The organism is Janibacter hoylei PVAS-1, from assembly GCF_004025845.1.
In the GTDB taxonomy this organism is placed as follows: domain Bacteria; phylum Actinomycetota; class Actinomycetes; order Actinomycetales; family Dermatophilaceae; genus Janibacter; species Janibacter hoylei.
In genome coordinates, this window is the sequence record NZ_PIPF01000007.1 from 335,600 (window position 1) to 391,548 (window position 55,949).

Sequence of the window (55,949 nt, forward strand, 5' to 3'; positions counted from 1 at the left end):
GAGCCGGCCCCGATGACCTGGATGATCGAGGCGCACTCGGCGTTCTTGAGCATGTCGCCGACCGCGGCCTTCTGCACGTTGAGGATCTTGCCGCGGATGGGCAGCAGGGCCTGGAACTCGCTGTTGCGCGCCTCCTTGGCCGTGCCCATCGCCGAGTCGCCCTCGACGATGAAGAGCTCCGTGGCCTCGACGTCGCTGCTGCGGCAGTCGCGCAGCTTCGGCGGCAGGGACGAGGTCTCGAGGGCGTTCTTGCGGCGCTGGGTCTCCTTGTGCAGCCGCGCGGAGATGCGCGACTTCATCTCGGCGACGACCTTTTCGAGCAGCTGACCGGCCATCTGCTTCTCGGCCCGCTTGGTCGAGGTGAGCAGGCTGGTCAGCTCGGTCTCGACGACCTTGCTGACGATCGAGCGCACGGCATTGGTCCCGAGCACCTCCTTGGTCTGCCCCTCGAACTGCGGCTCGGCCAGGCGCACGGTCACGACCGCGGTCAGTCCGGCGAGCACGTCGTCCTTGTCGACCTTGTCGTTGCCGACCTTGAGCTTGCGGGCATTGACCTCGAGCTGCTTGCGGAAGACCTTGAGCAGGGCCTGCTCGAAGCCGGAGACGTGGGTTCCGCCCTTCGGCGTCGAGATGATGTTGACGAAGGAGGAGACCTTGGCGTCGTAGCCGGTGCCCCACCGCAGGGCGATGTCGACCCCGCACTCACGCTCGACCTCGGTCGGGGTCATGTGCCCCTTGGCGTCGAGGACCGGCACCGTCTCGGTGAAGGTGCCCGTGCCCTCGAGCCGCCACACGTCGGTGACCGGCGCATCGGGCGCGAGGTAGTCGACGAACTCGCTGATGCCGCCCTCGTGGTGGAAGACCTCCTCGATCGCCTCGTCACCGCGCTCGTCGCGCACGACGATCGTCAGCCCCGGCACGAGGAAGGAGGTCTGGCGGGCGCGCGCGGCCAGGGCCTCGCGGTCGATGTCGGCACCCTTGAGGAAGATCTGGGGGTCGGCCCAGTAGCGCACCCGGGTGCCGGTGACCCCGCGCTTGGCCTTGCCGACGACCTCGAGCTCGCTGCCCTTGTCGTACGGGCTGAAGTCGTTGTCCGGGGACTTCGCCCCCTTCGCACCGGCGACGTCGGAGAAGGTGCCGGGCTCCCCACGGCGGAAGCTCATGGCATAGGTCTTGCCGGCGCGATCGACCTCGACGTCCAGGCGCGAGGAGAGCGCGTTGACGACCGAGGCGCCGACGCCGTGCAGTCCACCGGAGGCCGTGTACGATCCGCCGCCGAACTTCCCGCCGGCGTGCAGCTTGGTGTAGACGACCTCGACGCCGGTCAGACCGGTGCGCGGCTCGATGTCGACCGGGATGCCACGACCGTTGTCCCGGACCTCGACCGAGCCGTCGGCGTGCAGGAGGACCTCGATCCGGTCACCGTGGCCGCCGAGGGCCTCGTCGACCGCGTTGTCGATGATCTCCCACATGCAGTGCATGAGGCCGCGCTGGTCGGTCGAGCCGATGTACATGCCCGGCCGCTTGCGGACGGCCTCGAGCCCCTCGAGGACCTGCAGGTGGTGCGCGGTGTAGTCCTGCGCGGTCTTGCTGCTCGCGGTCTTCTTGGCGGTGCTGGCAGCCGGAGGCACGAAGGGAGCCTGCCTTGTCGTCGGTCGGAGGTGGACGTCTCGCAGGGTAGTCCGCGCCGCCGACACCGCCCGGGAGGCTGCACCTCGGTGGTGTCGCAGGCCCGGACTCCTGTGCCCTCGGTCACGCCACGACCCCGCGGGTGCAGGTCGGGAAGGGATCGGCGTGTTTGACTGTTGTCTCGGACGTCCACGGAACGACGCATGAAATGAGGCACCACGTGAACGCGACTCTGGCCAGCCCCCTGACCGCAGCCGACCGCTGCGACCGCTGCGGAGCCAAGGCCTACGTGCGCGCTCGGCTCCACGCCGGGGGCGAACTGCTCTTCTGCGCCCACCACGGGCGTGAGCACATCCCGGCGCTGAAGGACCTCGCCGAGATCGACGACGAGTCGGCCAGCCTCGACGAAGGCACCCCGGCCTCAGCTCCCGTCGACGAGCGCTGAGCGGGACCGATCCACGACCCTCCGGAGATGCCTGACCTGACCGAAGGACCCCGTTTCGAATGAAGGCACTCGACCTGATCGCACGCATGAAGCCGACTGCCGAGTTCATCGCAGCGGCCGAGGGCGCTGGCCTTGGCGCGCCTCGCGCTGACGGCAAGAGCCTGCTGATGGCGGCTCTGGGCAACACGGACCTCGAGTCGCGCTACGCGACCACTCAGTGGCTGCTCGACCACGGCACGCACCTGGGGCCACCGAACTCGGAGGGCTATACGGAGCTGCACGTGCTGTTCGGGCAGGTCGAGCACGACATCGCGAAGGACCTCGCGATCGCTGAACAACTGATCGCGCTCGGGGCCGATGTCAACGCCGTCAGCCCACGCGGTGGACTGGTCTTCTGCGAGGTGCTTCGCATGAAGTTCACCGACGAGGACCTCGAGCCCATCTACGATCTGTGGTTCAGGCAGCCGGTGACACTCGATTTCGAGACGCCGTCGAAGCTCGGGGCGACGCCGCTGAATTTCGCGCAGGCCATTCCGTACCGCGCGACCATACTCGAGCGCATGCAAAAGTATGTCGCTGAGCACTCCTGAGCTCGTTCGGGACTCCGTGCGCACAGGCTGCTACGCGGGACGTCTGTGGCAGGTTGACAGTGGGCTCGCATGTCCACGCCATGTGCATGAGATGAGGCCTCACGTGAACGCCACCTTGATAACGCCCTTGCCCGCAGACGACCACCGCGGGAGTCCACGGTCTGCACGCGTGGCGAGAGCGCCCGGCCCGAGCTTCCGTCGACGAGCGCTGAGCGGCACCGCCGCATGCTGACCTTGGCCGCCGAGGCCACCCACGACCCGACGTCGATCGCTCTGGCGGTCGGCATCGTCATCTTCGTCATCGGTGTCCTCGGCATCGTCATCCCGGTCCTGCCGGGTCTCCTGCTCTGCGTCGCCGCCGTCCTCGTGTGGGCCGGCTTCACGGGCGGCACGACGGCCTGGGTGACCTTCGGCATCGTCGCGGTGATCTACGCGGTGACGCTACTGCTGCAGTTCCTCATCCCGGGGCGGCGCATGAAGCGCGACGGTGTCGGCGGTCTGACGCTCACCCTGGGCGTCGTGGGCGCGATCATCGGCTTCTTCGTCATCCCGGTCGTCGGCCTCCCGGTCGGCTTCGTCCTCGGGGTCTTCGCCGCCGAGTACGTCCGCTTCCGCGATCTCGACCGCGCCTGGCAGGCGACGAAGGCCGCGCTGCGCGGTGTCCTGCACAGCATGGGCATCGAGCTGTCCGCGGCGCTCATCATCGCGGTCACGTGGACCGTGGGCATCATCGCCCACTGACGACCCCGGACATCTGCCCGCGGCCGTCGCGAAGGACTACCAGCCCTGACCCTTGCTGCGGCGCTCCTCCCAGCGCTGCTCGAGCCGCTGCATGAAGGTGCCGGACCGGGCAGACGCGCGCGCCTTGGCCCCCTTCGTCTTGCGCTGACGGGCCGGGCGGACCGTGCCGTCGTCCCCGACGAGTCCGAGACCGCCGATGCCCTCGCTGCCGCCACCGGGGGTGACGGCGACCGCGACCGAGGCGACGATGAGGGCGAAGCCGGCGACGCCGATCCACAGGGTGGTGTTGATGCCGAGCAGCACCAGGCCGAGCCCGACGATGGCGCCGATGACGCCGATGGCGACACGGCGCCGGTCATGACCGGAGTGCGTCCCCTTCATCTGCGAGGCAAAGCGAGGGTCTTCGGCCCGGATGGCCTCTTCCATCTCCTCGAGCATCTGCCGCTCGCGCTCTGACAGCGCCACGGTGACCTCCCTACGAACCTGGTCTCGTGCGGGCGGTGCCCGCGGGTCCCCACGGCGAAAGGACCGCCGTGGTCTCCTCAGTCTAGGTCGCGGCCGCGGCCTGCGGTAGGCCGGCGTCCCGCTCGGCCCCGGTCACCGAGCAGGCTGGCCGGGCGCACGCTGCCCGCCCCGAAGCGCGCGCTCGCGCGGTCGACCGCGCGGTCAGCCTCCCGCCAGCCGTGCTCGGGCTCGTCGAGCGCCACCTGCACCGGCGTGGACGAGGCCTCGGAGAGCTGCTCGACGCGCACCCCGACGAGCCGCACCCTGGCCCGCTGCAGGCCGAGGGCGTCGTAGAGCTCACGGGCCAGCGCCGCGATGTCGCGGGAGACGTCGGTGGCATCGCGAAGGGAGCGGGAGCGGCTGATCGTCGTGAAGTCGGCGAAGCGCACCTTGATGCTCACCGTCCGCCCGACGAGGCCGGCGGCCCGCAACCGGGAGGCCGCCTTGTCCGCGAGCGCGAGCAGGGTGCGGTGGACGACCTCGGGGTCGTCGACGTCGTGGTCGAAGGTGCGCTCGTTGCCGATGGAGCGCTCACGGCGCACCGGCTCGACGGACCGCGGGTCCCTCCCCCAGGCGAGGTCGTGCAGGTGGTTGCCGGTCGCCTCGCCGAGCGCACGGACCAGGGTGGCGCGGGGGGTGTGGGCGATGTCGGAGACGGTCTTCAGCCCGAGGCGGGCGAGCGCCTCCTCGGTCTTGTCGCCGACTCCCCACAGGGCCCCGACGGGCAGCTGCTGGACGAAGGTGACGACCTCGTCCGCGGGGATGACGAGCAGCCCGTCGGGCTTGGCCAGGCCGGAGGCGAGCTTGGCGACGAACTTCGTGCTCGCGACGCCGACGGAGCAGGTGATGCCCTGCTCGTCGGCGACGGTGTCCCGGATGCGCTGTGCGATCGTCGCCGGCGAGCCCATGAGGCGCACCGCGCCGGCGACGTCGAGGAAGGCCTCGTCGCTGCTCAGCGGCTCGACGAAGGGGGTGATGTCGGCGAAGGTCGCCATGATCGCCGCGCTGATCCGCGAGTAGAGCTCGTGCTCGGGCGGCAGGACGGTCGCCTGCGGGCACAGCCGCCGGGCACGGCCCATCGGCATGGCCGAGGTGACCCCGAAGGCCCGGGCCTCGTAGGTCGCGGAGAGCACGACGCCGCGGTTGCCGCCGCCGATGATGACGGGGGTGCCGACGAGCTCGGGGTGGGCGATGAGGGAGGCGGACGCGAAGAAGGCGTCCATGTCGACGTGCAGGATCGTGCACCCGGTGTCATCCGGGGGGCCCTGGCCGGCCCGCGGTGGGGGCCGGTACTGACGCCGGCTCATGAGCGGTCAGTCGCGGCGGGCGATGAGGTGGACGGCGCCACCGAGCGCCGACAGACCGGTGCGACCGGCGTCGGCGGAGGCGAGCTCCTCGAGGGCCAGTAGCGCCCGGCGCTCGGCCTCGGTGTCGACGAAGGTGCTCGGCACGACATCGCTGAAGATGCGCACCCCACGTGTCTCGAGGGTCGTGAAGCCAGCCCGGGTGAGCATCTCGGTCAGGGCGGCCCGGTCGAAGCGGCGCGGCACGGGGTCCTCTTCGCCCCACCGTCCGTCAGGGCTGGTGAGGGCAGTGGTCGCCTGGTCGAAGCGCCCGGCGAGGGCTCGCGAGATGACGGCGGCGACGCGCTGCGCGGTGACGAGCGAGAGGTGCCCACCGGGGGCGAGGACCTCGGCGATGCGGGCGAGGGTGGCCTCGGGATCGTCGACGTACTCGAGGGTGCCGTGGCAGGAGAGCAGGTCGACGGTGCCGGGCGGGGCGATGCCGGCGAGGGTGTCGGCGTCGCCCTGCACGGCGGTGATCCGCTCGGCGGCCGGCGACTCGGCGACCCGGCGACTCATCGAGGCGAGCGCGTCGGGGCTGGGGTCGACGACGGTGACGGTGTGGCCCTGCTCTGCGAGCGCGACGGCCAGCCCACCCGTGCCGCCGCCGAGGTCGAGGACCCGCAGCGGCCGGGAGAGCTCACGCTGACGGGACTCGCTGAGCGCGCGCACCTGGGTCCAGATCGCGGCGGTCCGGACATTGCCCTCGACCCCGCTGCCGCCACGGCGCCACGCTCGCTCGTCGTTCATGCCTCCAACCCTAGTCGGCGGGGGTGACACCCCCTTCGGCCTCCCCGCCCCGTCAGGTCAGGAGAGTCCCCTGGTGATGGACCTGGCGCCAGCCTCCATCCCGTTCGCACCAGATCGACGTGCGTCGCGCGCGGCGCTCCCCTTGGGCCGACGTCCATGAGACCCGGACGACGCCTGGTGCGATGGTCCGGGCTCGCAGGTCGTCGATCTCGATGGTCGGCGAGTCGGGGCCCGCGGACTCCGACTCGAGCATCGCAAGGATCGAGTCGCGGTCCCACACCCGGCCGGACGCCCCGACCTCCTCGAAGTCCGGGGCGATGAGGTCGCGCAGACGCCCGGCATCGGCCCGCGTCTGCGGCGACTGCAGCTCGCGCTCGAGGTCCAGGACCGTGGTCAGCGTCGCGTCATCCGTGTGGGGCATTCACCTACCGTCGCACGGTTCGTGCGAGACATCCCCCGCCCTGACTCCTCTCTGTCAAAGACACGTCGCGTCTCCCGGCACGCGCGGTGTCTTTGACCGAGGCGAAGGGGGCCGCCCCGGCCGGCCTCGCCCCCTCAGTGGCCGGAGCTGCCGGGCGAGGAGTGCCACAGCTTGCGCGGGGGCTCGACACCGGTGCCCGCCGGTCGGGTGTCGGCCCACGGCGACTGCCGGAAGCCCGAAGCGTGGACGAGCACCCGGTGCCCGGCCGGCTGCTGGTGCGCGGCATCACGGGCCCGGGCGAGCTCGTCGGCCTCGTCGAGCGCGGCGTGCACGGCGGTGATGCCGCCGCGCTGCCATGCCTCCCACAGCGTCGACAGCTCCCACGCGCCGGAGGCGAGCACCGAGACCCCGCGCGGCCCCGCGCGCCGGATCGTGCCGCGCACGAGGAGCAGCCAGGAGTGGAAGATCGTCGCCGCGTAGGGCCCCTGCACGTCCTCGAAGAAGGTCGCGTCGACCGGCCCGGTCGCGTCGTCGACGGTGAGGAAGACGACCCGACGCCCGGAGCGGATCGGTGGGGTCTGGGTCGCGACCTTGACCCCCGCAGCGAGGATCTGGGCACCGCTGCGCACCGAGAGCAGGTCCGCGCTGCGGGTCACCCCGAGCGCCTCGAGCATCGGCGCGTAGAAGTCCATGACGTGCCGCGAGGCGTCGAGCCCGAGGATCTCCAGCTCGGCGCTCACCTGGTCGGGGATGCTCATCTCGGGCAGACCGACGCCTTCGCCGAGCTCCGGGGAGTCGCCGAGGTCGAGGGTCAACTGGCTCGCGACCGGCGTGGTCGTCGTGCCCGTGCGCACCTGCTGGGCGCCCGGCCGTCCGGCCGCCCAGGCCGGCGCCTCGGACGACCGTCCCCGCGCACCCAGGCCACCGGTACCCCGGCCCCGCGCGCCGCGTGACCGACCCGCGCTCGCCCGCGACCACCGGTCGAGCTCGGCGACATGCAGCAGCAGATCCCGCCGGGTGAGCCGCCCGCGGCTGCCGAGCCCCGGCCCGGCCCGGTCGGCGCCGGTGCCGTGCACCGCGTCGAAGGCCCCGACGAGGACGAGCCGCTCGACGACCGGCCGGCTCACCTGCGCCCGCTGCCAAAAATCGGCGAGCGAGTCGAAGGGGGCCCCGGCGACGACGCGGGCGACCTCCCCTTCGCTCATGCCCTTGACGTCGGCCAGCGAGAGCCGGATCGCCCACGGCGACCCGTCGGGCAGGTCGGGATCGTCCGGTGCCCGACCGGGGACGGGGGCGCGCTCGACGCGGTACTCCCCCGTGCTCGCGTTGACGTCGACGCCGAGGACCGTGATGCCGAGCGACCGGGCCTCCTCGAGGAGCAGCCGCTTGGGGTACATGCCCGGGTCGTGGGTGAGCACGCCGGCGAGGAAGGCCGCGGGATGGTGCGCCTTGAGCCAGGCCGACTGGTAGGTCGGCATGGCGAAGGCAGCCGCGTGCGCCTTGCAGAAGCCGAAGGACGCGAAGGCCGCGAGCACCGCCCAGATGCGGTCGACGTCCTCCGGCGGGTACCCGCGCGCGGCCGCCGCCGGACGCCACCACGCCTCGATGCGCGCCTGCCCGTCGGGGCTGCCCATCGTGCGGCGCACCTCGTCGGCCTGGGCGAGGGTCGCGCCGGTCGTCTCGGCGATGATCCGCAGCATCTGCTCGTGGAAGACGACGACCCCCTCGGTCTCGGCGAGCGCGGGCACGAGCCGGTCGTGGAGGAACTGCGGCCGGCTCCACCCGTGCCGCGCCTCGAGGAAGGGGCGGATCATGTCGGACTTCACCGGGCCGGGGCGGAAGAGCGAGATGTCGATGATCAGGTCGTCGAAGACGCTCGGCGCGAGCTTGCCGATGAGCTCGCGCTGCCCCGGGCTCTCGATCTGGAAGCACCCGAGCGTGCGCGTCGTGCGGATCATCGCGAAGGTCGCCGGGTCGTCGAGCGGCACGTCGGAGCGGTCGTCGAGGTCGACCCGCTCCCCCGTGACCCGCTCGACCTCGCCGACGGCGTGCGCCATCGCCGACTGCATCCGGATGCCGAGGACGTCGAGCTTGAGCAGCCCGAGCGCCTCGACGTCGTCCTTGTCGAACTGGCTCATCGGGAAGCCCAGCCAGCTCGACTCGACCGGGGTGCGGTCGAGCAGCCCGCCATCGGACAGGACGACCCCGCACGGGTGCAGGGCGATGTGCCGGGGCAGCCCGTCGAGCCGCTCGACGAGGTCGAAGAGCGTCGTCAGGCGTCCGCCGTCGAGGCTGCGGGTGCGCAGCTCGGGCAGCTCGGCCATCGCCGAGCGCACGTCCTTGGCCCGGATGTGCGGGAAGGCCTTGGCGATCTCGTCGACCTCGGCCGGGGGCACCCCGAGCGCGGCGCCGACGTCGCGGATCGCGTGCCGTGCCTTGTAGGTGTCCATCATCGACACGCAGGTCACCCGGTCGCGGCCGAAGCGCTGGAGGATCAGCTCGTACATCTCGGTGCGGCGGGCCGACTCGACGTCGATGTCGATGTCGGGCAGCTCGGCCCGTAGCGGCGAGCAAAAACGCTCCATGAGCAGGTCGTGCCGGATCGGGTCGATCGCGCTGATGCCGAGCAGGTGGTTGATCAGGCTGCCGGCGCCGGAGCCACGGGCGGCGACCCGCACCCCCGCGCCGGTGATGAGGTCGACGACCTCGGCGACGGTGAGGAAGTAGGTCGGGTAGCCCAGCGCCTCGACGACGTCGAGCTCGTCGGCCAGACGCTCCTCGACCTGCCGCAGCACCGCCGGCGACGCATCGGGGTAGCGCGCGCCGATCGCGGCCCGGCAGCGCTGCGCGAGCACCACCTGCGGGTCCGCGTCGGGGGGCAGCCCGAGCACACTCGCCTCGGGCAGGTGGACCCGCCCGATGCCGAGGTCCTTGCGGTCGTCGAGCGCGCACTCCACCGCCGTGCGCACCGTCGCCTCGAGCAGCGCCGCGGCCCGCTGCCGGGGACTCGCGCAGGCGAAGCCGCCCGCACCGCCACCGAGCACGCTCGCCACCCGGTGGGCGTGCTCGACCATCGTCGCGTCGTCGGCGAGGTGCCCGGCGGTCGTCACCCGGTCGAGGTGCCGGGCGTCGAGGACGACGAGTCGTCGGGTCGCGTCGAGGACGTCGGCGGTCGTCGCGTCGTGCGGGTGGAGATGACGCACTGCCGCGGTGAGCACGGCCGGGACCCCGCAGGCGTCAGCGAGCCCGAGCAGGTGGGCGGCGTGCCCGGTCGACGCGGGGGTGCCGGGCGGTCCGCCGTGGTCGACGACCTCGATGGCGAGCGCCCCGGCCGGCAGCACCCGCTGCCAGGCCTGCAGCCGCTCGCGGGCCACGTCGGGACGTCGGGCGAGCAGCGCGGCGCCGACGTCGGAGGTCGGGCCGAGCAGGACGAGCAGCGGGGCCGGCTCGTCAGCCCCGGGGGCCGCGGCGTGCCGGGCGATCATCGCCGCGGTCGCGACGGCCTCGCCGCGCTCACCCGTGAGGTGCACCTCGCTGACGAGCCGGCACAGCCGCGCCCAGCCGACCCCGTGCGGCACCCCGGCACCCGCCCCCCGGGCGAGCACGGTGACCCGCGGGTGACGCGGGTCGACCTCGGCTCCCCCGCGCACCGGGGTGCGCCGACGCTCGGGGGCGCGCCCGCCGCCGTCGACCGCGAGGTCGACCCCGAGCACGGGCGCGATGCCGGCCGCGGTCGCGGCCCGGACGAAGCGCACCGCCCCGTAGAGCCCGTCGCGGTCGGTGAGGGCGAGTGCCGGCTGCCCGAGCTCCGCGGCCCGGGCCACGAGGTCCTCCGGTGTCGTCGTGCCGTGGCGAAGGGAGAACCCCGAGGCCACGTGCAGGTGGGCGAAGGTCACCCGGCACCACCCCTTCGCCGCGCGTCCTCGAGGTCGTGCGCTGCGAGGTCGTGCGCTGCGAGGTCGCGCGAAGGGGGGATCGCGGCCAGCTCCCCGACGACCCGGACCGGGGGCAGCCCGAGCACGCCGGAGACGATCCGCACGAAGTCCTCCCCTTGGCGGAGCAGGTCGTCGACCTCCCGGACCGACATCGGCCCGGACGCCCCGTGGCCGGGGCGGGAGCCCCCTTCGGGCAGGACGGTCGCGAAGAAGTCCGCCCACTCGGTCAGCTCGGGCGCGACCCGCGGCAGCAGGTGCCACACGTCGACCGGACCGTGTCCCCGGGCGGCCCCCGGCGAACGACCGCGCACCGAGAGCACCGCAGCCGCCGCCCGCAGGACGGCCAGCTTGGTACCGGCGCTGCGACCGGCCACGGAGGCGGCCATGTGGGCCGCGGCCAGGCTCTCGCCGGCTGCGGCGAGCAGGTCGAGCGCGGCATCGAGACGATCGGGGTCGAGCACGGGCAGAGCACCCATCATCGCCACCTCAGTCCTGGGTCCGCAGGAGCAGCCAGCCGGGGGCGCCCCCACCCGGGGTGGCCTCGTCCGACGCGTCGACGCCCAGGTCGTAGACCCCCGGGGTGCTGCTGCGGCCGCGCTGGGCACTGACCCGCCAGACCTGCCGGGTCAGCGGGACCTGGGCGAGCGGCCGGTCGGCCCCGCGCCACCACGCGCACCGCTCCTCCCAGTGGTCGACGACCTCCATCACCCGGTAGAGCCGCCCCCGCCACAGGAACTGCTCCGGCGATGCACCCCCCACGCGCACCTCGATGGGCTCCTCGACGACCCTGACCATGACCGCTCCCTCCACTCGAACACCTGTTCGAACACAGTAGCCCGGGGGGCGGACATCGCGTCAACCCCGGTCGACGTAGGCTGGTCGCGATCCCGTGATCCGAGCACGGGACACCGACACCCCCTTCGCCACCTGGAGCCGACGTGCCGCACCCGCTGGACCTGGACGACCTGCGCTCGCGGGTCCAGGACCGCATCGACGCCGAGCTGGACCGCTGGGAGGTCGAGCTCGCCGAGGTCGGCCCCGAGGTCGCCGACCTGACCACTCCTGTGCGCACCCTCCTGCGGGGCGGCAAGCGCCTGCGGGCCGGCTTCGCCTACTGGGGCTGGCGCGCCGCCGGCCGCGACGACCACGAGGGCGCGATCTCGCTCGCCGCCTCCATGGAGCTCTTCCAGGCCGCTGCACTCATCCACGACGACGTCATGGACGACAGCGAGACCCGCCGCGGCCAGCCCGCGACGCACCGGGCCCTCTCCCGCGCCCACGCCGAGCGCGCCTGGCACGGCGACCCCGACCACTTCGGCGTCGCCGGGGCGATCCTCGCCGGCAACCTCTGCCTCGGCTGGTGCGACGACCTCTACGCCGGCTCGGGGCTGCCGCCCGAGGCACTCGCCGCCGCACGCCCCGCCTTCGAGCGGATGCGCGGCCAGCTCATGGCCGGTCAGTTCCTCGACATCGTCACCTCGATGCGCCCCTGGCACCAGCTCGCCGACGACGCACGGGTCGACCAGGCCCGCCACGTCATCACCTACAAGAGCGCCAAGTACTCGATCGAGCACCCCCTCCTCATCGGCGCCACGGCCGGCGGGCTCGGCCCGAGCGACCTCGCGGCGCTCTCCCGCTACGGGGTGGCGCTCGGCGTGGCCTTCCAGCTGCGCGACGACGTGCTCGGCGTCTTCGGCGACCCGGACGTCACGGGCAAGCCGGCCGGCGACGACCTGCGCGAGGGCAAGCGCACCGTGCTCATCGCCCGCACCCTCGCCGGCGCCGACGACGTGTCGACGACGCGGGTCGACCAGTGGCTCGGCGCGCCCGACCTGACGAGCAGCGAGGTCGACTCCTTCCGCGCGCTCATCGTCGACACCGGCGCGCTCGAGGGCGTCGAGGCCGACATCAGCCACGGGGCCGAGACCGCTCGGGCCGCGCTCGCTGAGGCGACGGGCGTCGCCGAGCCCGCCCGACGGGTGCTCGACGAGCTCATCGACCTGACGACGGCCCGCAGCACCTGAGCCGCGCCGGCCCGGTTGCGCGACGCACGGTGCGCCGCGCCACGGGCCTCAGGCCTCCTCCATCGCGCGGCGCCGCACCTCGGTCTTGAACCCCGCGCGGATCGCCTCGATCGGCGTCGGGCCACCGGGCAGGCTCTCGTCGCGGGCAAACATCCACTCGACGATCTCCTCGTCGGAGAAGGCGGCATCCGCCAGGACCGTGAAGGTCCCCGCGAGCTCCGGCAAGGGCTCGCTCTCGCCGAGGAAGGCTGCGGGCACCGACAGCACCTTGCGCTCCCCGCGACGCAGGGCGATCAGCTGCCGCTCGTCGACCATCCTCCGCACGTCGGACAGACGCACGCCGAGGCGCTCGGCGACGTCGGGGAGGGGCAGCCAGAGGGCGAGATCAGGGGTGTTGGTCACGCCGGTCAGTGTGGCAGAGCGCGCGCGGCGCTCTCACCTTCGGTACGGTCGACGGCGAAACCACATACGTCACACGCGTCACAGGCACCACAGGCGGTGCCGACCTCCCGCAGCCAGGGCGTCCCCTGCGCCCCCGACATCGGAGTCCCCCACATGGTCCTTCCGCTCATCGTCCCCGTCCCGGCCACTCCCGTGGTCCCGGCCCTCGACCTGACCACCGAGACGATCACGCAGGCCACCGCCTCCCAGGGCACGCGCCACCACACCGTCCGCGACGGCGAGACGATCTACGACATCGCCGCCCGCTACCGCGTCTCCCCCGGCGCCCTCCTCTCGCGCAACCACCTCTCCTCCGGCGACTTCATCCACCCCGGCCAGCGCCTGACGGTGCCGGCTCGCTCCGGCGGGTCCTCCCCTTCGTCGGCCAAGCCGGCCCGCTCGGGGGCCACCCGCACGTACGTCGTGCGCAGCGGCGACACGCTGACCGGTGTCGCGGCCCGCCACCACATGAGCGTCGAGCGGCTGCGCTCCCTCAACGGCCTCGGTGGTGGCTTCATCCACCCCGGCGACACGCTGCGGGTCACCGGCACCGCCGTCAAGCCCGCCAAGCGCGCCACCACCGGCCGCACCACCACGACGCACACGGTCCGCTCCGGCGAGACCCTCACCGGCATCGCCGCCCGTCACGACATGTCGGTGACCCGCCTGGCCAAGCTCAACCACGTCGCCAGCGGCGAGTTCATCCACCCCGGCACCACGCTCAAGGTCACCGGCACGGCGTCGAGCACGCCTGCGTCGAGCAAGCCCGCGACCACCAAGCCCACGGCCACCCAGCGCAACACCTTCGCCGGTCGCACCTACTCCGACGACATCGTCGACGCCGCCGACCGCAACCGCCGCACGCTCGCCACCCGCGCCGTCCCCAGCCGTGCGGAGACCAAGGCCAAGATCACCCGCATCTCCCGTCAGCACGGCCTCGACCCGTCGATCGCGCTCGCCATCTCCTACCAGGAGTCCGGCTGGGACCAGCGCCAGGTCTCCGTGGCCAATGCCGTCGGCACGATGCAGGTCATCCCGAGCTCGGGCGAGTGGGCCTCGCAGATGGCCGGCCGAGACCTCGACCTGCTCGACATCGACGACAACATCACCGCCGGCGTGCTCCTGCTCAAGGTCCTCACCGAGCAGGCAGACACGACCTCGGACGCCGTCGCCGGCTACTACCAGGGGCTCGCCTCCGTCGAGGCCAACGGCATGTACAGCGACACCAAGCAGTACGTCAGCAACGTCAAGGCACTCCGAAGCCGGATGTGACGGACGGACGAAGGGGGCGAACCTAGACTTTGGGCGTGACCACCGCTTCCACGCACCCGCTCGTCGGCGCCCTCGTCGACGGCCGGTACCGCGTGCTGCGCCACCTCGCCGACGGCGGGATGGCGACCGTCCTGCTCGCCACGGACACCCGGCTCGACCGGGAGGTGGCGCTCAAGGTCATGCGTCCCGACCTCGCGGCCGACGAGACCTTCGTCTCGCGATTTCGCCGTGAGGCCCGCTCCGCGGCCCGTCTGAGCCACCCCCACGTCGTCCCGGTCTTCGACCAGGGCGAGGACGACGGGCGGGTCTTCCTCGCGATGGAGTACGTCGAGGGACGCACCGCCCGCGAGGTGATCGACGCCGAGGGCGCCCTCACCCCCCGGGCCGCGCTCGACATCCTCGAGCCGGTGCTCACCGGGCTCGCGGCGGCCCACGCGGCCGGCTACATCCACCGCGACGTCAAGCCCGAAAACGTGCTCATCGGCGAGGGCGGCCTGGTCAAGGTCGCCGACTTCGGACTGGCACGGGCGGTCACCTCGCAGACGACGACGGCCGAGGACGGCGTGCTCTTCGGCACCGTCGCCTATCTGTCCCCCGAGCAGGTCGAGCGCGGCATCGCCGACGCCCGCAGCGACGTGTACGCCGCCGGGCTCATCCTCTTCGAGCTGCTCACCGGGCAGCGGGCCATCGAGGGCGAGTCGCCCATCCACGTCGCCTTCCAGCACGTGCACGGGTCGGTCCCGGTGCCCTCCGAGCGGGTCGACGGACTCCCGAGCAGCCTCGACGACCTCGTCGCCCTGGCCACCCACCGCGACCCCGACGCCCGGCCGCGCGATGCTGCCGACTACCTCGCCGAGCTGCAGCGGGTGCGTGCCGACCTCACCTCCGACGAGCTCGACCGCCGGGCCGCCGGCGCGGCCCGCAGCACGGCGCCCGCGGGTGCCGCCACGGTCGCCCACCCTCGCCCGAGCCCGACGACGGCCCTCGCGACGACCGGTGCCACGGCCGGTGTCGACGGCATCGACGACAGCGCCGACGACGGGGACGGCGGACCGACGGGGGCGGCGCCCCCTTCGTCCCGGAGATCGCGGTGGCGCGGCGGGCTCGTCGCGCTGCTCCTGCTCGCCCTCGTCGCCGCGGGCGGCGGCTGGTGGTGGACCCAGGAGGGACCGGGGAGCACGGTCCTCGTGCCGGAGGTCTCCGGCCAGACCAGCGAGGACGCGCAGGCGCTGCTCACCCGGTACGAGCTCTCCCCCACGGAGCAGGCCGCCTTCGACGAGCAGGTCCCGCAGGGTGACGTCATCACGACCACCCCGCCGGTCGGCACCGAGCTGTCGAAGGGAGCGGACGTCACCATCGTCGTGTCCAAGGGGCCGGAGCGCTACGAGGTCCCCGACCTCGGCGGCCGCACGGCCAGCCAGGCGACCGCCGACCTCGAGGCCGAGCACCTCGGCGTCGGTCGGACCACCCGGGCCTACGACGCCGACGTGCCCAAGGGACAGGTCGTCTCCAGCTCGCCCGCCGCCGGCACCGAGCTCAAGCGTGACGCGACGGTCGACATCGTCGTCTCGCGCGGACCCCAGCCGATCGTCGTGCCGGGCGTGACCGGGACGACGGCCGAGGCTGCCACGACGAAGATCGAGGGGGCGGGGCTCAAGGTCTCCCGCGGCGACGACGCCTACTCCACGACGGTGCCCAAGGGGTCGGTCATCAGCCAGAGCCCGGCGAGCGGCACCCTGCTGCCCGGTGAGACCGTGACGATCACGGTGTCCAAGGGGCCGGAGATGGTCGCGGTGCCCGAGGTCGAGGGCCTCAACCGGTCCGCGGCGACCAAGAAGCTGCAGGATGCCGGCTTCACGGTCTCGGTGCAGACCTTCCTCGGCGGCCCCCTCGACGAGGTCCGCGCGTCGCGTCCGAGCGGTGGTACCGCCCCCAAGGGCTCGACGGTCACGATCCTCGTCGTCTGATCACCCGGCCGGCCGGGTGATCAGACGCGAAGGGGGTCAGGCCACCGGCGCGTAGTGCGAGGCATCCCCGACGAGCGAGCGGCTGGGCTCACCGTCGATGCCCACGGGCACCTCGCCGGCGACGGTGACCCGGTGCAGGCGGCGGGGCAGCCCGTCGTAGTTGTCGGGGGCGTAGTGCTGGGTGATCCGGTTGTCGAAGATGACGAGCTGGTCAGGCTCCCAGGTGACGCGCACGACGTTTTCCGGCCGGGTCACGTAGGCCTGGAGCAGGCGGAGCAGATCACGGCTCTCGGTCGTGGAGAGGCCGACGAAGCGTCGGACGAAGCCGCCGAGGTACAGGCCGCGCTCCCCCGTCTCCGGGTGGACGCGCACGACGGGGTGCTCGGTCTCGAAGACCTGTGAGGTGAACTCCGCGCGGCGCTCCTTGAGCGCCTCGTCCTGCTGCTCCGGCGGGGTGGCGTAGTCGTAGTCGTTGGTGTGCACCGCCCGGAGCGAGTCGGCGAGGACCCGCAGCGGGTCGGGCAGGTCGCGGTAGGCGGCACCGGTGTTGGCGATGAGCGTCTCACCGCCGTGGGGCGGCACGACCTTGCTCGACAGGGTCGTCGCCCGCGGCGGCGCGTGGACGAAGGTGACGTCCGTGTGCCAGTGGTTGGCGGTGCCCCGCTCGCTGTCGACGGGTAGCACCCTGGGCGCTCCCTCGACGGACGCGACCGTCGGGTGGGCGCCGGTGACGGTGCCGAAGGACGTGGCGAAGCGCTCCTGCGCCGCGTCGTCGAGCGGCATCCCGCGGAAGACGAGCGCTTTGTGCTCGGCGAGCGCCTCGCGCAGGTAGGTGACGGTCTCGGCGGCGAGGGGTTGGGTGACGTCGACCCCGATGACCTCGGCGCCGATGCGGCCGGTGATCTTGCGGATGTCGCGGATGGTGGTCGTGGTGCTCATGCTGCCTGCTCCTTGCTCGTGGTGGTGGTCGCGATGTGGCCGGCCGACGGTCGGGCCAGCCCGTAGTGCTCGCGCAGGGTCGTGCCGGTGTACTCGGTGCGGAAGAGACCGCGCTGCTGGAGGATCGGCACGACGGTGTCGACGAAGACCTCGAGCCCCTGCGGGTAGGTCGGCGGCATGATGTTGAAGCCGTCAGCCGCCCCCTTCGTGAACCAGGTCTCGAGGTCGTCGGCGATCTGCTCGGGGGTGCCGGCGAGCACGCGGTGCCCTCGTCCCCCGGCCAGTCGCTCGATGAGTTGGCGCACGGTGAGCTGCTCGCGGCGGGCGAGCTCGGTGACGAGCGTGAAGCGGCTCTGGTTGCCCTGCGTCACCTCGTCGATGTGCGGCAGCGGCTCGTCGAGCTGGTCCTCGGTGAGCTCGATGTCGAGCATCGAGCTCAGCTGCGCCAGTCCGTAGGCGGGGACGATGCCGGCGTTGATCTCCGCCTCGAGCCGGCGGGCCTCCTCCTGCGTGGACCCGATGACCGGCGAGATGCCGGGCAGCACGAGCAGCTCGTCGCGGCTGCGGCCGTGGTCGGCGAGGCGCCCCTTGAGGTCGTCGTAGAAGGCGATGCCCTCCTCGAGGGTCTGCTGTGCGGTGAAGACCGCCTCGGCGTAGCGGGCGGCGTACGCCCGTCCGGTCGCGGAGGACCCGGCCTGGACGAGCAGGGGGTAGCCCTGCACGGGGCGGGGCACGTTGAGCGGGCCGGCGACGTCGAAGTGCTCGCCGTGGTGGTCGACGCGGTGGATCAGGTCGGTGTCGGCGTAGATCCCGCGCTCGGCGTCCGCGAGGACCGCCCCGTCGCCGAAGCTGTCCCACAGGGCGGCAGCGAGCTCGACGAACTCCGCGGCCCGCTCGTAGCGGCGGCTGTGGTCGGGTCGGGTGATGCCGAAGTTGGCGGCCTCGTCGCGGGTGCCGGAGGTGACGATGTTCCACCCGGCGCGGCCATCACTCAGGTGGTCGAGGGAGGCGAAAGCCCGCGCGAGGGTGTACGGGTGGTTGTAGGTGGTCGAGGCGGTGGCGATGAGCCCGACCCGCTCGGTGCTCGCGGCCAGCGCCGAGAGCAGGGTGAGCGGCTCGAAGGCGGAGTGCGAGTTGTGCCGCACGTTGCCGCCGAGCGCGACCGTGTCCGCGAGGAAGACGGAGTCGAGCAGGCCCCGCTCGGCCGTCCGTGCGATGTCGACGTAGTGCTGCAGGGTGAGGGCCTGCGTGGGTCGGGTCGAGCGGTGGCGCCAGGCGGCCTCGTGGTGGCCGTTGGGCATGATGAAGGCATTGAGGTGGAGCTGTCGTCGCGTGCTCATGTCGTGGATTCCTTTGCGGTCGAAGGGAGTTGGGCCCGGTCTCAGTTGCCGTGCGGCGTCGTGCGCCACCCGGAGAAGTGCCGCTCGAGGCGCACCAGTGCCGTGTTGACGGCCAGCCCGAAGATGGAGACGGTGAGGATGCCCGCGTACATCTGCGGGATCTGGAAGCTGCTCTGCGCGTTGACGATGAGGTAGCCCAGGCCCGCCTTGGCCCCGACCATCTCGGCGGCGATGAGCACGAGGATCGACGCGGTGCCGGCCATGCGGACCCCGGTGAAGATCGTCGGGACCGCGGAGGGCAGGACGACCCTGACGAAGAGCTGCAGGTTGCTCAGCCCGAGCGTCCGGGCGGCCCGGACGAGGAGCGGGTCGACGGTCCGCACGCCGGCGACGGTGTTGAGCAGCACGGGGAAGAAGGCCGCGAAGGCGACGATCGAGACCTTGCTCAGCTCACCGATGCCGAGGAGCAGGGTGAAGACGGGCAGCAGCGCCAGGGCCGCGGTGTTGCGGAAGAGCTCGAGCAGCGGGGTGAGGAACTCGCGCAGGCCCTCGTACCAGGCGACGGCGATGCCGAGGACGACGCCGGCGACGACCGCGAGGCCGAAGCCGATGACCGACCGCGTCAGGCTGGCCTGGAGGTGCTCCTGCAGCTGCCCGGTCCGCACGAGGTCCCACAGCGCCTCGAGCACGACGTGCAGGGGTGGCAGGAAGACGCGGCGGGTCGGCTCGAGCAGGTACTGGGTGCCGTACTCCCACAGGAGGAGGAAGAGCACGACCGCGGCGGACCGGCGGGCGCCGGTGCGCAGCGCCCCGAGGGCGCGTCGGGTGCGGGTCGGCGCCGCGGGCGGACTCAGTTCGGGCGACGAAGGGGGTCCCTCCGCCATGGTCGAGGTGGTGGAGGTCGTCGGGGTCAGGGTCGCGGTGCTCATCAGGCCGCCCTCTCGGTGCCGTCGGGCTGGATCTTGTGGTGGCCGGCGCGCTGCGCCCGCTCGACCTCGTCGTGCAGCAGGCTCCAGATCTGGTGTCGGTAACCGACGAAGTCCGGGTCCGAGCGCAGGTCGCGCTCGCCCTCGCGGTCACCCAGGTCGATGTCGACGACCTGCTTGAGCCGCCCGGGCCGCGAGGAGAGGATCGCGACGCGCTGGCCGAGGTAGACCGCCTCCTCGATGCCGTGGGTGATGAAGACGGCGGTCGTGCCGGTGGTGCGCCAGATCCGCAGCAGCTCGTCCTGCAGCTGCTCACGGGTCTGGGCGTCGAGCGCGGCGAAGGGCTCGTCCATGAGGAGGATCCCCGGCTCGTAGGCGAGGCTGCGGGCGATCGCGACGCGCTGCTTCATGCCGCCCGAGAGCTCGTGCGGGAGCCGGTCCTCGGAGCCGGAGAGCCCGACGAGGGCGAGGTACTCGCGCGCCCGCTCGGTGCGCTCCTTGCGGGTGAGCGGCAGCTGCTTGAGCCCGAAGGCGACATTGGCCAGCGCCGTGCGCCAGGGGAAGAGGGCGTACTGCTGGAAGACGATCCCGCGGTCGAGACCCGGTCCGGTGACGGCCTCGCCGTCGACGAGGACCTCGCCGCTCGTCGGGGTGCTCAGCCCGCCGAGCAGGTCGAGCAGGGTGGTCTTGCCCGACCCGCTCGGTCCGACGAGGGTGAGGAACTCCCCTGCCGGGACGGTGAGGCTGATGTCCTCGACGGCCCGCAGCACGCTCGCGCGCGGCTGGTCCTTCGTCGGGCGGACGACGAACTCCTTGGTGACGTGGCGCAGCTCGATGCTCGAGGTCACTTCGTCCCCTCCTTGGCCAGGTCGTTGTACTCGTTGGTGTAGATCGACGCCGGGTCGAGGTCTGCCTGGTCGACGATCCCGGTGCTCTCCAGCCAGGCCGCCCACTGGGTGAAGTCCTCGTCGGAGACCGCCCCGCCCTTCGCCGGGACACCGGTGCTCTTCCAGAAGCGGACGTTGTCGGTGCTCTCGTTGCGGTCGCGGCCCTCGATGATCCGCTCGAAGCGCGCGTGGACGGTGGCGCGGGGTGTCCTGCGGGCCCACTCGATCGCCTTGGCGACACCGGTGGTGAACTCGCGGACGGCGTCCGGGTGCTGGTCGATGAAGTCGTCACGCAGCACGTACTGGCCGCCGTTGAGCTCGTGACCGAGCACCTCGGTGTCGCGCACGAGCTCGCGGATGTCGGGCTGCGAGAGCGCCCGGTCCTGCAGGACCCCGCCGAGGGCACCGACGTCGATCTGCCGGCGGCGGATGGCCTCCTCGGTGTCGTTGGGTGGCAGGACGACGAGCTGCACCTGGTCGATCTGCCGGCTGGTGAGGCCGGCCGTGGTCAGCCAGGTCTCGATGAAGGCCTCGGCGTGGGCCCCCAGCGTGTTGACGGCGATCTTCTTGCCGACGAGGTCCTTGGGCCTGCGGATTCCGCTGTCCTTGCGGACGTAGAGGCCCTGGTAGGACTTCTTGTCCGAGCCGTAGTAGTTGATGACCGCGGTGATCGGCGACCCGGCCTGCGCGAGCTTGACGATCGCTCCGGAGAATGCGCCACCGACATCGGTCTGCCCGGTCGCGACGGACTGGATGTCCTGTGGCCCGCTCACCGTCGCGCCGACGTACTCGAGGTCGATGGTCGGGAAGTAGCCGAGGTCGTCGGCCAGTTCGGGGAAGGTGACGTTGTTGGCGCTGCCCTGGTATCGGAAGGTCACGCGGCCCCCGGGCCCGGTGCCTGCGGCATCGCTCGTGGGCAGGGTGCAGCCGGCGAGGGCGGAGGTCGTCGCGATCCCGGCGAGGCCGAGCAGGACGGAGCGGCGTGAGGTGTGGGTGCTCATCAGGCCACCGCCACGGAGCGCGCGAGGAGGTCGCCGCGGTGGGCGGCCTCCGCGGCCGCGACGAGCGAGCGACCGGCGACGGCGTCGAGGAAGACGCGGGTCACCTCGGCCAGCGGGCCGGCGGCGGACTCGGCGATGCTCACCTCACCGCCGTCGTGTCGGGTGACCTCGGAGGCGAGGACGAACCACCCCGGCGTGATGGCGCTCGGCGCGAGGCTGGCGAGCACGGGGCGCAGGGCGTAGTCCACCGCGAGGACGTGGGCGGGGCTGCCGCCGGTGGCGATCGGCAGGACCACCTTGTCCTTGAGCCCGGTCTGCGGCAGCAGGTCGAGGAAGGCCTTGAGCAGGCCGCTGTACGCCGCCTTGTAGACCGGCGTCGAGACGATGACGGCATCGGCGCGGGCCAGGGTGCAGGCCGCGCGAGCGATGTCGTCGTCGTCCGTGTCGGCTCGCAGGAGCGGCTCGGCGGGCAGGTCCCGCAAGACGATCGGGGCGATGAGGTGACCGGCGCGCTGCACGCGGTGCGACAGGTCGCCGAGGACCGCCTCGGTCCGCGACGAGGTGGACGGACTGCTGGAGATGGTGGCGATGACAGCCATGGGGGTGCCTCTCTGTGGGCATGACGGATCGACGGTCGACGAAGGGGGTCTCGTCACCGGACCGGGGTTGGTGGGGGTGATGTCGCATTTCCCTAGGGAAACGCGCAGGTGGCGCCGCATTTCCCTAGGGAAATGCGCAGGTGGGGCCGTATTTCCCTAGGGAAATACGGGTTCAGGTCAGCGACAGAGCGCGCTGTTGACCCTCAGCAGGTCGACGTGGCGCCGCAGCGCCGGGCGCAGCGACCGCGGTGCGGTCCTGGCAGTGGTGCTCATGGGAGATCCCGTCTCTCGTCGGGAGGCCGGCGAGGGCCTCGCGCTTGCTCCGACCGGAAGTGACCGGAGCCAGGTCCTCACCCGGAGCACCCCACCGCGAGTTGGAGGGTTGCTGTCCAGCGAGCCGGGGCTTGACGCTGGAACTCGTGACCTGATGAAGAACCTACGCAGATCCATCTCCTACTGCAAGAGAAGGAGTTGCCTGTCTCGCGATCCGGACCCCACGAGTGCCCCTGTCCCCCAACGGGACCCAGCTGACTCGACAGGTGGTTGTGTGGTCAACCGGTAGCGCCGGGTGCCGGCAGCGCCCGGTGAGCGCCGCCGGCTCGCTGAACTCCCTGTTCAACACACAACCATCAGCAGGACGAAGGGGGCGCCGCCGCCAGCACGACGAAGGGTGGGGTCGACGCGACTCAAGGAAAAGTCCGGACTGCCTGCGCCCCGTGAGAGGCAGACCAAGCGGTCCGGACTTTCCCCCAGCGTCGACCCCACCCTTCGCCGGGCGGCCCGGTCTTCGGCAGGACGGACGAGAGGGCTCAGCCCTGGCTGAGCATCTCCGCCGTGAGGAAGGCCAGCTCGAGACTCTGCTGGTGGTTCAGGCGCGGGTCGCACACGCTCTCGTAGCGCTTGTTGAGGTCCTCGTCGAGGATCCGCTCGGCGCCGCCGAGGCACTCGGTGACGTCGTTGCCGGTGAGCTCGACGTGCAGACCGCCGGGGACGGTGCCGAGCGAGCGGTGCACCTCGAAGAAGCCGCGGACCTCGTCGACGACGTCCTCGAAGTCACGCGTCTTGAAGCCGGACGCCGACTCGAAGGTGTTGCCGTGCATCGGGTCGCAGATCCAGGTGACCATCGCCCCGGAGTCGCGGACTTTTTCGACGATGGCGGGCATCGCCTCGCGGATCTTGCCGGCACCCATGCGGGTGATGAAGGTCAGGCGGCCGGGCTCGCGGTGCGGGTCGAGCAGGTCGATGATCCGCAGCAGCTCGTCGGGGTCGGCCTTGTCGGAGACCTTCATGCCGATGGGGTTGCGGATCCGGCTGACGAAGTCGAGGTGCGCGTGGTCGATCTGACGCGTCCGCTCCCCGATCCACAGGAAGTGACCCGAGGTGTCGTAGAGGTTGCCGGTGCGCGAGTCGACGCGGGTCATCGGGCGCTCGTAGTCGAGGAGCAGCGCCTCGTGGGCCGACCAGAACTCGGTTGCCCGCATCGCCTCGAAGTCGACACCGCAGGCGGCCATGAAGCGCATCGCCTTGTCGATCTCGCGGGCCAGGCCCTCGTAGCGCCGGTTGGCGGCGTTGGAGACGAAGCCGACATTCCAGTCGTGCACGCGGCGCAGGTCGGCGAAGCCGCCCTGGGTGAAGGCGCGCACGAGGTTCAGCGTCGCCGCACTCGTGTGGTACCCGCGCAGCAGGCGCTGCGGGTCGGGCTCGCGCGACTCGGGGGTGAAGGCGAAGTCGTTGACCATGTCGCCGCGGTAGGCGGGCAGGGTGACGCCGTCGCGCGTCTCGGTGTCCTTGCTGCGGGGCTTGGCGAACTGCCCGGCCATCCGGCCCATCTTGACGACGGGCATGCCAGCGCCGTAGGTGAGCACGGCCGCCATCTGCAGCACGGTCTTGATCCGGTCGCGGATGTTGTCGGCGGTGGCGTGGACGAAGGTCTCGGCGCAGTCGCCACCCTGGAGCACGAAGGCCTCACCGACGGACGCCGCAGCCATCCGGTCGCGCAGGTCGTCGCACTCGCCGGCGAAGACGAGCGGTGGATAGGTCGCCAGCTGCGCCACGGCACTGTCGAGGGCCGCACGGTCCGGCCAGCTCGGCTGCTGCGCGGCAGGCAGGTCGCTGTCGATGGTGGCGGCGGTCATGGGGGCGGGCACTGCAGTGGTCACCCCCACAGGATAGGCCGGGCGTGGCGGCGCCTCGGCACCCGTCCACGCACAGGACCGAAGGGAGGTCACTCCGGCTTGTCGAGTCCCCGGCTGATCGCGAAGCGGGTGAGCTCGACCCGGTTGTGCAGGTGGAGCTTGCCGAGGATGTTCTGCACGTGGTTCTGCACCGTCCGGTGCGAGATGACCAGGTCGGCGGCGATCTCCTTGGCCGTCATCCCCATGGCGACGTAGCGCAGGATCTCCGTCTCGCGCTCGGTGAGCTCCGGCACGGGCGAGCTGGGCTCGGCGGTTGCCGGCTCCGGCTCGGTGCGTGCCCGGCTGCTCATCTCGCGGAACTCGCCGAGGACGAGCCCGGCCAGACCGGGAGTGAAGACGGCGTCGCCGGCACCGGTCGCCGTGACGGCGTCACGGATCTCCGCGGGCGAGGCGGACTTGACGAGGTAGCCGCTCGCCCCGGCCTTGACGGCCGCGAGCACGTCCGGCTCCTCGCCGCTGGCCGAGAGGATGAGCACCTTGGTCGTCAGGTCGCCGATGGCGGTGCAGACCTCGTCGCCGCGCATCTCGGGCAGGTTGAGGTCGAGGACGAGCACGTCGGGGACGGTGGCGCGGGTGCGGCGCACCGTCGAGGGCCCGTCGGCGGCGGTGCCCACGATCTCGAAGCCGGCCTCCTCGAGGTCTCGGACGAGGGCATCCCGCCACAGCGGGTGGTCGTCGGCGACGAGGACCTTCAGGGGCGCGCTGGGCTCGCTCATGGGGTGGAGCCTGCCACGTGATGGGCCGGCACGGTGAGCGTGACGGTCGTGCCGCCGGTGCCGGGCGAGCGCCAGCTGGCGTCGCCGCCGAGGTCGAGCATGCGCCCGCGGATCGAGCTGCTCGCCCCGAGGCGCCCTTCCTCGACGGCGCGCACGAGCCGGTCGGGGGCCATGCCGACCCCGTTGTCACGGACGACGACCTCGACGCCCTGGTCGTCGGCGTCGAGCAGCACCCACGCGCGAGCCTGCTCTCCTGCATGTCGGCTGACGTTGTCGAGGGCGGCGACGACCGCGGCCTCGACCTCCTGGGTCACGGCGGCGGGCAGCCGGACCGCCCCGGCGGGCAGGACGACCTCGACCCGGGCGGAGCGCAGCGCCGCGAGGCGGGCCGCGAGGTCGGTGACCTGCTCGCTCTCGGGTGTGCCGGAGGTCTCCCCCGCTGCCGGCTCGAAGCGGGTGATGAGGCTGCGCAGCGACCGCTCCTGGTCGGCGGCGAGATCGGCGAGGGCCTCCCCTTCGCCGCCGATCTCACGACCGCGACGGTTGATGAGCGCCAGGGCCTGCAGCACCCCGTCGTGCACCTGCCGGCCGATCCGCTCGCGCTCGGCGAGCCGCTCGCTCACGGCGAGCGCCTGCTCGAGGCGTCGCTGGCTCTCCCGGGCGAGCTGGACGGCGAGCCCGACGAGCACGCCGAGGATGAAGAGCAGGAAGATGTTGTGCCAGGTCAGCTGGCTCGGGTGCTCGGCCTGCCCGAGGTTGGTCGCCGCGATGACGGCAGCGGCGAGCACGCCCCCCTTGATCCCGGAGAGCAGGGCCCCCGCCATCACCGGCGAGGCGGCCCACACCCCGGGCACGGTGGAGATGCCGTTGCTCACCTCGACGGGGTCGTAGACGACGTTGGTGACGAAGATGCCGACGCCGGCGAGGCACAGCTCGAGGACGATCGCCGTCGTCGTCGGCCGGGGGCGAAGGGGGGCGACGACCGACCAGACGAGGGCGCAGGCACCCCACAGCAGGATCGGCCACCACCGGATGACGTGCTCCTGATGGATGCCGACGAGGATCCCGGCGTAGACGAGGGCGACGAAGCGGTAGAGCGCCAGCCCGCGCCCCCCGGCGCTGTCGATGAGCGGCGAGGGGTTGTAGTGCCGCCGCAGCGAGCTCTCCCCCGGGTCCAGCAGCATCGGCCTACAGCCCGTCCTTGCTCTCCTCGGACCAGGGGCCCTCGCCGGGTCGGTCGCCCTGCTCGATGATGTCCTCGAGCTCGGGCACGGCACGACCGGGGCGGGCGGCCTCCTGGAGCTCGCGAGCGCGCCGGCGGGCCTTGGTGAGCAGCTTTTCCTTCATCGACGTCGCGTACATGTCGACGTACTCCTGGTCGGACAGCTGCATGAGCTCGTACATGATCTCGTCGGTGATCGAGCGCAGGACGAAGCGGTCGCCCTCCATCCCCTCGTACCGGGAGAAGTCGAGAGGGGCGCCGATCTTGACGCCGACCTGACGGATGTTGGGGACGATCTGGCCGGTGGGCTGCGCCTTGTCGGTGTCGATCATCGCGACGGGGATGACGGGCACGCCGGCGATCAGGGCCATGCGCGCGACACCGGTGCGTCCGCGGTAGAGGCGCGAGTCGGGCGAGCGCGTGCCCTCGGGGTAGAGACCGAGGAGGTCGCCCTCACCGAGCACGGCCAGCCCGGCACGCAGCGCGGCCTCGCTCGCCTTGCCGCCGCTGCGGTCGATGGGCAGCTGGCCGACGCCCCGGAAGAAGGCCGCGGTGAGCCACCCTTTGAGGCCGGGGCCGGTGAAGTAGTCCGACTTCGCGAGGAAGGTCAGCCGCCGGTCGATGACGAGCGGCAGGAAGATCGAGTCGGAGAAGGACAGGTGGTTGCTGGCCAGGATCGCCGGCCCCTCGGCGGGAATGTGCTCGAGCCCCTCGACCTTGGGTCGGAAGAGGACCCTGAGCAGCGGCCCGAGGAAGACCCTCTTGAGCATCCAGTACAGCACTGTCGCACCACCTCCTGATCGCTAGCGAACTCTACGGTAACGGTGACGCGTGCGAGGATGTCCGCGAGGCGAGGACGACGTCGAGACGAGCGGATCAGCAGATGGCGGAGCGGCACCACCCCGACGACCGGGACGTCGACGCCGCCTTCGAGGCGATCGTCGCCCGGTGGGACGACGAGTCGACCGAGGGCTCCGCGCCGGAGCACGACCAGCTCCCGCGCCCCCTCGATGCCCCGCCACGGCGGCCGACCCAGTCCACCGGTGACGTCCGACTGCCGCCGGCCCGGTCCGAGGGACCCCGCACCCCGGACGTGCCGTGGCGGGTCGACCCGACCAACTCCGTCGCCGACGCCCTGCTGCGAGGTGACGACGACCCCGGCGAGGGCGATGCCGACGAGGGCTACTCCCCGCCCCCGCCGCAGCCGCTGCCCCCACCGACGGACCGCCTCTTCTGGGGTGGCCTCCTCGGGCTCGCCCTGGGCGTGCTCGGGCTGCTGTGGCTGGCCATCGCCCGCCCGGACGTCGGCCGGTGGGCGACGGTCCTCGTCGTGGGTCTGCTCGTCGGCGGCTTCGTGTGCGTCGTCGTGCGCCAGCCGCGCGACCGTGACGACGACCCGAGCAACGGCGCCGTCGTCTGAGGACCACCGCGGGCGCTGCGGTCACTCCCCCGTGCGGGTCCCGGCCCCTTCGGGCAGAGGCGTGGTCTCGATGTCCACCCACACCGGTCGGTGGTCGGTCGCGGCCTTGAGGTCCTCCCACACCCACGGCACCTCCCGGTGCGGCAGGACGGTGACGTCCGGGGTGGCGAAGACGACGTCGAGCACCCGGTCGGGCTTCGCCGAGGGATAGGTCGGCGCGAGCGGGCTCACCGGGCGCATCGACCCGCCGAGGTACTGCCACGCGGCGCCGTCGGACTGCTCGTTGAGGTCGCCGGCGAGCAGCGCCGGGCCGGGGTGCGCGGCCAGGCCCTCCATGATCTGGCGGGCGTGGACCAGCCGCTCGTCGGCGTCGAGGCTGAGGTGGACGCTCGCGATCGAGATGGGCACGTGGCCGAAGGGAGCCACCCGCGTCACCGCGAAGCCGCGCCGGTCACGCCACGTCCGGGCGGGCAGCCGGTGGTGGGTCACGGACAGGACGTTGGTCCGCAGGTTGGTGAGCACGCTCGTCTGGCCGGCGCGCTGGCTGCGCCCGGACCACACGAGCCCGCAGCGGGCGGCGAAGTCGGCGATCCTGTGGTCGACCGGACCGATCCAGGGAACCTCCTGCAGGCACAGCACGTCCGGGTCGACGGCCCGGACGGTGCGGGCCAGCGCCGCGACGTCGTCCTGCAGCGCGCGCAGGTTGTACGAGGCGATGCGCAGGCTCACATCTGCTCCTCGGCCCCCAGCGCCGCCGCACCGATGAGCCCGGCATCGGGGCCGAAGCGAGCCGCGACGATCGTGGCCGCGGGCCGGTAGCCCCGACCGGTGAGCTGCCGGGCGAAGGTGTCACGGGCGGGGCCAAGGAGCAGGTCGCCGGCGGCGCTCACGCCACCACCGATGACGAAGACCTCGGGGTCGAGTGCGGCCGCGAGATTGGCGATGCCGACGCCGAGCCAGTGGCCGATCTCGGCGAGCAGCTCGGTCGCGGTGGCATCCCCCGCGCGGGCGGCCTCGGTGATCATCGGACCGGTGAGCGAGGCGGGGTCGCCCCCGACGTGGGCGAGCAGGTCGGTGGCCATCGGCGAGTTGGCCATGGCCAGGCCGCGGGCCTCGCGGACGAGGGCATTGCCCGAGGAGTACTGCTCCCAGCAGCCGCGGTTGCCGCACTCGCAGCGCTGCCCGCCGGGCACGACCTGCATGTGGCCGAACTCGCCGGCGATGCCGTAGCGGCCGCGCACGAGGTGCCCGCCGACGATGATGGCGCCGCCGATGCCGGTGCCGAGGGTGATCATCACGGCGTGCGTCGCGCCTCGTGCCGCGCCGAAGCGGTGCTCGGCCCACAGCGCCGCGTTGGCGTCGTTGTCGATCGAGATCGGCAGGTCGACGCGCTGGCTGAGCGCCGCCCGCAGCGGCTCGTTGCGCCACGACAGGTGGGGGGCGAAGACGACGGTCGAGCGGTCGGCGGCGACGAACCCGGCCGCGCCGACTCCGACGGTGCTCGGGCGCTCCGCGCCGGCCTCCTCCGCGAGGACGAGCAGCTCCTCGATGACCTCGACGATGGTGTCCTCGACGACCCGGGGCGCGCTCGACCGGTCGGGGGTGTCGCACCGGGTGCGCACGAGGATGCGCCCCTCCTCGTCGAGGACGCCCCCGGAGACCTTGGTCCCCCCGATGTCGATGCCGATGCTCGTGGTCATGCCTGTGCCTCCCGGGCGAGTGTCGCGGCCCCGACGATGCCGGCGTCGTTGCCGAGCGTGGCCTGGACCAGGTCTGGCGAAGGGCGGTGCCCCCGGCCGATGAGGTGGGCGGCGAAGGCGGTGCGGGTCGGCCCGACGAGCAGCTCGCCGGCGTCGGCCACGCCTCCCCCGATGACGATGCGGCCGGGGTCGAGGACCGCGCAGATGGACGCCAGCCCCCGACCGAGGTGGGTCCCGAGGTCGTCGAGCAGCTCGATGCTCGCGACGTCGCCCTCGCGGGCGAGGTCGGTGACGTCACGACCCGAGAGGGCCTCGACATCACCGCCGCACCGCTCGCGCAGCGCCTCGGCGCGCGACGACGTCGTGCTGGCGAGCTCGCGCGCTGCCCGCTCCAGCGCCGTGCCCGAGGCGAAGACCTCGAGGCAGCCGTGGTTGCCGCAGCCGCAGCGCGGGCCGTCCGGGTCGAGGGTCACGTGACCGATTTCCCCGCCGATGCCGAAGGCACCCCGCAGCAGGTGGTCGTCGACGATGCACCCGCCGCCGACGCCGGTGCCCACGGTGACGAGGAGCATGTCGTCGCAGTCGCTGCCCGCCCCGTGGCGGTACTCCCCCCAGGCCGCGGCATTGGCGTCGTTGTCGACGACGACCTCTCGACCGATCGCCGTGCCCACCTCGGTGGCGAGGTCGAGGTCGCGCCACGGCAGGTTGGGGGCAAACCACACGTGCCCGGCGCGGGCGTCGACGAAGGCGGCGCAGGCCATGCCGACCCCGGCGACCGGTCCGGCGGCTGCCGACTCGAGGGTGCCGACGAGCTCGGCCGTCGCGGCGATGATCGCCGCGGTGTCGTCGGCCGGGGTGGCCACCTGCTCGCGGCGGGTGATCCGCCCTGCGTCGTCGACGAGCGCACCCGAGATCTTGGTGCCGCCGACGTCGATGCCGATCGCCGTGCCCGGACTCGTCGTCATCACGCCTCGCTCGCGCTGTCGTCGGCCGTCGCGGCCTCGTCGTCGTGGATGGTGACCCGCACACCGCGCTCGCGGTGGGGCACGTGGACGGGTGGCTCGGTGAGCTCCGTGCCGAGTGCCGCGGCGATCGTGTCGGAGCCGAGGGTCGCCCGGGTCAGTGCTTCGGCGAGCAGGCTGGCGCCGGTCATCGCGCGGCGGGCCGTCGCGGTGTCGAGCTGGCGCAGGTCGTCGCCGAGCGCCTCGACGTCGATCTCGGAGATCACCCGCAGCAGCTGGATGACGACCTCCTGCGCGCCGGTGCCCTGGGTGTGGTCAGCCACGGGGCCACACCGCCGCGTCGGGGGTCATCGTCAAGGTGAGCACGCCGCCGGCGACGCCGGCACGGTCGATGTCGCACCGTCGCAGGACGGATGGCAGGCGCAGCCGGCGGGTGCGACCAGCGCACCCGAGGACGAGCTCGTCGTCGTGCCGCACGAGGTCGAGGTCGGCGGCGCGGACGCCGGGCACGCCGATGTGCAGCAGCCAGGTGCCATCGGGACCCCGCTGCGGTCGCGGCGGGCCCTCGGCCGGGGCGGCCGGCAGGTACTCGACCCCTGCTCCGCCCCCGGGGTGGACGGCCGTGAGGGTGCGGCCCATGAGGGCGAGCAGCACCTCGGCGTCGGCTCGACGGGCAGCGCCGACCGGGCCGCCGGGGGCCGCGAGGTGGAGTGCGGTCGCGTCGGCGTCGGCGAGGCTGCGGTCGAGTCCCTCGAGCAGCTCCGCGCCCTCCCGCAGGGCCGTGAGCAGGGGGTGCGTGGGCACGGGCAGGGCCCCGATGCCCTCGGGGGCGACGAGCACCTCCCAGCGCGCGATGACGGGGACGAAGGCCGCGAAGGCCCCCGCCACGCGCTGCGGCATGCCGAGGAGCCGGGCGACCTCGATGTCGACGTCGGCGACGAGCTCGTCGCCGGCCGCCTCCGCCTGGGTCAGCGCCCGGGCGAGGCCGAGCAGGTCGGAGAGCTCGCTGGGCAGGACCGCCGCGATGAGGTCGGCGACGACGGGCGCCGGCAGGTCGAGCGCGGAGAGCACGTGGTCGAGGTGTCCTTCGACCGTGGTGACGACCGGGTCGACGAAGGGGGTCTCCCGCGCCGGGCGCAGCACCCGTCGGTGCGGCGCCGCGCCCGCCACCAATCGTGAGGCGACGCGGGCGCTGTGATCACCGCCGCCGACGACGAGGTGGGCAGGCACGTGCGGGTCAGGCCTCGGCGTGCTTCTTGAGGTCGCGCAGCGCCGTGTCGACGATGACCTTCTCGGCCTTGCGCTTGAGCATGCCGAGCATCGGCACCTTGACGTCGACGGTCAGCTCGTAGGTGACCTCGGTGCCGTCACCGTGCGCCGCGAGCGTGTAGGAGCCGTCCATCGCCTTGAGCATCGTTGCGGAGACGAGGGTCCACGACGCGACGCCGACCCCGGTCTCGTCGATGTCCCAGGCGTAGTCGAGGGTGTAGGTGTCCTTGATCGCGCCGGCGTCGAGCGTGAAGCGGGCCTGGTCGGGCCACCCGTCGCCGTCCTCGGCGAGGATCTCGACGGACGTGATCTCCTTGGCCCATTCGGGGTACGCCTCGAGGTCGGCGATGATGTCGAGGACCTCTGCGGGCGGGGCGTCCACGACGATGCTGGATCGGGTGCTGTCGGCCATGCGGGCGACACTATCGCGAACGGCCCTCGAGACGATCCTTGATCTCGTTGAGGCCGTGCTTCCAGCGGCGCCGGTGCGCCTGCATCCAGCGCCGCGGCCCGCCGACCTGCTGCCCGTGGACGAAGTGGTGGACGATCGTGCCGCCACCCGATGCCTCGAGCCAGACCTCCGCCCGGCCCTCGACCTCGCCGCGGACCCGCCAGCGGACCCCCTTCGCCCCGCGGTCCTGCACGACCTGCCGCTCCAGGCCGGGCCACAGCCCCTCGAGCAGCCCGGGCGCGTCGAGCGCCTCGCGCACGACCTGGGGGGCCGCACGCACATAGGTCTCGTCGACGACGTCGACGACGGCACGGGGGCGGCGGAGGAGCACGGTGGGCCTCTCGGTCGGGGCGGCGCGGATCAGGGGCAAGAGTATGGCCACGGTCACGGAGCGACTCCGAAATCGTCGGCCACGACCACGGGTACTCTCGTCGCGAGCCAGCTTCCGGTCTGCTGGCACGGCGAACGAAGGAGATCCCGTGAACGACAGCGTCATGCCTCGACTCTTCGAGGGCGACCCCTCCGACTCCCTGGCCGACCTGCCAGGGCGCAATGCGGAGAAGAACCCTCAACGGGTGGCCTTCACGGTCAAGGAGGCCGGCGCCTGGCGGGACGTCACCGCGGCCCAGTTCAACCACGACGTGCGCGCCCTCGCCAAGGGCCTGATCGCCCAGGGCCTGCAGGCCGGCGACCGGCTGGCGATCATGGCCCGCACCCGGTACGAGTGGACCCTGCTCGACTTCGCCACCTGGGCGGCCGGCGGCGTGCCCGTCCCGATCTACGAGACCAGCTCGGCCGAGCAGGTGGAGTGGATCGTCAAGGACTCCGGTACCCGCTTCCTCGTCGTCGAGACCGCCAAGCACGCTGCTGTCGCCGAGGAAGCGCGCGGCAACCTCACCACGCTGGAGCAGGTCTTCGTCATCGACAACGGTGACCTCGACACGCTCACCGCCGGCGGCTCGCAGGTCGGCGACGAGCAGCTCGACGAGCGCATCGCCTCCCAGGAGCGCAGCTCGCTCGCCACGATCATCTACACCTCGGGCACGACCGGTCGTCCCAAGGGCTGCGAGCTCACCCACGACAACTTCCTCGGTCTGGCGGAAAACGCGACGGCCAAGCTCGGCGACGTCGTCCAGCGTGAGGACGCATCGACGTTGCTCTTCCTCCCGCTCGCGCACGTCTTCGCCCGCTTCATCGAGGTGCTCGCGGTCAGCGCCGAGGCGCGCATGGGCCACAGCGCCGACATCGCCAACATCCTCGACGACTTCCAGTCGTTCAAGCCGACCTTCATCCTCGCGGTGCCCCGCGTCTTCGAGAAGATCTTCAACAAGGCAAACGAGACGGCGACGGCCGACGGCAAGGGCAAGATCTTCGCCAAGGCCGCCGAGACCGCCATCGCGTGGTCCGAGGGCAAGGACTCCGGCTCGATCCCCCTCAAGGTCAAGGTCCAGCACGCCGTCTTCGACAAGCTCGTCTACAGCAAGCTGCGGGCCAAGATGGGCAACCAGGTCGAGTACGCGGTCTCCGGCGGCGCGCCGCTGGGCACCCGCCTGGGCCACTTCTTCCGTGGCATCGGCGTGACGATCCTCGAGGGCTACGGGCTGACCGAGACGACCGCCCCCGCGACGGTCAACCTGCCCGACAAGGTGAAGATCGGCACCGTGGGCCCGCCGCTGCCCGGCGTCTCCCTGCGGATCGGCGAGGACGGCGAGATCCTCATCAAGGGCCTCAACGTGCTGCGCGGGTACCACGACAACGAGTCGGCCACCGCGGACGCGATCCGCGACGGCTGGTTCAGCACCGGTGACCTCGGCGAGCTCGACGAGGACGGCTACCTGAAGATCACCGGCCGCAAGAAGGAGATCCTCGTGACGGCCGGCGGCAAGAACGTCGCCCCCGGTGTCCTGGAGGACCGGCTGCGCGCGCACCCGCTCATCAGCCAGTGCCTCGTCGTCGGCGACGGCAAGCCCTTCATCGCCGCGCTCGTCACCCTCGACGAGGAGATGCTGCCGGGCTGGGCGGCCAACAACGGCCTCGGCTCCCTGACCGTGGAGCAGGCCCGGACCAACGAGACCGTCCTCGCCGAGATCCAGGGCGCGGTCGACGAGGCCAACAAGGCCGTCTCCAAGGCGGAGTCGATCCGCAAGTTCTCCGTCCTCGCGGAGGACTTCACCGAGGACAACGGCACGCTCACCCCGTCGATGAAGCTCAAGCGCAATGTCATCATGCGCGACTTCGAGGACGAGGTGGAGGGCCTCTACGGCAGCTGACCACCGGCCAGCCGGCGCGCGGGTCAGACCGCGTGCCGGCGCAGGTCCTCGTAGTCCGAACGAGGCTCGTGCACCGCACGGGCCTCGTTCGCCGTCTCGGCGCTCACCAGGCCCACGGCGATGAGCCGGGAGATCACCTCGCGCTCCCGCCGATCGAGCGGCAGGAGTTGCGGGTCCGGGTCAGCGGGGCTGGACGCGCTCCCCAGCGCGGTCACCATGCAGTCGGCGCAGCCGATGTCGCGGACCGGGCAGGTGCCGCAGTCGATCGTCAGCGGCAGTGGTCGACGGGTCATGTCCGTCACCTCCTCGTCGTCGCCGGGTCCCTCCCGACACCGACCACGCTAGGAGCGACCCCCGACAGCCCTCTGCGCTGCGCGGCCTCCCCGCTCCCCGAGGAGGTCGCGCAGCGACCGTCTCGAGGGGACGCACCGGCCACAGGAGGGCGCAGGGACGTCGGCAGTGTCGCCCCACCCTTCGTCCGCGACCAACCCGCCCTGCCCCACGGTCACGGGCGGCGAAGATCAGCACCAGGTGAGGCGGCGGCCGTGGCCGTGGGTCCAGCCGACGGCCGAGCCGTCGAGGCCGAGGCAGAAGTCGCTGCCCTCCCCCGCGCACGTCGCGGTCGCGGTGACGTCGGGCAGCACGCGGGCGCCCTCGTTGGACACCCAGTGGGCGCGGCCGCCGGCGGCGCGGACGCGGGCGACGACGTCGTGGGCCAGCTGCTGCCAGCGTGCCCGCCCCTCGTCGTCGAGGTAGGCGATGACCGCCGAGTGGAAGAGGACCAGTGTCGCGTCCGGGGCCTGCTCACGGGCCCGGTCCACGAGCTGGTCGAGGTCCTCGAGGAGGTCACCACGGACGATGTCGACGGGCACGTCCGCGACCTCTGCGCAGGCTGCCGCGAGGCGCGCCCGCCGGTCGTCGTGCTCAGGCCACACGAGCGTCTCGAGCCACCGCGCCGTGTCCGGAGTCGACAGGTCGAGCGGGTTGAGGTCGATGCCGCCGCGCCAGACGACCTCCGGCAGCGCGGACGGCACCGGCGCCGCTCCCTGCAGCACGCACTCGAGCACGACCGGTGAGGGCCCGTCGGCGGGGTCGAGGCGGTGCACTACGTCGCCTGCCTCGCCGACGTAGCGGTAGGACCACCGGTCAGGGTGCAGGCACAGGCCGGCGCTCGCCCCGACCTCGAGCAGCGCGAGCGGGCCCTCGAGCCCACCGAGCACCGGCAGGAGGGTCGCGCACCGACCGACCTCGTTGGTCTGGGTCGAGCGGGCCAGCACCGTCTCGAGGACCTGCGGCCAGTGCTCGCGGAGCACCTCGCGCAGCCCACCGGGCCCGTCGTAGGCCGAAGGGGTGAGCGCACCGTGCCAGCGGGCCGCCGCGAAGACGAGGTTGGGCTGCCGCTTGCCCACCGGCAGCTCCTCGAGGAGGGCGCGGACCTCGGGGTCGTCCGCGACCCCCCGCGCCCAGTCCTCGAAGGTGGCGGACTCCCCCTTCGCCTCGTGCTCGGCGAAGTGCCGGTAGAAGTCGGAGACGTCGGCCAGGTCGTCCATCGCGCGCATGCGGCCACCCTCCCACGCCGTGTCTGCGCCCCGTTGTCGGTGGTCGCACCTACGGTCGTCGTCATGGAGGTCGTCCAGGACAGGCTCGGTGACCTCGGCACCCCGTTGGCCGAGGTCACCTTCGTCGTCGTCGACCTCGAGACCACGGGCGGCTCCGCCCGTGACTGCGGCATCACCGAGATCGGCGCGGTCAAGGTGCGCGGCGGCGAGGAGCTCGGCGAGCTGCAGACCTTCGTCAACCCCGGCGAGCCGATCCCCGCCTTCATCCAGTCGCTGACCGGTATCACGGACGCCATGGTCCGCGACGCCCCCAGCACGGGTGAGGCCGTCGCCAGCTTTCTCGAGTTCGCCCGCGGCGCGGTGCTCGTGGCCCACAACGCCGGCTTCGACATCGGCTTCCTCAAGGCGGCGTGCGCGGCGCACGGGCTGCGCTGGCCGGGGCCGCAGGTCATCGACACCGTCCACCTCGCCCGGCAGGTCGTCTCCCGCGACGAGGTGCGCAACCACAAGCTGGGCACGCTCGCCCAGTACTTCGGTGCGACGACGACGCCCGACCACCGGGCCCTGCACGACGCCCGCGCGACGGTCGACGTGCTCCACGGCCTCATCGGGCGACTCGGGTCCGTCGGGGTCGACACCCTCGAGGAGCTCGGCTCGTACACCAACCGGGTCAGCGACGAGGTCCGGCGCAAGCGGGTCCTCGCCGACGGGCTGCCCTCGGCGCCCGGGGTCTACGTCTTCAAGGACGACCGCGGCGAGGTGCTCTACGTCGGCACCTCGGTCGACATCCGGGCGCGGGCCCGCAGCTACTTCACGGCCTCGGAGCAGCGTCGTCGCATGGGCGAGATGGTGCGTGTGGCCGCGGAGATCACCCCGATCGTCTGCGCGACGACCCTCGAGGCCCAGGTGCGCGAGCTGCGTCTCATCGCCCGGCACCGGCCGCGCTACAACACGCGCTCGCGCCGCCCGGACAAGGTGTGGTGGCTCAAGCTGACCGACGAGGCCTTCCCCCGGCTGTCGATCGTGCGCACCATCGGTGCCGACGACCTGGCCTGGGCTGGCCCCTTCGGCACCCGCGGTGCGGCAGAGGACGCCGCCGCCGCACTGCACGACGCGGTCCCCCTGCGGCAGTGCCTGACCCGACTGTCACCGACCCGCCCAACGTCGGCCTGCGCGCTCGCCGACATGGGCCGCTGCGCCGCCCCCTGCACGGGCGCGGTCGGTGTCGACGAGTACGCGATCACCGTCGCGGAGGCAGCGGCCGTGCTCGTCGGTGACGTCCGACCCGCGGTCGCCGCGGTCCGTGAGCGCATGTCCTCCCTCTCGGTCGACGAGCGCTACGAGGAGGCGGCGGTCCTGCGCGACCGGCTCGGCTCGCTCGTGCGGGCGACCTCGCGCAGCCAGCGCGCGACGCCGGTCCGGGAGTCGCCCGAGATCATCGCCGCCCGCCGCACCCCACGCGGGGGCTGGGACCTCATGTGCATCCGTCACGGGCGCCTCGCCGGCAGCTCGCACTCCCCCGCGGGCGCCGACCCGATGCCCTATGTCGCCGCGCTGCGGGCCAGCGCTGAGGTCGTGTCCGCGCCCACCGGTCCCGGCACGAGCGCGCTGCCCGAGGAGACCGAGCTGGTCGTGCGCTGGCTCGAGACCGAGGGCACCCGGCTCGTCGACATCGACGGCGAGTGGACCTGCCCGGTGGGAGGGGCCGCTGCGGCCCACGGCGCTCTGGCTCCTGCTCTAGGGTGGGCCTCGTGATCACTGCCATCGTCCTCATCCACGCCGAGACCTCGCGCATCCCCGAGGTGGCCGAGACCGTGGCCGGCCTCGACGGTGTGAGCGAGGTCTACTCCGTCGCGGGCGACGCCGATCTGATCGCCATGGTGCGCGTCCACCGGCACGAGGAGCTCGACGACGTCATCGCCGGCCGGCTCAACAAGGTCGAGGGCATCGTCGACACGTCGACGCAGATCGCCTTCCGCGCCTACAGCCGCCACGACCTCGACGCAGCCTTCAGCATCGGCCTCGAGTAGTCCGCGACCCGCTGACGCTCCGGCTCGGGAGGGCCCTGACCCCCTCCCCTCAGGAGGCGGGGCAGGCCTCCCGCGTCGCCGTGACCCAGCGCTCGAGCTGCTCCGCGGCGCGGCCGGAGTCGAGGACCTCCTCGACCGTGTCCATGCCCGCCCTGACCGCAGCGACCGCGTCGTCCGGGTGGTGGGGGCCGGTCTGCGCCAGAGCGACCGCCGCACCGGCGTTGAGCACCACGGCATCACGCACGGGTCCGCGCTCGCCAGCCAGCAGCCGTCGCGCCACGTCCGCGTTGAAGTCGGCGTCCCCGCCCCGCAGGGAGTCGAGCGGGCTGCGGGTGAGCCCGAGCTGCTCCGGAGCCAGGTCCACCTCCCTGATCGACCCACCCGCGACCCACCACACGTGGGAGGAGTCGGCGACGGTCAGCTCGTCGAGACCGTCATCGCCCCGGAAGACCAGCGCCGTGGTCCCACGGTCGGCGAAGACCCCGGCCATGAGGGGCGCCACGCGCGGGTCGGCCACCCCGACGACCGAGTACGTCGGTCGACTCGGGTTGGTCATCGGCCCGAGCACGTTGAGCGCCGTCCCGACCCCCAGGTCGCGACGCGGTGCCGCCGTGTGACGGAAGGAGGGGTGGAAGGTCTGGGCGAAGCAGAAGGTGATGCCGGCGCGGTCCGCGATCTCCCCGACGACGTCGGCCGGGAGGGAGAGGGAGACGCCGAGCGACTCGAGCACGTCCGCGGACCCCGACTTCGACGACGAGGCGCGGTTGCCGTGCTTGACCACGCGCACGCCGGCAGCGGCGATGCAGATGGCCGACATCGTCGAGATGTTGACCGTGCCGGCCATGTCACCGCCGGTGCCGACGATGTCGAGGGTCGGACCGTCGACCGAGATCGGCACGGCGTGCTCGAGCATGATGTCGGCCAGCGCGCGCAGCTCGGTGACGGTCTCCCCCTTCGCCCGCAGGGCCACGAGGAAGCCGCCGATCTGCGCCGGCGTGGCATCACCCGACATCATCTCGCGCATCGCCCATGACGTCTCGTCCGCGGACAGGTCGTCCCCCGCGAGGAGCTGGGTGAGCAGTGCGGGCCAGGTGTGGGCGCCCGGTGCGCTCATCGGCCGGCCACGCGGCGAGCCAGGTCGGCGACGGCGTCGGCGAGGGCGATCGGGTCGAGCGGGTGGGCCACGGCGGCGTCGGCCATGGACCACGTCGCGAGCCAGCCGTCCTGCGGCCGCCCCGTGAGCACGAGGACCGGAGGGCACCCGAGCACCTCGGACTTGAGCTGTCGGCACAGGCCCATGCCACCGAGCTTGGCGGACTCCCCGTCGAGGATCAGCAGGTCCAGCCCGCCGGCCTCGACGGCCTCGATCACCCCGTCGGCGGTGGCGCACTCACGCCACGAGAGGACCTCGACGTCGCGCGCGGGCCGGCGACCGACCGCCGCGCGCACCGTGTCGCGGATGGTGATGTTGTCACTGTGCACGAGGACCCGGACCGCGACGGAGGCGTCTTCCCCGGCCGCGACGGTGGGGGCGGAGGAGGTCTGCTGGGAGCTTCCGGTCATGCCTGTGATCGTAGCGGTGAGGGGCCTCGCGAGACTCGCGGAGGGGGGTGGCGCACACCGGCATCCGGTTACAGACATAATGGGCCCGTGGCCACTGCAACCTCCCTGCCTTCACACGTGTCCGGGCACACGACCGCCGACCCCTCGATGGGTCCCGTCAGCCGACCCAACATGGTCTCGGTCGGGACCATCGTCTGGTTGTCGAGCGAGCTGATGTTCTTCGCCGGACTCTTCGCCATCTTCTTCACGGTCCGGGCGATGCGCCCCGACCTGTGGGAGCACAACTTCGAGCTGCTCAACGTGCCCTTCGCGGCCGCCAACACCCTGATCCTCGTGGTGTCGTCGGTGTGGTGCCAGCTCGGTGTGCTCAAGGCCGAGCACGGCCAGAAGTCGCGCACCGGCTCGCTGCTCAACGTCGCCGGCTGGGGCATGCGTGAGTGGTACATCCTCACGTACATCTTCGGCGCCGTCTTCGTCTCCGGCCAGGTCCTGGAGTACGCCACCCTCGTCACCGAGGGCGTGACGATCTCGACCGACGCGTGGGCGTCGATCTTCTACCTGACGACGGGCCTGCACGGCATCCACGTCACGGGTGGCCTCATCGCCTTCCTGCTGATCATCGGCCGCACGTACACCACTCGTGACTACAGCCACGCGCAGCAGACGGGTGCCGTCGTCACCTCGTACTACTGGCACTTCGTCGACGTCGTGTGGATCGCCCTCTTCGCCGCGATCTACCTGCTCGGATGACCCCGATGCGCCGTCTCCCCCGATCCACCCGCTCCACGAGGACAGGACTGCACATGCCCACCCTCTCTCGCCGTCACCCCGCGGCGATCGCCCTGCTGCTCCTGCTCGGGCTCTTCGTCACCGGCACCGCGTACTCCGCGGTGGCCCCCAAGGAGGCCACCGCCTCCGTGGCCAGCGCGGACAGCGTCGCCAACGGCAAGAAGCTCTTCGTCGCCAACTGCGCGACCTGCCACGGGGCCAACGGTCTGGGCATCGACCAGGCCGGCCCCAGCCTCGCCGGCGTGGGTGCTGCCTCGGTCGACTTCCAGATGGGCACCGGCCGCATGCCGATGACCGAGCCCGGCGTCCAGGCCAAGGACGACCTGCAGGTGAAGTTCACCGACGAGGAGATCTCCGACATCGCGGCCTACGTCGCCACGCTCGGCCCCGGCCCGTCGGTCCCCGACGAGGAGTACACCGACGGCTCGAAGGGCGACCCGGGCAAGGGTGGCCAGATCTTCCGCGTCAACTGCGCCATGTGCCACAACAGCGCCGGCGCGGGCGGCGCCCTGACCCGCGGCAAGGACGCCCCGTCCGTGCAGGGTGTCTCGGGCAAGCACATCTACGAGGCCATGGAGACCGGCCCGCAGAGCATGCCCGTCTTCAACGACGCCAACCTCAGCCCGGAGAGCAAGCGCGACGTCATCGCCTACCTCGAGGCGCAGCAGGAGGCCGGCAACCCCGGAGGCAACCCGCTGGGCAGCCTGGGCCCGGTCCCCGAGGGACTCTTCATTTGGACCATCGGCCTGGGCCTCCTCGTGGGCTTCGCCGTCTGGCTCGGCCAGAAGTCCGCCTGATCACTGACCATCGCCACACAGACAGGACCTTCGACAGATGAGTGAGCACACCCCGACAGGGGCACAGCCGGAGGAGCCCACGGGCTCCGAGCCGGTGCGCCTCGACCAGGGCCACGTGCAGGGCTCCGGTGGTATCCCGGAGCGGTTCGCGAACCCGGGGCTGCCGCCCCACGTGCTGCGCAATGCCGACCTCGACGACAAGGCGGCCAACCGCGCCGAGCGACAGGTCGCGACCCTCTTCCTGCTGTCGATCCTGGGCACGGTGCTCTTCCTCGTGGCCTACTTCATGGTCGACGTGGACACCCAGGTGTGGGTGCCCTTCACAGAAGAGATGAGCCTGTCCAACCTGCTCCTCGGGCTGGGCCTGGCCTTCAGCCTGCTCGGCATCGGTCTGGGTGCCGTGCACTGGGCCAAGACGCTCATGCCCGACACCGAGGTCGTCGAGATGCGTCACCCGATGCGCTCGAGCGACGAGGACCGCCAGGGCTTCGTCGACACGATGCTCGAGGGCGGCGAGAGCTCGCAGCTCACCCGTCGTCCGCTGCTGAAGATGACCTTCGGTGCGGCCATGGGCCTCTTCGCCGTCCCGCTGCTCGTCCAGATCGGTGGCTCGCTCGGCCCGCTGCCGCGCAACGACCTGTCGGTCACCTTCTGGAACGGTGAGAAGGGCAAGGACGGCAAGTACGTCGCCAAGAAGCTGCGTCTGCACCGCGACCCCGAGGACACGCCGATCAAGCCGAGCGACGTCACCATCGGCTCGGTCTTCCACATCCAGCCCGAGGGCCTGCTGAGCCTGCGCGACGGCAAGCTCAACGAGATGAGCAAGGCCTCCGTCCTGCTCATGCGTCTGGACCCGAAGGACTTCCAGGACACCGACAAGGGCCGCAAGGCCCGCGAGTGGGGCTACCAGGGCATCGTCGCCTACTCCAAGGTGTGCACCCACGTCGGCTGCCCCGTCGGCCTCTACGAGCAGACGACGCACCACCTGCTGTGCCCCTGCCACCAGTCCACCTTCGACGTGACCAATGACTGCGAGGTCATCTTCGGCCCGGCCGGCCACCCGCTGCCGCAGCTGAAGATCACCGTCGACAGCGAGGGTTACCTCATCGCTGACCAGCCCTTCCAGGAACCGGTCGGCCCGAGCTTCTGGGAGCGTGGTTGATCGTGACCGCCAACGCCCGTCCCGCGGACGCCCTTCGTGCCGATGACGCACCGGCCAAGGCGCCCCTCTCCCCCGGCGTGAAGAAGGTCGGCGGCGTCGCCGGCTGGATCGACGACCGGACCGGCGCCGCCAAGGGCGTCGGGTACCTCATGCGCAAGGTCTTCCCGGACCACTGGTCCTTCATGCTCGGTGAGATCGCCATGTACTCGATGATCGTGTGCATGCTCACCGGGGTCTTCCTGACCTTCTGGTTCGACCCGTCGATGGGCCACACGACGTACGAGGGCAGCTACGCGCCGCTCCAGGGCGTCGAGATGTCCCGCGCCTACGCGTCCACCCTCGACATCTCCTTCGACGTCAAGGGCGGTCTGCTCATCCGGCAGATCCACCACTGGTCCGCGCTGCTCTTCATCGTGGCCCTGTCGGTGCACATGCTCCGCGTGTTCTTCACCGGCGCCTTCCGCAAGCCGCGTGAGCTCAACTGGGTCATCGGCTGCGTCCTGTCGCTCCTCGCGCTCGTCGAGGGCTTCGCCGGCTACTCCCTCCCCGACGACCTGCTCTCCGGTACGGGTCTGCGCGCCGCGCAGGGCTTCATGGTCGCCGCTCCGGTCATCGGCAGCTACCTCAGCTACGGCCTCTTCGGCGGCACCTTCCCGGGCGAGGACATCATCCCGCGCCTGTACTCGGTGCACATCCTCCTGCTGCCGGCGCTGCTCATCGCGCTCTTCACCGTGCACATCGTGCTCGTCGCGCTGCAGAAGCACACCCAGTACCCCGGCCCGGGCAAGACCAACGACAACGTCGTCGGCTTCCCCGTCATGCCGGTCTACGCGGCCAAGGCCGGTGGCTTCTTCTTCATCGTCTTCGGTGGCATCGCGCTGATCTCCGCGCTGGTCCAGATCAACGCGGTCTGGGTGCACGGCCCCTACGAGCCCAACGCGACGACGGCAGGCGCCCAGCCCGACTGGTACATGGGCTTCCCCGACGGCGCGCTGCGCCTGCTGCCCGGCTTCATGGAGTTCGAGACCTTCGGCTTCACGTGGGCCTGGCCGGTCATCGTCGGTGCGCTCATGGTCATCCCCGCCTTCTACGGCGGCATGATCGCCTACCCCTTCATCGAGGCCTGGGTCACCGGTGACAAGCGCGAGCACCACCTGCTCGACCGCCCGCGCAACGCCCCGACCCGCACCGCGCTCGGCATGGCGGCGCTGACCCTGTACGGCGTGCTGATGTTTGCCGCGAGCAACGACATCATCGCCATCAAGTTCGGCATGTCGATCAACGACATCACGCAGATCCTGCGCGTGCTGACCTTCGTCGGCCCGGTCATCGCCTTCTGGGCGACGAAGCGGATCTGCCTGAGCCTGCAGCGCCATGACCGCGACCTCGTCCTGCACGGGCGGGAGACCGGGCGCATCCAGCGCGGTGCCGCCGGCGACTTCCACGAGATCCACGAGCCGCTCGACCCGCACACGCGCTGGACCCTCGTCCAGCACGAGGCGGTCGCTCCCCTGGAGCTCGAGCCGGCCGTCGACGCCAACGGCGTCGAGGACAAGAAGAAGGCCCGCAAGAACAAGCTGCGTGCCCGGCTGTACTCCTTCTACTTCGACGGGGCCGTCCAGCCGGTCACCCCGGCGGAGCTGGAGGCGGCCCACCACGAGCACGGCCACGAGGCGATCGAGGCCGGGGACAAGGTCTCCACGCACTGATCCCCACCGCTCACGACGCAGGCCCCGGAGGTTGTCCTCCGGGGCCTGCGTCGTGTCGCGTGCGAGACCGCCGACGAAGAGCGTCACCCCCGGTGCGAGGATGACCCCGATGATCCGATCCCGGCTCTCCGCAGCCCCACCCCGCACCGCGCCGCTGGCCGTGACGACGGTGCTGCTCGCCCTGCTCGGGATGTTCGGGCCCTTCTCGATCGACACCCCCTTCCCCGCCTTCCAGTCCATGGGTGAGGACTTCGAGGTGTCGGACGCCTCCATGCAGCTCGTCGTGAGCGCCTACCTCGGGGCCTTCGCCCTGATGAGTCTCTTCCACGGGCCGCTCAGCGATGCCATCGGCCGCAAACCCGTGATGGTCACGGGAGCGGCGGTCTACGCCCTCGCCTCGATCGGGTGCGCCCTCTCCCCTTCGCTGCCCGTCCTCCTCGCCTTCCGCGTCCTGCAGGGGATGTCCGCCGGGGCGGGGACGATCGTCTCGCGCACCGTGGTGCGCGACCTCTTCGAAGGGGCTCGGGCCCAACGACTGATGAGCACCATCGCGATGATCTTCGGCATCGGCCCGGCCATCGCCCCGATCATCGGTGGCTGGCTCCTGCTCGCCGGGCCCTGGCCGCTCGTCTTCTGGTTCCTCTCGGTCTTCGGTGCCATCATCGCGATCACCGTGCTCGTCCTCCTCCCGGAGAGCCACCCGCCCCACCTGCGGACACCCCTCGACGTGCGTTCCGTCCTCGGTGGGGTCGTCTCGGTGGCGCGGATGCCCCGCTTCCAGCTGCTGTCAGCAGCCTCGGCCCTCTCCTTCGCCGGGCAGTTCCTCTACATCGGGGCCGCGCCGATCTTCATCGTGACGCTGCTCGGGCTCGGCGAGCAGGACTTCTGGGTCTTCTTCGTGCCGATGGTCGCCGGCATGGTCCTCGGGTCCTTCACCAACGGCCGTCTGGCGGAGCGGGTCAGCGGTGCGCGGCTCATCGTCGGGGGTCAGGTCGTGGCCCTCTCCGGGGCGCTGCTGGGCGTGGTCCTGGCCATGCTGCCGGCGACGGCGACGCTCCCCTGGGCCGTCGTCGGCCCCACGGCCATCGCCTTCGGCACGGGGATCTCGCTGCCCGTCTACCAGCTCACGCTGCTCGACACCGTGCCGCACGCGCGCGGGACGGCAGCCTCGGTCTCGACCTTCGTCATGCTCGTCCTCAATGCCACGCTGACCGCTGTGGTCGTCCCCTTGGCGGCGACCTCCCTCGCCCGCCTGGCGCTGACGAGCCTGGGTCTGCTCCTGCTCGGGATCGCCCTCTTCCACATCCACCGGGTCACCGGCCGGGGCAGCACACCGGCCATGGGCTCTCGCACCCTGCCTGAGGCCACTGACCTCACCACCCCCGAGGCGGTCTGAGGTGGTCACCATCAGCGCGGAGGACTTCGAGCGGCTCGTCGGCGAGGCCCTCGACGAGGTGCCCCAGGAGCTGCTCGCCATGCTCGACAACGTCGCCTTCTTCGTCGAGGAGGAGCCGGGCCCCGAGCACGTCGACCCGTCGTGGCCGGTCGAGGAGCAGACCGACCTGCTGGGCATCTACCTCGGCACCCCGCTCACCGAGCGTGATGGTGGATGGGCCGCCGGTGCGCTCCCGGACCGGATCATCCTCTTCCGCGGGCCCCTGACCCGGATGTGCGCCGACGCGGACGAGCTGCGCGAGGAGATCGCGATCACGATCGTCCACGAGGCCGGGCACCACGTCGGGATCGACGAGGAGCGGCTCCACGAGCTCGGCTGGGGGTGACCCGAGCGCCACGGTCGCGCACGGCGTGGCGCCACTCAGGCCGTGGCGCTCTGCTCCTGCCACTCGTCGTAGCTGTACTGCCACACGCCGATGCCCTCGGTGGGCTGGAACTCTCGCTCGGAGCCGGTGAAGTCGACCGGGTCGCCGGGCAACGAGTTGTCGTAGAACCACTCGGCACCCGCCGGTGCGACGTTGACGCACCCGTGGGAGACGTTGCTGCTGCCCTGCGCACCGACCGACCAGGGCGCCGAGTGCACGAACTCCCCCGTCCAGGTGACGCGCACGTTGAAGTTGGTGTCGACCTTGTAGTAACCTGGATCGCCCTTGTCGATGCCCACGGTCGCCGAGTCCATCGTCATCTCGCGCTGCTTGCCGATGACGACCTTCATCCCGGAGCGGGTCTCGGTGTCCTTGCCCGGCTTGCCGCTGCTCACCGGGAAGGACTTGACCTGCTTGCCGCCTCGGGTGACGGTCATCGTGTGCTTGTCGATGTCGACCCGGGTCATCTGCTCGCGCCCGATCGTCATCGACCCGGAGCGGTCCTCGGCGACCCACTTGTCCTCGCCGGTCTGGAAGCCGGTGAGCGGCGCGTCGACCGACACCGTGGTACCCGGGGCCCAGAAATCCTTGGGCCGCCACATCAGCTGACGGTTGTCGAGCCACCCCCACGAGCCCTCGGTCTGCGGCGTCGTCTTGACCGAGACGGCCTTTTCGATCGCCGTGCGGTACTTCTTGTCCGTCACCTCGGAGTCGAACTGGATGCTCACCGGCATGCCGACACCGACGGTCTGCTGGTCGTAGACGATGCCGTAGGTGGCCGTCACCTCCGGGGCGTGCGTGGTGAAGGTCGATTTCTGGGTCGTCGAGCCGCCTTCGGGGCCGTCCGCCGTCACCGCCACGGTGTAGGTGGCGTCGGGAGCCAACCGCTGCGTGGAGGTCCACGACTGCCCGTCGATCTCGCCCTCGACGGCACGGCCGGCGCCGGTCACCTGGACGTCCGTGAGCGTGCCCCGCATGACCTGGACGTTGATCTCGTCGTCGGGCATGACGGCCTTCGTGCCCTTGGCGGGGTTGACCTTGATCTCGGCCGGCGGCAGGTCCTTGGCTGCGGTCGAGCTCGAGGAGGAACCGCCGGACGCGCCGTCGCCCTCACCGGGCGAGTCCCCACCACCCGCGCACGACGCGACGAGCAGGGACAGGACCAGAGCCCACGCGATCAGGCGCAGGCGACGGACGACGAGCACAGACACACCCCCAGAGGTTTGACGCAGGTGTCGGGCGGGATCTCCGCCCCGCACACGACAGAAGGGGCCGGACCGTGGTCCGTGGCCCCTTCAGCCAGTGTACGCGCTGAGGTCAGTGGGCGTGCTCACCCTTGTAGTACTCGAAGACCCAGCCGCAGAGGGCCCAGACGCCGAGGATGACGCCGAAGGCGGCAACCCACAGGCCCACGGCCACGCCGAGGAAGATGATCGAGCCCGAGAGCGAGAGCCACAGCGGCCACCAGGAGTACGGGGCGAAGGCACCGTAGGGGCCCTCGGCCATCTCGATCTCGCCGTCCTCGTCGTCGTCCGGACGGGCGGGGAGCTTGCGCGCCGTGTTCCACAGGAAGAAGGCGATCATCAGGCCCATGCCCGCGCTCAGGAAGAGCGCGACCCATCCGACGGGCTCTGACCAGTCGGTCCACAGGCCGTACCACGCGGCGACCGCGGCGAAGAAGATGCCGATGCCAGCGAAGAAGTTGACCTCGGTCTTCATCGGGTGCCCTCACCGTCGGTGTTGGAGGTGGCGGCGACCGCGGCGCGCTCGTGGCGCGACCGGATGGCAGCCGGTGCGTACTCGGGGTGGTTCATGTCGAAGACCGGCCGCTCGGAGCGGATCGGCGGGATCGACGTGAAGTTGTGCCGCGGCGGCGGGCAGGAGGTCGCCCACTCGAGGCTGTTGCCGTAGCCCCAGGGGTCGTCGACCTCGACCTTGGGCGCGCTCGTCTGCGTCTTCCACACGTTGTAGAAGAAGGGCAGGAAGCTCGCGGCGAGGATGAACGAGCCGACCGTCGAGATCTGGTTGGCCAGCTGGAAGCGGTCCTCCGGCATGTAGTCGGCGTAGCGGCGCGGCATGCCCTCGACGCCCAGCCAGTGCTGGATGAGGAAGGTCGTGTGGAAGCCGATGAAGAGCAGCCAGAACTGCAGCTTGCTCAGTCGCTCGTCGAGCATCTTGCCCGTGAGCTTCGGCCACCAGAAGTACAGGCCGCCGAAGAAGGAGAAGACGATCGTGCCGAAGAGGACGTAGTGGAAGTGGGCGACGATGAAGTAGGTGTCGGTGATGTGGAAGTCCAGCGCGGGGCTGGCCATGATGACACCCGTCAGACCACCGAAGAGGAAGGTCACGAGGAAGCCGATCGCCCAGTACAAGGGCGAGGCGAACTCGAGCTTGCCGCCCCACATCGTGCCGATCCAGTTGAAGAACTTCACACCGGTGGGCACCGAGATCGCCATCGTCATGATCGCGAAGAAGGGCAGGAAGATCTGGCCGGTGCCGTACATGTGGTGGGCCCACACGGACACGGACAGCGCCGCGATGGCGATCGTCGCGAAGACCAGGCTCTTGTAGCCGAAGATCGGCTTGCGGGAGAAGACCGGCAGGATCTCGGAGATCACGCCGAAGAAGGGCAGCGCCAGGACGTAGACCTCGGGGTGGCCGAAGAACCAGAAGAGGTGCTGCCACAGCAGCGCGCCGCCGCTGGCCGGGTCGAAGATCTGACCGCCGAAGCGACGGTCGACACCCAGGCCGATGAGCGCCGCCGCGAGGATGGGGAAGGCCATGAGGATGAGGACCGAGGTGATCAGCACGCTCCACGTGAAGAGCGGCATGCGGAACATCGTCATGCCCGGGGCGCGCATGCACACGATCGTCGTGATGAAGTTGACGGCGCCGAGGATGGTGCCGAAGCCGCTGAGGGCGAGACCCCAGACCCACAGGTCGCCACCGAGACCGGGGCTGTAGGTCGGGTCGGACAGCGGGGTGTAGGCGGTCCAGCCGAAGGAGGCCGCGCCACCTGGGGTGAGGAGACCGGCGGCCGCGATGATGCCGCCGAAGAGGTAGAGCCAGTAGGCGAACATGTTCAGTCGCGGGAAGGCGACATCAGGTGCACCGATCTGCAGTGGCATGAGCGCGTTGGCGAAGGCGGCGAAGGCCGGCGTCGCGAACAGCAGCAGCATGATCGTGCCATGCATCGTGAACATCTCGTTGAACTGCTCGGGGTTGTCCACCACCTGCAGGCCGGGGGCCCACAGCTCGAGGCGGATGACCAGCGCCATGAGTCCTCCGAGGAGGAACCACACGAAGCTGGTGATCATGTAGAGGTTGCCGATGACCTTGTGGTCGGTCGTCGTGATGTGGCGGAAGAACTGCGACCCGGCCCGCTCGCGGCGGGCGATGGTGCGCTCGGAGACCTCGGTCTCCGAGGTGTTCCTGGCGAATGCGCCGGAGGCGGTGGACATCAGTTCTTCCCCTCGATGTCGTCGATGAGGTGCTGGTCGCGGTTGGCGACCTTTTCACGGTTGAGCCCGTTGTCGAGCAGGCCGGTCTGGCCCTTGTCCTTGAGCTCGGCCATGTGTGCGTCGTACTCGTCGCGCTCGACGACCTTGACGTTGAAGAGCATCTGCGAGTGGTAGGCGCCGCACAGCTCGGCGCACTTGCCCTGGAAGGTGCCGGTCTGGTTGGGGGTCACCTGGAAGCGGTTGACCAGGCCCGGGTTGACGTCCATCTTCTCGAGGAAGGCGGGCACCCAGAAGGAGTGGATGACGTCGCGCGAGGTGAGGACGAACTCGACGCGCTCACCGACGGGCAGGTAGAGGGTCGGCAGCTTTTCCTCCGCCCCGGTCTTGCCGTCGAGCTCGGCCATCTGGCCCGCCTCGTGGACGCCCTCGTCGACGTAGTTGAAGTCCCAGCTCCACTGCTTGCCGACGACGTTGATCGTCGTGTCGGGCTCCTTCGAGACGTCGTGCAGCTTGGTCTGCGCGTCCTCGGTGTAGTAGAAGAGCGCGCCCACCATGAGCATCGGGACGACGGTGTAGAGGATCTCCAGCGGCACGTTGTACTGCAGCTGGACGGGCAGCTCGTCGTCACCCTTGCGGCGGCGGTAGGCGACCATGCACCAGAGGATCAGACCCCAGACGAGGACACCAACGGCGAGGGCGGCGATCCACGCGCCGATCCACAGGTTTTCGACGATCGGGGCCTCTTCGGTCACCCCCTCGGGGAGGTACCCGTTGCTCGGGCTGGTGTGGACACCAACCGCACTGCACGCCGAGAGCGCCACGACGGCGATGACAAGTCCGATGGCACCGACTCCGCGGCGAGTCCGCCGGGAGTTCGCGCTCGAAGACACAGGCAAGGGGCACCTACTACTGGTCCGAAGTTTTCAGAAGACGGGGATCACGTTACCGCAGGTCACCCACACTCCCTGCGAAGGGGGGGCATTAGCCTCGACACGTGGCGAGACAGAGCGATTCGTCCGGGAGCGCCCCCTTCGATACGGCACCCGGCAGCCCCTCCGCGCAGGGCGCGTCGGGCCTGCTCGACGCGACCCCCGGACCCCTGCTGCCGGCCGCCCGCGACACCCTGCTGGCGGCGCACGACGTGGCCTGGGCGGACCCCTCGGCCCGGCACGCCGCGGCGCGTCGCAGCCGGGCCCTGCTCGACCGGGCCCGAGAGGTCGTCGCCCGGGGCCTCGGGGTGCGCACCGACGAGGTGACGCTGCACGCGAGCGGTGCCCAGGCCACCCGGGCGGCGCTGGAGCTACTTGCCCTTGGCCGACGGCGCCTGCCCGGCGCGCCGGTGGCCTCGGCCGTGGAGCACTCCGCCGTCCTGCGGTGGCTGCGGGCGGGCGAGACGCCCCCGGTGGAGGTCCCCGTCTCCCCCACCGGCGCGGTCGACCTCACGGCGTGGGCGGAGGCGGTCACCCCGGAGACCTCCTTCGCGGTGCTGCAGTCGGCCAACCAGGAGGTCGGTACCCGCCAGCCCCTCGCCGCGGCTCGCGCGATCACGACCGGGCACGGTGTGCCGCTGCTCGTCGACGCCCGCGCCGGGCTGGGGCGGGACCTGCCGGTGCGCGACTACGACGTGCTCGTCGGCGACGCGACGACCTGGGGCGGGCCGCGCCTCGGGGTGCTCGTCGTCCGCACCGGCACGCGGGTCGCACCCCACCACCCGCCGAGCCCCTACGAAGGGGGTCTCGCCCTCGACCCGGTCGACGTCCCGACGGCCCTCGCGGCCGCGGAGGCGTGGCAGCAGACCGCGGCGGTCGCCGACGACGAAGGGAGGGCCGCCCGCGCCCTCGTCGCGCGGGTCCGTGAGGCGGCCGCGGCCGTCGAGGAGGTCGACGTCGTCGGCGACCCGGACGACCGGCTGCCCCACGTGTGCACCTTTTCGGTGCTCTACGTCGACGGGGAGACGATCGTCGACGAGCTGGCCCGGCGCGGGCTCGCGGTCGGGTCGGGGTCGGCCTGCACGTCGGACACCCTCGAGCCCAGCCACGTGCTCGCGGCGATGGGCGCCCTCACCCAGGGCAATGTCCGCATCACGCTGCCGCTCGCCGCGGTGGCACCCGAGCGCGAGGCCGCCGTCGCCGCCCTCGTCGAGCAGCTGCCCGACGTCGTCGCGACGTGCCGGGCCCGGCTCGGCCTCTAGACGAGGCTCGCGAGGTCGGGGGTCGGCGCCTCGAGGGCCAGCCGCAGCCGGGCGAGGTACTCCTGCCGGTGGATCTCCTCGATGCCGAGGCTGCCCAGGTGCGGTGTGCGCCACTGGACGTCGATGATCCGCCGTGGGTCGCCGTCGGCGGCGATCATCCGGTCGAGGTGCACGAGCGCCGCCTTGGAGGCGTCGGTGGCGTGGTGAAACATCGACTCACCGGCGAAGAGCCCACCGACGGCGATGCCGTAGAGGCCACCGACGAGGGTCCCGTCACCATCGCGCACCTCGACGCTGTGCGCCCAGCCGAGGGCGTGCAGCTCGGTGTAGGCCGCGACGACGTCAGGCGTGATCCAGTGCCCGTCACGGTCGGGGTCGGCGCACGCCGCGACCACGGCGGCGAAGTCCTCGTCGACGGTCACCTCGAAGCTTCGCAGGGACCGGCGCAGCGACCGGCTGACGTGCACGTGGCCGGGTCGCAGCACCCCGCGCCACGTGGGGCACCACCACCCCATCGGCGGGGTCCCCCCTTCGCCCAGACCCATGGGGAAGACCCCGAGACGGTAGGCGGTGAGCACGGACGCCGGGTCGAGCGTGCCGCCGACCCCGACGACGTCACCGACGTCGGAGGGGGCCAGCTCCGCCGACGACAGGCCCGCCCGCAGGTAGCCCGCCCACAGCGCCGTGCCGCCCGCCGGCTCGACGGGTGGGAAGGGGGGTCGGCTCATCGGCGGGGGTGGGGCCCGGTCAGGGGCGCGGGCAGGTGATGTGGCCGGCGATGAGGTCGGCGCTCTCCTGCCCGTAGGCCTCCGCGAGCCGCTCGAGGAAGCGGGCGGTGCCGAGCTCGTACTCCTGCGTGCCGACGGTCTCGATGACATAGGTCGCGAGCATCGAGCCGAGCTCGGCGGACTCGCGCAGCGGCAGCCCTTCGCTGACACCGGTGAGGAAGCCGGCGCGGAAGGCGTCGCCCACGCCCGTCGGGTCCGCCTTGGTGACCTCGCGGGCGACACCCACGACGATCGGCTCCTCGAGGTCTCGCCCGGTGATGCGCACGCCGTCCTTGCCGAGCGTCGTCACCCGGTAGCGGACGCGCTCGTCGATCTCCGCCTGCGTCCAGCCGGTCTTCTGCTCCGTGAGGTGCGACTCGTACTCGTTGGTGATGAGGTACTCGGCACCGTCGATGAGCTCGCGGATCAGCTCGCCGTCGCCGAAGGCCAGCTGCTGGCTCGGGTCGGCGACGAAGGGGATGCCGCGCGTGCGGCACTCGCGGGTGTGCCGGCGCATGGCCTCGGGGTCGTCCGGGCCGACGAGGACGAGGTCGAGACCGCCGACGCGCGCGGCGATCGGGCCGAGCTCGATCTCGCGGGCCTCGGTCATCGCCCCGGCGTAGAAGGTCGCGATCTGGGCCATGTCGTCGTCGGTCGTGCAGACGAAGCGGGCGGTGTGCTGCGTCTCCGAGACCCGCACGGAGGCGCAGTCGACGCCGTGGCGCTCGAGCCAGCTGCGGTAGTCGGCGAAGTCCTCGCCCACCGAGCCGACGAGCACGGGGCGCTGCCCGAGGTTGGCCATGCCGAAGGAGATGTTGGCCGCCACACCCCCGCGGCGGATCTCGAGCTTGTGGGCCAGGAAGCTCACGGAGATCTTGTCGAGCTGGTCGACGACGAGCGAGTCGGCGAAGCGACCCGAGAAGGTCATCAGGTGGTCGGTGGCGATGGATCCGGCGATGGCGATGGGCACCGGGCCACCCTACAGACGTGCGGCTGCGCCCCGGCACGACGAAGGGGGGTGCCCACCTCGCGGTGGGCACCCCCCTTCGTCACGGGGCCGGGCAGATCAGCTGAAGCTGTCGCCGCAGGCGCAGGAGCTGCCCGCGTTGGGGTTGTCGATGGTGAAGCCCTGCTTCTCGATGGTGTCGGCGAAGTCGATCGTCGCGCCGCCGAGGTACGGGGCGCTCATCCGGTCGACGACGACCTCGACACCGTCGAAGTCGCGCACGAGGTCACCGTCGAGCGAGCGCTCGTCGAAGTACAGCTGGTAGATCAGGCCGGAGCAGCCACCGGGCTGGACGCCGATGCGCAGGCGCAGGTCGTCACGGCCCTCCTGCTCGAGCAACGACTTGACCTTGCCGGCGGCGACGTCGGTGAGGATGACGCCGTGGCTGTCGGCAGCCGTCTCGACGGCCTCGGTGGTGGTGGCCTGGGTGTCCTGGACGCTCATGCGATGTCCTCACGACTCGGGGAAACTGTGGGTGACGGGGTCCGCCACGACGGGGTCAACACGCGCTGTGCGCGGGTTGTTCCCGCTCCTCCACCATACGTCAGGGGCGAAGGGGGGTCACCGGCGCGGTGACCACGTCGCCGCGATCCGCTCGGTGCGCGAGCGCAGGGTCCCGACCGAGTCGGCCATGGCCCGCTCGACGTCCTCCTCGCGCTCGGCGACGGCGTACGTGCCGCTCAGGCCGAGGGCCATCGACTCGCGACGCCCGATGAGCACCTGGCCGGCAACGGCGATGGCGGGCGTCGCGTGGCGCTGGGCGAGCTCGGCGACCCCCGCGACGACCTTGCCCTGCAGGCTCTGCCAGTCGAGCCGCCCCTCCCCCGTGACGACGAGGTCCGCCGCGGCGACGAGCCCGTCCATGCCGACGGCGTCGAGGACCATCTCCACACCGCTGGCCCGTCGCGCCCCGAGGAGCATCAGGGCGTAGCCGACGCCGCCGGCAGCACCCGCCCCCGGCTCGCGGTCGAGGCGCCGCTCGCGGCCGCTCAGCAGGTCCGTACCGGCGGGCAGGACCCGGCGGACCTGGTCGACGAAGTGACCGAGCGCGCCCTCGAGCAGCTGGGACTGCTCGGGGTCGGCGCCCTTCTGCGCGGCGAAGACGGCGCTCGCGCCCTGCAGGCCGAGGAGCGGCGAGGCGACATCGGTCGCCGCGACGAGCTCGACCCCGGCGAAGCGCTCGCGGGTGGCCGCCAGCCCCGCGAGGTCGGCCTCGCGCACGGCGATGAGCCCCGCGCCGCCACCTGCGAGGGCCTCGCGCGGGCCGGCGCCGAGGGCGGCGAGCATCCCGGCTCCGGCGTCATTGGTCGCCGAGCCGCCCAAGCCGACGACCACCCGGTCGACGCCCTGGTCGAGGGCGGCGGCGAGCAGCTCGCCGAGACCCCACGTCGTCGTCACCCCGGGATCGCGCTCGGGCACCTCGAGCAGGTGCAGGCCGATCGCCTGGGCCGACTCCACCCAGGCGGTGCGTCGACCCCCTTCGTCCGTCGTGATGTGCAGGGCTGCCGGCACGGCCCGGCCCCGCGGGTCCGTGGTGGTGACGATCGAGGACTCGCCCGGCACGTTCGCCGTCAGCACGTCGAGGAAGCCGGGCCCGCCGTCCGACAGGGGCACGAGCGTCAGGAGGTCATCGGGTGCCCGGCGGCGCCACCCGGCGGCGAGCGCCTCGGCCGCCTGCGTGGCGGTGAGGGTGCCGGTGAAGCAGTCCGGGGCGATGATCACGTGCACCCGTGGACTGTACCGAGCACCGGCTCACCGCTGTGGGATCATGCCTGCCGTGAGCGCCACGACGCAGTCCTCGCCGAAGCCCCTTAGCCTGCTCGTCCTCGGGCAGGGCACCGACCCGCACTCCGAGCGCGGTGTCGAGTGCCCCGGCGACCTGCCGGCGCCCTCCGACCCGGGGCTCGTCGCGCGCGCCCGTGCCGCCAAGGAGGCGCTCGGCGACCGCGTCTTCGTCCTCGGTCACCACTACCAGCGCGACGAGGTCATCGAGTTCGCGGACACGACCGGCGACTCCTTCAAGCTCGCCAAGGAGGCGGCCGCGCGACCCGACGCGCCGTACATCGTCTTCTGCGGCGTCCACTTCATGGCGGAGTCGGCGGACATCCTCACGAGCGACGGGCAGACCGTCGTGCTGCCCGACCTCGCCGCCGGCTGCTCGATGGCCGACATGGCTGCATCGCACCAGGTCGAGGACTGCTGGGACGAGCTCGTCGAGCTCGGCCTGGCCGAGACGACCGTCCCGGTGACGTACATGAACTCCAGCGCCGCGATCAAGGCCTTCACCGGCCGCAACGGCGGCACGATCTGCACCTCGAGCAATGCGCGGACGGCGCTGACCTGGGCCTTCGAGCAGACCGGTGGCCTCGACGGCGAGGGCAAGGTCCTCTTCCTGCCCGACCAGCACCTCGGCCGCAACACGTGGGCGCGCGACCTCGGACGCGACCTCGACGACTGCGTCGTGTGGGACCCGCACCAGCCCCGCGGCGGGCTGACGGTCGAGCAGATCCGCGACGCCCGGATGATCCTGTGGCGCGGGCACTGCTCGGTCCACGGCCGCTTCACCGTCGACGCCGTCGAGACCGCCCGGCGGGAGATCCCGGGTGTCAAGGTCATCGTCCACCCCGAGTGCCGCCACGAGGTCGTCGAGCTCGCCGACGAGGTCGGCTCGACCGAGAGCATCATCAAGACCGTCGCCGCGGCGCCGGCCGGCACGAAGTGGGTCGTCGGCACGGAGCTCAACCTCGTGCAGCGTCTCGGGCAGATGTTCCCCGACCAGGAGATCAGCTTCCTGGAAAAGAACGTCTGCTACTGCTCGACGATGAACCGCATCGACCTGCCCCACCTCGTCTGGGCTCTCGAGTCGCTCGCCGAGGGGCGCGTGGTCAACCAGATCAGCGTCGATGCCGACGTCGCCCATTGGGCGAAGGTCGCGCTCGACCAGATGCTCGCGCTGCCCGGCGAGACGTCGAAGGACTGAGGCGGCTCAGGCGTCACATCGGCCCCACGATTTCCGGGTCACCCGAGAAACCCTCTCTTCGCAGGAGTTCCAAACCCTTGCGAAGGGAGGGTTTCTCTTGTCGAGTGCCCCTGACAGGCTGGGCCGGTGGACGACGCCCAGCTCCTCGCCCTGACC

General features: G+C 71.7%; 57 protein-coding genes and 1 riboswitch (2 of these 58 running past the window's edge). Of the genes, 19 read left to right on the forward strand and 38 right to left on the reverse strand.

What is annotated here, in order from left to right; translation table 11 throughout:
* A protein-coding gene (locus tag CWN80_RS08470) for a DNA gyrase/topoisomerase IV subunit B (protein WP_007928914.1) crosses the window boundary here: on the reverse strand, positions 1-1,631 show its 5' portion. The gene continues 505 nt to the left of window position 1, outside the view; only the first 1,631 of its 2,136 coding nucleotides appear in the window; its start codon is at positions 1,629-1,631; the stop codon falls past the left edge of the window.
* Positions 1,632-1,849: 218 nt separating this feature from the next.
* Here CWN80_RS08470 and CWN80_RS08475 point away from each other — a divergent pair, with 218 nt between their 5' ends.
* From CWN80_RS08475 to CWN80_RS08485, 3 genes are all read left to right on the forward strand, one after another.
* Entirely contained in the window at positions 1,850-2,074 is a 225-nt protein-coding gene (locus CWN80_RS08475; protein WP_007928913.1) for a DUF7455 domain-containing protein, read from the forward strand.
* Between the two features lie 59 nt (positions 2,075-2,133).
* Positions 2,134-2,664: an ankyrin repeat domain-containing protein gene (locus CWN80_RS08480; RefSeq protein WP_007928912.1), complete on the forward strand. Its 531-nt coding sequence runs from the start codon at positions 2,134-2,136 to the stop codon at positions 2,662-2,664.
* 225 nt (positions 2,665-2,889) lie between these two features.
* Positions 2,890-3,405 carry a DUF456 domain-containing protein gene (locus CWN80_RS08485; RefSeq protein WP_007928911.1) on the forward strand — a complete coding sequence of 172 codons (516 nt, stop codon included), beginning with the start codon at positions 2,890-2,892 and terminating at the stop codon, positions 3,403-3,405.
* Between the two features lie 36 nt (positions 3,406-3,441).
* Here the strand turns inward: CWN80_RS08485 and CWN80_RS08490 are convergent, their stop codons facing one another.
* The 7 genes from CWN80_RS08490 to CWN80_RS08520 all read right to left on the reverse strand — a co-directional run bounded on the left by CWN80_RS08490 (position 3,442) and on the right by CWN80_RS08520 (position 11,153).
* A complete protein-coding gene (locus CWN80_RS08490; protein WP_007928910.1) occupies positions 3,442-3,870 on the reverse strand; it encodes a DUF3040 domain-containing protein in 429 nt (142 codons plus the stop codon).
* Positions 3,871-3,947: 77 nt separating this feature from the next.
* Positions 3,948-5,216, reverse strand: coding sequence for a DNA polymerase IV (gene dinB, locus CWN80_RS08495; RefSeq protein WP_128277125.1), 1,269 nt, complete (start codon positions 5,214-5,216; stop codon positions 3,948-3,950).
* Positions 5,217-5,222: 6 nt separating this feature from the next.
* A complete protein-coding gene (locus CWN80_RS08500; protein WP_007928909.1) occupies positions 5,223-6,002 on the reverse strand; it encodes a class I SAM-dependent methyltransferase in 780 nt (259 codons plus the stop codon).
* A gap of 52 nt (positions 6,003-6,054) precedes the next feature.
* On the reverse strand, positions 6,055-6,423 hold the full coding sequence (locus CWN80_RS08505) for a nuclear transport factor 2 family protein (protein WP_007928908.1): 369 nt from the start codon (positions 6,421-6,423) through the stop codon (positions 6,055-6,057).
* A 134-nt stretch (positions 6,424-6,557) separates the two neighbouring features.
* The gene (locus CWN80_RS08510) at positions 6,558-10,319 is read right to left on the reverse strand and encodes a DNA polymerase III subunit alpha (protein ID WP_128277126.1); all 3,762 of its coding nucleotides are present in this window, start codon (positions 10,317-10,319) and stop codon (positions 6,558-6,560) included.
* On the reverse strand, positions 10,316-10,834 hold the full coding sequence (locus tag CWN80_RS08515; RefSeq protein ID WP_128277127.1) for an SAV_6107 family HEPN domain-containing protein: 519 nt from the start codon (positions 10,832-10,834) through the stop codon (positions 10,316-10,318). The genes CWN80_RS08510 and CWN80_RS08515 overlap by 4 nt, the downstream gene beginning before the upstream one ends.
* A gap of 10 nt (positions 10,835-10,844) precedes the next feature.
* On the reverse strand, positions 10,845-11,153 hold the full coding sequence (locus CWN80_RS08520; protein WP_128277128.1) for a DUF6504 family protein: 309 nt from the start codon (positions 11,151-11,153) through the stop codon (positions 10,845-10,847).
* A 143-nt stretch (positions 11,154-11,296) separates the two neighbouring features.
* On the opposite strand from CWN80_RS08520, the gene CWN80_RS08525 reads away from it, so the two are divergent.
* Positions 11,297-12,382, forward strand: a complete 1,086-nt coding sequence (locus CWN80_RS08525; RefSeq protein ID WP_007929388.1) for a polyprenyl synthetase family protein — start codon at positions 11,297-11,299, stop codon at positions 12,380-12,382.
* Between the two features lie 48 nt (positions 12,383-12,430).
* Here CWN80_RS08525 and CWN80_RS08530 read toward each other — a convergent pair whose 3' ends face one another.
* On the reverse strand, positions 12,431-12,784 hold the full coding sequence (locus CWN80_RS08530) for an Rv2175c family DNA-binding protein (RefSeq protein ID WP_007929394.1): 354 nt from the start codon (positions 12,782-12,784) through the stop codon (positions 12,431-12,433).
* Between the two features lie 153 nt (positions 12,785-12,937).
* Here CWN80_RS08530 and CWN80_RS08535 point away from each other — a divergent pair, with 153 nt between their 5' ends.
* On the forward strand, positions 12,938-14,095 hold the full coding sequence (locus CWN80_RS08535) for a LysM peptidoglycan-binding domain-containing protein (protein ID WP_128277130.1): 1,158 nt from the start codon (positions 12,938-12,940) through the stop codon (positions 14,093-14,095).
* Positions 14,096-14,130: 35 nt separating this feature from the next.
* Positions 14,131-16,062: a Stk1 family PASTA domain-containing Ser/Thr kinase gene (pknB, locus tag CWN80_RS08540; protein ID WP_128277131.1), complete on the forward strand. Its 1,932-nt coding sequence runs from the start codon at positions 14,131-14,133 to the stop codon at positions 16,060-16,062.
* A 36-nt stretch (positions 16,063-16,098) separates the two neighbouring features.
* Here pknB and CWN80_RS08545 read toward each other — a convergent pair whose 3' ends face one another.
* From CWN80_RS08545 to CWN80_RS08590, 10 genes are all read right to left on the reverse strand, one after another.
* A complete protein-coding gene (locus tag CWN80_RS08545; protein ID WP_007929693.1) occupies positions 16,099-17,001 on the reverse strand; it encodes a TauD/TfdA dioxygenase family protein in 903 nt (300 codons plus the stop codon).
* Complete coding sequence (locus tag CWN80_RS08550; RefSeq protein ID WP_007929695.1) at positions 16,998-18,341, reverse strand: LLM class flavin-dependent oxidoreductase; 1,344 nt, start codon at positions 18,339-18,341, stop codon at positions 16,998-17,000. The genes CWN80_RS08545 and CWN80_RS08550 overlap by 4 nt, the downstream gene beginning before the upstream one ends.
* A gap of 41 nt (positions 18,342-18,382) precedes the next feature.
* Complete coding sequence (locus CWN80_RS08555) at positions 18,383-19,270, reverse strand: ABC transporter permease (protein ID WP_007929697.1); 888 nt, start codon at positions 19,268-19,270, stop codon at positions 18,383-18,385.
* Positions 19,270-20,115, reverse strand: coding sequence for an ABC transporter ATP-binding protein (locus CWN80_RS08560; protein ID WP_007929699.1), 846 nt, complete (start codon positions 20,113-20,115; stop codon positions 19,270-19,272). The genes CWN80_RS08555 and CWN80_RS08560 overlap by 1 nt, the downstream gene beginning before the upstream one ends.
* A complete protein-coding gene (locus CWN80_RS08565; protein WP_007929701.1) occupies positions 20,112-21,155 on the reverse strand; it encodes an ABC transporter substrate-binding protein in 1,044 nt (347 codons plus the stop codon). Before CWN80_RS08565 ends, CWN80_RS08560 begins: the two co-directional genes overlap by 4 nt.
* Positions 21,155-21,754: an NADPH-dependent FMN reductase gene (gene ssuE, locus CWN80_RS08570; protein ID WP_007929703.1), complete on the reverse strand. Its 600-nt coding sequence runs from the start codon at positions 21,752-21,754 to the stop codon at positions 21,155-21,157. The genes CWN80_RS08565 and ssuE overlap by 1 nt, the downstream gene beginning before the upstream one ends.
* 308 nt (positions 21,755-22,062) lie before the next feature.
* A riboswitch (SAM riboswitch) is annotated at positions 22,063-22,179 on the reverse strand.
* A gap of 384 nt (positions 22,180-22,563) precedes the next feature.
* Positions 22,564-23,889 (reverse strand): class II 3-deoxy-7-phosphoheptulonate synthase, encoded by a 1,326-nt coding sequence (locus CWN80_RS08575; protein WP_007929706.1) that lies wholly within the window; start codon positions 23,887-23,889, stop codon positions 22,564-22,566.
* A gap of 89 nt (positions 23,890-23,978) precedes the next feature.
* Positions 23,979-24,665: a response regulator gene (locus CWN80_RS08580; RefSeq protein ID WP_007929708.1), complete on the reverse strand. Its 687-nt coding sequence runs from the start codon at positions 24,663-24,665 to the stop codon at positions 23,979-23,981.
* Positions 24,662-25,849, reverse strand: coding sequence for a MacS family sensor histidine kinase (gene macS, locus CWN80_RS08585; protein WP_128277132.1), 1,188 nt, complete (start codon positions 25,847-25,849; stop codon positions 24,662-24,664). Before macS ends, CWN80_RS08580 begins: the two co-directional genes overlap by 4 nt.
* A 4-nt stretch (positions 25,850-25,853) precedes the next feature.
* Positions 25,854-26,669: a lysophospholipid acyltransferase family protein gene (locus CWN80_RS08590; protein ID WP_128277133.1), complete on the reverse strand. Its 816-nt coding sequence runs from the start codon at positions 26,667-26,669 to the stop codon at positions 25,854-25,856.
* A 101-nt stretch (positions 26,670-26,770) separates the two neighbouring features.
* Between CWN80_RS08590 and CWN80_RS08595 the strand changes: the two genes are divergently transcribed.
* Complete coding sequence (locus CWN80_RS08595; protein WP_007929716.1) at positions 26,771-27,307, forward strand: hypothetical protein; 537 nt, start codon at positions 26,771-26,773, stop codon at positions 27,305-27,307.
* Positions 27,308-27,328: 21 nt separating this feature from the next.
* Here CWN80_RS08595 and CWN80_RS08600 read toward each other — a convergent pair whose 3' ends face one another.
* The 7 genes from CWN80_RS08600 to CWN80_RS15375 are packed head-to-tail and all read right to left on the reverse strand — an operon-like array spanning position 27,329 to position 32,077.
* On the reverse strand, positions 27,329-28,036 hold the full coding sequence (locus CWN80_RS08600; protein WP_007929718.1) for an endonuclease/exonuclease/phosphatase family protein: 708 nt from the start codon (positions 28,034-28,036) through the stop codon (positions 27,329-27,331).
* On the reverse strand, positions 28,033-29,007 hold the full coding sequence (locus CWN80_RS08605) for an ROK family glucokinase (RefSeq protein ID WP_128277134.1): 975 nt from the start codon (positions 29,005-29,007) through the stop codon (positions 28,033-28,035). The genes CWN80_RS08600 and CWN80_RS08605 overlap by 4 nt, the downstream gene beginning before the upstream one ends.
* On the reverse strand, positions 29,004-29,972 hold the full coding sequence (locus CWN80_RS08610; protein WP_007929723.1) for an ROK family glucokinase: 969 nt from the start codon (positions 29,970-29,972) through the stop codon (positions 29,004-29,006). The genes CWN80_RS08605 and CWN80_RS08610 overlap by 4 nt, the downstream gene beginning before the upstream one ends.
* Complete coding sequence (locus tag CWN80_RS08615; protein ID WP_007929725.1) at positions 29,972-30,292, reverse strand: hypothetical protein; 321 nt, start codon at positions 30,290-30,292, stop codon at positions 29,972-29,974. The genes CWN80_RS08610 and CWN80_RS08615 overlap by 1 nt, the downstream gene beginning before the upstream one ends.
* A complete protein-coding gene (locus CWN80_RS08620) occupies positions 30,285-31,199 on the reverse strand; it encodes an ArsA family ATPase (RefSeq protein WP_128277135.1) in 915 nt (304 codons plus the stop codon). The genes CWN80_RS08615 and CWN80_RS08620 overlap by 8 nt, the downstream gene beginning before the upstream one ends.
* Before the next feature lie 7 nt (positions 31,200-31,206).
* The gene (locus CWN80_RS08625) at positions 31,207-31,650 is read right to left on the reverse strand and encodes an SRPBCC family protein (protein WP_007929728.1); all 444 of its coding nucleotides are present in this window, start codon (positions 31,648-31,650) and stop codon (positions 31,207-31,209) included.
* A 10-nt stretch (positions 31,651-31,660) separates the two neighbouring features.
* On the reverse strand, positions 31,661-32,077 hold the full coding sequence (locus CWN80_RS15375) for a hypothetical protein (protein WP_007929729.1): 417 nt from the start codon (positions 32,075-32,077) through the stop codon (positions 31,661-31,663).
* Between the two features lie 91 nt (positions 32,078-32,168).
* On the opposite strand from CWN80_RS15375, the gene CWN80_RS08635 reads away from it, so the two are divergent.
* Positions 32,169-33,959, forward strand: coding sequence for an AMP-dependent synthetase/ligase (locus tag CWN80_RS08635; protein ID WP_007929730.1), 1,791 nt, complete (start codon positions 32,169-32,171; stop codon positions 33,957-33,959).
* Between the two features lie 23 nt (positions 33,960-33,982).
* Here CWN80_RS08635 and CWN80_RS08640 read toward each other — a convergent pair whose 3' ends face one another.
* The gene (locus CWN80_RS08640) at positions 33,983-34,252 is read right to left on the reverse strand and encodes a hypothetical protein (RefSeq protein ID WP_128277136.1); all 270 of its coding nucleotides are present in this window, start codon (positions 34,250-34,252) and stop codon (positions 33,983-33,985) included.
* 228 nt (positions 34,253-34,480) lie between these two features.
* Positions 34,481-35,518, reverse strand: a complete 1,038-nt coding sequence (locus tag CWN80_RS08645; protein WP_007929732.1) for a DUF2332 domain-containing protein — start codon at positions 35,516-35,518, stop codon at positions 34,481-34,483.
* Positions 35,519-35,581: 63 nt separating this feature from the next.
* Between CWN80_RS08645 and CWN80_RS08650 the strand changes: the two genes are divergently transcribed.
* Together CWN80_RS08650 and CWN80_RS08655 are read left to right on the forward strand one after the other, a co-directional pair.
* Positions 35,582-37,273, forward strand: coding sequence for a DEDD exonuclease domain-containing protein (locus CWN80_RS08650; RefSeq protein WP_128277137.1), 1,692 nt, complete (start codon positions 35,582-35,584; stop codon positions 37,271-37,273).
* On the forward strand, positions 37,270-37,548 hold the full coding sequence (locus CWN80_RS08655; RefSeq protein WP_007929733.1) for an Lrp/AsnC family transcriptional regulator: 279 nt from the start codon (positions 37,270-37,272) through the stop codon (positions 37,546-37,548). The genes CWN80_RS08650 and CWN80_RS08655 overlap by 4 nt, the downstream gene beginning before the upstream one ends.
* 49 nt (positions 37,549-37,597) lie before the next feature.
* On the opposite strand, the gene trpD is transcribed toward CWN80_RS08655, so the two are convergent.
* Positions 37,598-38,662: an anthranilate phosphoribosyltransferase gene (gene trpD / locus CWN80_RS08660; protein ID WP_128277138.1), complete on the reverse strand. Its 1,065-nt coding sequence runs from the start codon at positions 38,660-38,662 to the stop codon at positions 37,598-37,600.
* Positions 38,659-39,111: a response regulator gene (locus CWN80_RS08665; protein WP_007929735.1), complete on the reverse strand. Its 453-nt coding sequence runs from the start codon at positions 39,109-39,111 to the stop codon at positions 38,659-38,661. The genes trpD and CWN80_RS08665 overlap by 4 nt, the downstream gene beginning before the upstream one ends.
* 147 nt (positions 39,112-39,258) lie before the next feature.
* Here CWN80_RS08665 and ctaE point away from each other — a divergent pair, with 147 nt between their 5' ends.
* The 6 genes from ctaE to CWN80_RS08695 all read left to right on the forward strand — a co-directional run bounded on the left by ctaE (position 39,259) and on the right by CWN80_RS08695 (position 45,349).
* The gene (gene ctaE, locus CWN80_RS08670; RefSeq protein ID WP_051988105.1) at positions 39,259-39,861 is read left to right on the forward strand and encodes an aa3-type cytochrome oxidase subunit III; all 603 of its coding nucleotides are present in this window, start codon (positions 39,259-39,261) and stop codon (positions 39,859-39,861) included.
* Positions 39,862-39,914: 53 nt separating this feature from the next.
* Positions 39,915-40,697, forward strand: a complete 783-nt coding sequence (qcrC, locus tag CWN80_RS08675; protein ID WP_007929737.1) for a cytochrome bc1 complex diheme cytochrome c subunit — start codon at positions 39,915-39,917, stop codon at positions 40,695-40,697.
* A gap of 37 nt (positions 40,698-40,734) precedes the next feature.
* On the forward strand, positions 40,735-41,859 hold the full coding sequence (qcrA, locus tag CWN80_RS08680) for a cytochrome bc1 complex Rieske iron-sulfur subunit (protein ID WP_128277139.1): 1,125 nt from the start codon (positions 40,735-40,737) through the stop codon (positions 41,857-41,859).
* 2 nt (positions 41,860-41,861) lie between these two features.
* A complete protein-coding gene (gene qcrB / locus CWN80_RS08685; RefSeq protein ID WP_007929141.1) occupies positions 41,862-43,568 on the forward strand; it encodes a cytochrome bc1 complex cytochrome b subunit in 1,707 nt (568 codons plus the stop codon).
* A gap of 109 nt (positions 43,569-43,677) precedes the next feature.
* Positions 43,678-44,964, forward strand: coding sequence for a multidrug effflux MFS transporter (locus tag CWN80_RS08690; protein WP_238148144.1), 1,287 nt, complete (start codon positions 43,678-43,680; stop codon positions 44,962-44,964).
* A 1-nt stretch (position 44,965) separates the two neighbouring features.
* A complete protein-coding gene (locus tag CWN80_RS08695) occupies positions 44,966-45,349 on the forward strand; it encodes a metallopeptidase family protein (RefSeq protein WP_007929136.1) in 384 nt (127 codons plus the stop codon).
* A gap of 35 nt (positions 45,350-45,384) precedes the next feature.
* On the opposite strand, the gene CWN80_RS08700 is transcribed toward CWN80_RS08695, so the two are convergent.
* From CWN80_RS08700 to ctaC, 4 genes are all read right to left on the reverse strand, one after another.
* Positions 45,385-46,599, reverse strand: a complete 1,215-nt coding sequence (locus tag CWN80_RS08700; RefSeq protein ID WP_238148145.1) for a L,D-transpeptidase — start codon at positions 46,597-46,599, stop codon at positions 45,385-45,387.
* Between the two features lie 106 nt (positions 46,600-46,705).
* On the reverse strand, positions 46,706-47,107 hold the full coding sequence (locus CWN80_RS08705; protein ID WP_128277140.1) for a cytochrome c oxidase subunit 4: 402 nt from the start codon (positions 47,105-47,107) through the stop codon (positions 46,706-46,708).
* A complete protein-coding gene (ctaD, locus tag CWN80_RS08710; RefSeq protein WP_128277141.1) occupies positions 47,104-48,849 on the reverse strand; it encodes an aa3-type cytochrome oxidase subunit I in 1,746 nt (581 codons plus the stop codon). Before ctaD ends, CWN80_RS08705 begins: the two co-directional genes overlap by 4 nt.
* A complete protein-coding gene (gene ctaC / locus CWN80_RS08715) occupies positions 48,849-49,739 on the reverse strand; it encodes an aa3-type cytochrome oxidase subunit II (RefSeq protein ID WP_128277142.1) in 891 nt (296 codons plus the stop codon). The genes ctaD and ctaC overlap by 1 nt, the downstream gene beginning before the upstream one ends.
* 104 nt (positions 49,740-49,843) lie before the next feature.
* Here ctaC and CWN80_RS08720 point away from each other — a divergent pair, with 104 nt between their 5' ends.
* A complete protein-coding gene (locus tag CWN80_RS08720) occupies positions 49,844-51,040 on the forward strand; it encodes an aminotransferase class V-fold PLP-dependent enzyme (RefSeq protein ID WP_007929131.1) in 1,197 nt (398 codons plus the stop codon).
* On the opposite strand, the gene aat is transcribed toward CWN80_RS08720, so the two are convergent.
* From aat to CWN80_RS08740, 4 genes are all read right to left on the reverse strand, one after another.
* The gene (gene aat, locus CWN80_RS08725; RefSeq protein WP_128277143.1) at positions 51,037-51,768 is read right to left on the reverse strand and encodes a leucyl/phenylalanyl-tRNA--protein transferase; all 732 of its coding nucleotides are present in this window, start codon (positions 51,766-51,768) and stop codon (positions 51,037-51,039) included. The genes CWN80_RS08720 and aat overlap by 4 nt on opposite strands.
* 19 nt (positions 51,769-51,787) lie before the next feature.
* Positions 51,788-52,777: a carbohydrate kinase family protein gene (locus CWN80_RS08730; RefSeq protein WP_007929121.1), complete on the reverse strand. Its 990-nt coding sequence runs from the start codon at positions 52,775-52,777 to the stop codon at positions 51,788-51,790.
* 96 nt (positions 52,778-52,873) lie between these two features.
* A complete protein-coding gene (locus tag CWN80_RS08735) occupies positions 52,874-53,257 on the reverse strand; it encodes a HesB/IscA family protein (RefSeq protein ID WP_007929120.1) in 384 nt (127 codons plus the stop codon).
* A 117-nt stretch (positions 53,258-53,374) separates the two neighbouring features.
* On the reverse strand, positions 53,375-54,541 hold the full coding sequence (locus CWN80_RS08740) for a glycerate kinase family protein (RefSeq protein ID WP_128277144.1): 1,167 nt from the start codon (positions 54,539-54,541) through the stop codon (positions 53,375-53,377).
* A 40-nt stretch (positions 54,542-54,581) separates the two neighbouring features.
* Between CWN80_RS08740 and nadA the strand changes: the two genes are divergently transcribed.
* Positions 54,582-55,793 (forward strand): quinolinate synthase NadA, encoded by a 1,212-nt coding sequence (nadA, locus tag CWN80_RS08745; RefSeq protein ID WP_007929118.1) that lies wholly within the window; start codon positions 54,582-54,584, stop codon positions 55,791-55,793.
* 126 nt (positions 55,794-55,919) lie between these two features.
* A protein-coding gene (locus tag CWN80_RS08750; protein ID WP_007929117.1) for a maleylpyruvate isomerase mycothiol-dependent enzyme family protein crosses the window boundary here: on the forward strand, positions 55,920-55,949 show its start. Its footprint extends 633 nt past the window's final position; 30 of the gene's 663 nt are visible here — the first part of the coding sequence; it begins with the start codon at positions 55,920-55,922; the stop codon falls past the right edge of the window.

Coding starts and splice junctions, on each gene's coding strand:
- CWN80_RS08735 (WP_007929120.1), bottom strand. CDS start 53,257: ATGAGCGTCCAGGACACCCAGGCCACCACCACCGAGGCCGTCGAGACG.
- qcrC (WP_007929737.1), top strand. CDS start 39,915: ATGCCCACCCTCTCTCGCCGTCACCCCGCGGCGATCGCCCTGCTGCTC.
- CWN80_RS08500 (WP_007928909.1), bottom strand. CDS start 6,002: ATGAACGACGAGCGAGCGTGGCGCCGTGGCGGCAGCGGGGTCGAGGGC.
- ssuE (WP_007929703.1), bottom strand. CDS start 21,754: ATGGCTGTCATCGCCACCATCTCCAGCAGTCCGTCCACCTCGTCGCGG.
- CWN80_RS08550 (WP_007929695.1), bottom strand. CDS start 18,341: ATGAGCACGCGACGACAGCTCCACCTCAATGCCTTCATCATGCCCAAC.
- CWN80_RS08610 (WP_007929723.1), bottom strand. CDS start 29,972: ATGACGACGAGTCCGGGCACGGCGATCGGCATCGACGTCGGCGGCACC.
- CWN80_RS08535 (WP_128277130.1), top strand. CDS start 12,938: ATGGTCCTTCCGCTCATCGTCCCCGTCCCGGCCACTCCCGTGGTCCCG.
- qcrA (WP_128277139.1), top strand. CDS start 40,735: ATGAGTGAGCACACCCCGACAGGGGCACAGCCGGAGGAGCCCACGGGC.
- CWN80_RS08545 (WP_007929693.1), bottom strand. CDS start 17,001: ATGAGCACCACGACCACCATCCGCGACATCCGCAAGATCACCGGCCGC.
- CWN80_RS08645 (WP_007929732.1), bottom strand. CDS start 35,518: ATGCGCGCGATGGACGACCTGGCCGACGTCTCCGACTTCTACCGGCAC.
- nadA (WP_007929118.1), top strand. CDS start 54,582: ATGCCTGCCGTGAGCGCCACGACGCAGTCCTCGCCGAAGCCCCTTAGC.
- CWN80_RS08625 (WP_007929728.1), bottom strand. CDS start 31,650: ATGGCCGACAGCACCCGATCCAGCATCGTCGTGGACGCCCCGCCCGCA.
- CWN80_RS08640 (WP_128277136.1), bottom strand. CDS start 34,252: ATGACCCGTCGACCACTGCCGCTGACGATCGACTGCGGCACCTGCCCG.
- CWN80_RS08565 (WP_007929701.1), bottom strand. CDS start 21,155: ATGAGCACCCACACCTCACGCCGCTCCGTCCTGCTCGGCCTCGCCGGG.
- CWN80_RS08485 (WP_007928911.1), top strand. CDS start 2,890: ATGCTGACCTTGGCCGCCGAGGCCACCCACGACCCGACGTCGATCGCT.
- CWN80_RS08505 (WP_007928908.1), bottom strand. CDS start 6,423: ATGCCCCACACGGATGACGCGACGCTGACCACGGTCCTGGACCTCGAG.
- trpD (WP_128277138.1), bottom strand. CDS start 38,662: ATGAGCGCACCGGGCGCCCACACCTGGCCCGCACTGCTCACCCAGCTC.
- CWN80_RS08665 (WP_007929735.1), bottom strand. CDS start 39,111: ATGACCGGAAGCTCCCAGCAGACCTCCTCCGCCCCCACCGTCGCGGCC.
- aat (WP_128277143.1), bottom strand. CDS start 51,768: ATGAGCCGACCCCCCTTCCCACCCGTCGAGCCGGCGGGCGGCACGGCG.
- CWN80_RS08575 (WP_007929706.1), bottom strand. CDS start 23,889: ATGACCGCCGCCACCATCGACAGCGACCTGCCTGCCGCGCAGCAGCCG.
- CWN80_RS08555 (WP_007929697.1), bottom strand. CDS start 19,270: ATGAGCACCGCGACCCTGACCCCGACGACCTCCACCACCTCGACCATG.
- CWN80_RS08595 (WP_007929716.1), top strand. CDS start 26,771: ATGGCGGAGCGGCACCACCCCGACGACCGGGACGTCGACGCCGCCTTC.
- CWN80_RS08520 (WP_128277128.1), bottom strand. CDS start 11,153: ATGGTCAGGGTCGTCGAGGAGCCCATCGAGGTGCGCGTGGGGGGTGCA.
- CWN80_RS08515 (WP_128277127.1), bottom strand. CDS start 10,834: ATGGGTGCTCTGCCCGTGCTCGACCCCGATCGTCTCGATGCCGCGCTC.
- ctaE (WP_051988105.1), top strand. CDS start 39,259: ATGGGTCCCGTCAGCCGACCCAACATGGTCTCGGTCGGGACCATCGTC.
- CWN80_RS08705 (WP_128277140.1), bottom strand. CDS start 47,107: ATGAAGACCGAGGTCAACTTCTTCGCTGGCATCGGCATCTTCTTCGCC.
- CWN80_RS08580 (WP_007929708.1), bottom strand. CDS start 24,665: ATGAGCGAGCCCAGCGCGCCCCTGAAGGTCCTCGTCGCCGACGACCAC.
- macS (WP_128277132.1), bottom strand. CDS start 25,849: ATGCTGCTGGACCCGGGGGAGAGCTCGCTGCGGCGGCACTACAACCCC.
- dinB (WP_128277125.1), bottom strand. CDS start 5,216: ATGAGCCGGCGTCAGTACCGGCCCCCACCGCGGGCCGGCCAGGGCCCC.
- CWN80_RS08650 (WP_128277137.1), top strand. CDS start 35,582: ATGGAGGTCGTCCAGGACAGGCTCGGTGACCTCGGCACCCCGTTGGCC.
- CWN80_RS08605 (WP_128277134.1), bottom strand. CDS start 29,007: ATGACCACGAGCATCGGCATCGACATCGGGGGGACCAAGGTCTCCGGG.
- ctaD (WP_128277141.1), bottom strand. CDS start 48,849: ATGTCCACCGCCTCCGGCGCATTCGCCAGGAACACCTCGGAGACCGAG.
- CWN80_RS08480 (WP_007928912.1), top strand. CDS start 2,134: ATGAAGGCACTCGACCTGATCGCACGCATGAAGCCGACTGCCGAGTTC.
- CWN80_RS08690 (WP_238148144.1), top strand. CDS start 43,678: ATGATCCGATCCCGGCTCTCCGCAGCCCCACCCCGCACCGCGCCGCTG.